Genomic DNA, 57374 nt, shown 5'->3' with positions numbered 1-57374 from the left:
ATTTTATTCATGGATATGAGGGAGAAATCATTTTTTTCTTTTTTGAAGATAAAGAATGAACCCAATGAGACTTCTCCCAATAGTATAAATCTTTTGAGGTAATCAGAAAGTAGAATGTCTAAGAAATTTTCAGATTCCTGTAAGGAGAGGAGTTTTTCCATGAAAGATTTTGATGGATGGTTCATCCTTGCCTCTGATAATTTCTATTTAAGCAGTTATATTTTTAGATGTCAAATGAATGGTTGAGATGTAACATAGAAGACTTTTAAAGCTCTATAAAAAATTGAAAAAATTATTGACATGCAGAGAAAATAAAGATACTATATTAAACGAACGTTTGATTAATGAAAAGAGATTTTAGCTATCCTGAAAAAGCAGAAAACATATTGAAAGTTGCAGCAAAGATAATAGCAAGGGATGGGTATGAGAATGCAACTATAAGAAAGGTTGCGAGGGAGTTGAACCTGAATTTAGCTACTCTTTACTACTATTTTAAATCCAAGGATGAGCTTCTTTATGCAATTCAGTACCAGACATTTGATTCATTGCTGAGCAATTTGAAGAAAAAATTAAAAGATGTAGAAGATGGAGAAAAGAAATTATACATAATTATAGAGAATCATCTTTCCTATTTTCTAACCCATTTAAATGAAATAAAGGTTTGCACTCATGAGCTTGAAACCCTCACAGGGAAATATTACAAGGAAGTTGAATCGAAAAGAAAAGAATATTTTAAGATAGTTTTAGAAATACTAAACCAGATTAAGGAAAAATATTCTATAAAGGAAAAAAATTTGAGAGTATCGACCCTCTGCCTTTTTGGAATGCTTAACTGGTTTTATACCTGGTATGACCCAAATAAGGATTTAAAGGGGAAAGAACTTGTAGAACATGTAAAAGAATTATTCTTAAACGGATTTATAGGAAGGAGCAAAAATGTTCGAAAAATTTAAAGAGTGGCAAGAAAACAGGCATGAATATGCAAAGGAATGGAAAAGAAAAACCGGGGGAAAAGTAATAGGGTATTTTTGTACTTATGTGCCAGAGGAAATTCTATATGCAGCGGATATATTACCAATAAGAATTTTAGGAAGTCATGAGCCCCAGGATTTAACAGAGCCTCATATATTTGGAATGTTTTGCCCATTCTGCAGGGATTGTTTAGCCCAAGGATTACAGGGAAGATATGATTATCTTGATGGAATAACGATTGCCCAATCCTGTCTGCATATTAGGCAGGCTTTTACAAGTTGGCAGATGCATGTGCCTGTTGAATACAGTTATTACCTTCCAATGCCCCACCATGTTCAGAGCGCAAGAGCTTATCCTTATTTAACTGAAGAACTTAAGTTGTTTAAAAAATCAATCGAGGAGTGGACTGGGAAAACCTTAAGGAATGAAGATTTGGATAAAGGGATAAAGATAATGAACGAAAACAGAAGACTTCTGGGAAAACTTTATGAATTAAGGAAAGAAAAAAACCCAGGTGTGACAGGATTGGAAGCAATGTATGCAGTAATTTCAAGTCAATTAACTGATAAAAGAGAGCACAGCAGAATGCTCGAAGAGGCTTTAAATAAAATATATGAAAGAAAGGAAAAAAACAGTAATCTTCTGAGGTTAATGATATTAGGAAGTGAAGATGATGATACTGAATTTATGAAAATGGTAGAATCATTGGGAGCTATTTTTGTTATCGATGATCACTGTACTGGCACAAGATATTTCTGGAATGAGGTAATTCCTGATGAGGATAGATTGGCTTCTATCGCTGCAAGATACATCGATAGACCTCCTTGTCCAAGTAAAGATTGGCCAGAAAGGCGAAGGGTTCCTCATATATTAAATCTGGCAAAAGAATATGATGTGCAGGGTGCAATCATAGTCCAGCAAAAATTCTGCGACCCCCATGAACTCGATATCCCTGCAATTACCAAGACTTTAAAAGAAAATAACATTCCATCTCTTTTTCTTGAATTTGACGTGACAGTTCCTTTGGGACAGTTCAAAACAAGGGTGGAAGCCTTCCTTGAGATTCTTCGGGAAGAAGATCTATGGAGTTAAGGTTGGCAAAAAACAGTTTTGTGGAAAGAAACGCAAGCTTGATAGTTTATTCAAATATATGTTTAAACATTTGGAGGCTAAAATGAGAAGTGCTAAATATAAAACTGAACCTTTAAAATGCTGGCAAAAAGCTAAAGAAATAAGGGAAAATTATTATAAAAATTATGCCAAAGCCCATGAAAAAGGTGGAATCAGGTGGGCAGGTGGAGCATGGTCATTCGATGCTATCCCTGCTGGATTGGGAGATGATGTTTATCCCATAACAAGCGAGCCATATGGAGCATCTGTTGCCTGGAATAAAGAATTTGCCCTTGAATGCCAGGAAGCAGTTGAAAGGGCAGGGTATGCAAGAGACTTATGTTCTTACATGAGAAACTATTGGGGCTCTGTGATGCTGAATAAATATGTGTTTGGAGGAGAATTTCCAACTCCTGATTTTATCTGGCAGGACCATATTTGTTGTAGCCATGCAAAGTGGTATCAGGTGGTTAAAGATATAGAAAAAAAAGAAATCCCTTTTTTCTGCATTGATGTTTCAGTCGGGCCTTATGAGCAAATCAATGAGCACAAATTGAACTATGTTGTTATGCAAATGCATGATGGAATTGAATGGCTGGAGAAAATAGCCAGAAGGAAATATGATGATGAAAAACTTATCCAAGCAGTCTACAATCATTGCAGGTCAACCTCTTTGTGGGCTGAGGTATGTGCTTTAAACAAAATGATCCCTGCTCCTCTGGATGAAAAGACAATGTACTCTCTTTATGTTCTTGGTACTCTTCAGAAAAGCAGTAAAGTAGTAGCTGATTTTTATCAAGAGCTAAGGGATGAGGTAAAAGATAGGGTTGAAAGAGGGATTGCTGCAGTTGGAAATGAAAGATGCAGGGTAATGACTGACACACAGCCACCATGGGCTTTTCTTAAAATATTTCGTTATTTAGAAAAATATGGATGTGTTTCAGTTGGGTCTTTATACACTTTTGGCCTTATTGGAATGTGGGATGTACAGGAGGATGGAACCTGGGGTCCTCGTAGAACACCTCAGGAAAACGGAATTGAAATAAAGACCAGAGATCAAGCTCTTCGTACATTAGCTGATTGGGAATTGAAAAAGCCTGAATGGCAACATTTTTACTATCCCCATCTTAAAAGTGAGATGATGATAAGAATCGCTAAAGAATGGAAACTCAATGGTATAATGCTTCATTATAATAGAGGGTGTGAAGGTTTAAGTCTCGGAATAGCTGAGAATAGGATAGCTCTTATAAAAGCTGGTTTTCCTGTTATGAGTTTTGAAGGAAACATGGGAGACGAAAGAGAATTTGATGAAACAAGAACAATTGCCCGAATCGATGCCTTTATGGAAACATTGGGGTTTGAGAGATTAGAATAGGAGGAGGTATTTTTATGGTAACCGTTGGCATTGACTGCGGTGCTAAAGAAACAAAAGCTTTATTAATTGAAGGTAATAAAATTTTGGCAAAATACTCTGTCCTTAGCGGATTTGACCAGAAATATGCTGCAGAGGAGGCGTTTGAAAATATTTTAAAAAAGACAGGAATTTCAAGGGAAGATATAACCCATATTACATCGACTGGCGTCGGAAGAAAAGGAGCTTATTTTGTTAATAGTTCCATTACAGAAGTGGGTGCAAATGCTAAAGGAATTTTATTTTATTATCCTTCTGTAAGAACTGTAATTGATGTTGGAGCAGAAGAAGGAAGAGCAATAAAACTTGACGAAAGAGGAAAGGTTTTGGATTTTGCTATCAATGAGAAATGTGCAGCAGGAGCTGGAATTTTTACAGAAACTATGGCAAGAGCCCTTGAAATAAAATTGGAAGAAATGGGAGAACTTTCGCTTAAATCACAGAAGCCAATTCCTATGAATGCTCAATGTGCTGTATTTGCTGAATCGGAAGTTGTTTCATTAATTCATTCAAAGACACCCAAAGAAGACATAGCTCGATCAATTCTTGATGCAATTGCTGACAGGATTGCATCGATGGTTCGAAGGATAGGGATTGAAAAGGATGTTGCATTGACAGGAGGCGTGGCGAAAAACATTGGATTTGTTCATTCTCTTAAAAGAGATTTACAAGTTGAATTGTTCATTCCAGAGAACCCAGAATTTATCTGTGCATTGGGAGCTGCTCTGATTGCAGCTGAAAGAGCATTGAGTCCTTCCAAGGAAGGAGGAGAATAGAATGGAAAAAGAATACTGGAAGTGGCCAGAATCAAAGTGGCTCTCCTCAGAGATTAACTGGAAAGAGGGAGAAGTTATTTCTGCTGGGGTGGATGTTGGTTCTGTAAGCACTCAGGCAGTTGTGATGACAGATGGAAGGATTTACTGCTATAGCAATATGAGAACTGGTTCAAGCAGCCCGGATAGTGCTCAAAAGGCGATGAACTGGGCCTTGGAAGGCACAGGATTAAATTTAGAAAATATACATTACATAATAGGAACTGGATATGGTAGGGTAAATGTTCCCTTTGCCCATAAAACCTTAACCGAGATTGCCTGTCATGCAAGAGGAGCAAACTTCATGTATGGTCCTTCAGTGAGAACAATTCTGGACATGGGAGGTCAAGATTGTAAAGCTATTCGTTGTGATGAAAAAGGAAAGGTAACAAATTTTCTTATGAATGATAAATGCGCTGCTGGAACAGGGAGAGGAATGGAAGTTTTTGCAGACCTTCTTGCAATTCCTATAGAGGATATAGGAGAAATGTCATTTAATATAGATGAAGAACCAGAGCCAGTAAGTAGCACCTGCGTAATATTTGCAAAATCAGAAGCAGTAGGATTGTTGAGGGAAGGATGGCAAAAAGAGAAAGTTATAGCAGCATATTGTTTAGCTATGGCACACAGGGTGGTTGAACTTCTTGAAAGAATTGGAATAGAAAAGGACTTTGCCATAACCGGTGGTATAGCTAAAAATATTGGAATAGTTAAAAGGATTGAAAATGAATTAGGAATAAAAGCGCTTACTCCTACGTATGATACTCAAATAGCAGGAGCTTTAGGAGCTGCTCTTTTTGCTAAAGCCCTTTATGAAAAAGAAAAAAAGGGGAAAGTGAAAAACTTTTAAACAATTAAGTTATAAACATGATAGCTAATTACGGATATAAAGATGGTTCTGGGGAATATTTTATTTCCATCGACAACGATAAGTGTGATGGATGTGGAGACTGTGTTAAATTTTGTCCTTACAATGTGTTAGAAGTTGGAGAAGATGAGAATGACCCATTTAGAGAAGTATTTGTTGCAAGAGTCAGGGAAGAGCATAGAAAGAAGATTAAGTATTCATGTGCACCCTGCAAACCTGTCAGGGGGAGGGTAGAACTTCCATGTGTAGCTGCTTGCAAACCTTTAGCTATTTCCCATTCTTGGTAATTTTAATGTAAATGGAAGATTTAAAAATAATAGCAGGAAATCATGAAATCAATAACGATAAAGATAAATGACATTGAAATTGAAACAAGGGAAGGGATAACAGTTTTACAGGCTGCTTACGAAGCAAATTTATACATCCCCTGCTTATGTTTCCATCCTGATTTTACCACACATGGAGATTTAAAACCCAATGACAGAGTTTATCGGGGCGAAGAATGTATTGAAAATGACAATTCTAAAAAAGCTTATGAAAATTGTGGATTATGCATTGGAACACTAAAAGGAGTTGAAGGTTATGTTTCTTTATCAAATTTATACGTTTCAGATGGAATGGTTGTTTACACAAACACAGACGAAATCAATAGGATAAGAAAAAATAATCTTGGTTCTATCTTATCTCATCACCCCCATGCATGTCTTACGTGCGCTCAAAGAGATGGATGCAGTTTAACAGAGTGTTCGAGCGATGTTCCTGTAAATGAACGCTGTTGCTATAAATTTAATAGATGTGAATTGAGAAGAATAGCTGAATATATAGGAATTAGAGAAGATATTCCTCGATATCTTCCAAAAAATTATCCTGTATTGAGAGATGAACCCCTTTTTTCCTTTGATTTTAATCTATGTATTGGATGTTTGAGGTGCATAAGAATATGCAAAGATGTCAGGGGTGTAGGAGCTCTTGGCTATGTCTATAATGACAAAAAAATAATGGTGGGACTGATAGAAAACACACTGGAAAAATCAGGATGTAAATTTTGCGGGTCATGTGTTGATGTATGTCCAACTGGAGCTTTGGGGGATAAAGATGTAATAATTTCCGATGAAATGAATTTAGTTCCCTGTAAATTTAGCTGTCCTGTTGAGATGGACGCTCCTCGATATGTTAACTATATTGCTGAAAGAAGATTTGAAGATGCTCTTCGAGTTATAGAAGAAAAAGCTCCGTTTCCTGGTGTTTTAGGATATGTATGCCATCATCCCTGTGAAAGCAAATGCAGAAGAAATAATTTGAATGATTCAATTTCCATATGCAAACTTAAAAGGTTTGTTGCCGAAACGGAGTCTCGAACAACCGAAAACAAAATAAAGAGAAATGGACATGCTGGAAACAAAAAAATTGCTGTAGTAGGGTCAGGGCCTTCAGGACTAACAGCCAGTTATTATCTTTCTAAGGCAGGGTATTCAGTGAATATTTTTGAAGCTTTTTCTGAGCCTGGAGGAATGGCGAGATGGGCTATTCCTGATTTCAGATTACCAAAAGAAATCCTGAAGAGTGATATTGATAAAATTCTAAAGACCGGAATAGAACTCGAGACAAATACAAGAATTAAAAATGTATTTGAATTGAAAAAAAATGGATATGAAGTGATATATTTAGCTATAGGGGCAGGCATAAGTAAAAAATTGGATTTGGAAAACAGAAATCAGGAAGGTATTTTCTGGGGACTCGATTTTTTAGTAGAAATAAATAAAGGAAAGAGAAACAGTATCGGCAGACATGTTGTTGTAATCGGAGGAGGGAATGTGGCAGTTGATGCAGCCCTATCTGCAGTTCGTTTGGGAGCCGAAGAAGTAAAAATTATTTGTCTTGAATCAAGAGAAGAAATGCCAGCTTTTCAATGGGAAATCGAAGAAGCAGTTGAAGAGGGAATTAAGATCGAGAATTCCTGGGGGCCAAAGAAAATTTTAGGAAATGGGAAAGTTAAGGGAATTGAACTTATTCGCTGCACTTCAGTTTTTGACAAAAAAGGAAAATTTAATCCATCTTTCGACCAATCAGTTACGAAAATAATTGAAACAGACACGATAATAATTGCTGTAGGTCAAATTTCAGATTTTTCAATTGTATCCGGCATAAATTCCATAAAAATCACTGAACATGGAACTATAAAGGTCAATCCAGATACCTTGGAAACTGATTTTCCTGGAATTTTCGCTGGCGGGGATGTTGTAAAAGGAACATCTTCTGTAGTTGAGGCTATAGCTTATGGAAGAAGAGCTGCTTTATCCATTGCTAAATATTTAGATGGGAAAGAACTGTTCGACATTGCTTTTAAAGAAGAGGAAAAATACAATCCTTTTTTGGGAACAGAAATTAGCTTCGCTACTAAAAGAAGAATCCAGTTGCCCAGTATTCCAATGGAGAAACGAAAAAGAAGCTTTGAACTGATTGAACTTGGGTATAATGAAAAGATGGCAGTCGAAGAAGCTAAGAGATGTTTAAGATGTGACTTGAGATTTCAATTATCTCCCGTATTGATGCCTCCAGAGAAATGGATAGCATTAAATTACGAAAATATTTCTCAAGTTCCGGAGACAGAAGGCGTTTATCAGCTTCTTGATGATAAAAAAAATATATTACTGATTGCTGGCACTCCCAACCTGAAAAGAGCTCTTGAGGCCCAAATGGAAAAATTTAAAAAAGCCTGTTATTTTTTGTATGAAGAATATCCAATGTATACAAAGAGGGAGAGTGAACTAATTCAGCAATTCCTTCAAAAACATGGTAGACTTCCAGAAGGTAATGATGAATTGGAAAATTTATTTTAACTAAAATATTTAGATATTCCGAACTTTCTTGACAAAAGGTTTGTTATAGATATATTAAAGCAATCAGTTTGAATTGAAAAAAGCGAGAAATATTAAGAATTACATAAAATTATCAATAATAGGAGGAAATATAAATGCAAAATTTAGAAACTGTAGTATATGATAAAAATTGGCATGATCATACCTCATTGATTATGATTAACAATCCAAAAGAGCTCAATTCCTACCTTCTTTCAACTTTAAGGGAGATGATTCATTATTTTGAAGATTCAATGTGGGATGATAATATTCAATTTATAGTCCTGACTGGAGCGGGAGAAAGGGCTTTTTGTACCGGTGGAAACGTAAAAGAATACGCTGAAATTTACAATAAAAAACCATCTGATTTCTGGAAATGGGGGGAAGTTTACGGAAGAGTGTTTCACATGATAAGACACTGTGGGAAACCGGTAATTGCAAGAGTGAATGGAGTAACAGCAGGAGGCGGATTTGAATTTGTAGCAGCATGTGACCTTGCCATTGCTTCAGAGAATGTAAAATTCTTATCCCCAGGTCCAAGAGTTGGGATGACTTCAATAGGAGGGCTTTCTCAGTGGTTGCCCCTCCACATGGGAATTAAAAAAGCTGCAGAAATTGTTATGTTGTCCCGGGAAATTTCAGCTAAGCAGGCTTGTGAACTGGGAGTGGTTAACGAGGTTGTACCTTTAGATAAACTTGACGAAACTGTTAAAAAATATATAACGGACATGATGAACCTTTCGCCAAGCAGTCTTCATTATTTCAAGGTTCACATTAATTTCTGGAGAGACCTTGTGTGGGACCTTACATGGGAACATGCGAAAGAATGGTTCTCTTTACATATTGGATCAGTTGAGCCTTCTGAAGGATTATGGGCTTTCAAAGAAAAAAGAGAAAGAAATTACAAAGGTTTGAGAAATTCTTTTGCAAAAGGGATGGACCCTCAATTTCCGTTTGGCCCATATTTAGCTGAGTGTAAAAAATGTGGGACAAAGTATATTCCCCTTGATTCTAAGTTCTGTCTCATCTGTGGTAATAAAATTTAAAGGACACATACGATTTTCTTATAGTTTTTAATAAATAATTCAATTTGTGTTAAAATTTGTTTATGACAATGTATTTTAAGAAATTTGATTTTCCAGAAAAAGATTTATTTATTTCTTTATTTAAAGAAAATAGTTTCGCTGTGGGAGGATATGTAAGAGATCTTGTAAGGGGGAATCCCTCCACCGATGTTGATATATTAATAACCAATTATCCTGTAGAAGAAATCATAGAGAAATTAAAGTCATTCGGTCATATAGACCTTGTCGGAAAAAGTTTTGGAGTGATTAAATTTACTCAAAAAGGAAGAACCATTGATGTGTCTCTTCCAAGAATTGATTTATCGGTAGGTAGTGATTCTTCTTCTCATAAAGATTTTATCATAAAAGCCGATCCGTATCTTCCTATCGAGAAGGACCTTCAGAGGAGAGATATAAAATGCAATAGTATGGCTTTAAGGTTGATCGATGGTAAATTAATCGATCCGTTTAATGGGAGAGATGATATAAAGAAGAAAACAATCAGAATGACCGACCCATCTCATTTTCTCGAAGATCCATTGAGAGTTCTTAGAGTAGCTCGGTTTGCATCTGTTTTAAATTATAAAGTTTCAAATGAAATTTATGAAATTTCAAAGAAGATAAAGCTTAAAGGATTGAGTAGTGAAAGGATTTCTGAAGAACTTTTCAAATTATTACTTAACTCAAAAAAGCCCTCAATAGGAATGGAAGAATATTTGAAATTGGGGGTGATTGATCAGCTATTTCCTCCAATTCTTCCGATGACATATACAATTCAAGATTCCATATTTCACCCAGAAAAAGATAGACATGGAAATCATACTGTATGGCACCATACATTGATTACATTAAATCAGGCAAAACGTATTACTGAAATTTTTAAGCTTGAAAGACCTGTTTCCCTTGCTCTTTTACTCGGGGCTTTATTTCATGATATAGCAAAACCACATACCTCTCAATGGGAATGGAAAAAAAGAAGGCTTGTTCTTACCAATAAAAGACATGATTACGTTGGAACTGAAATTACGAAAAATATTTTAAATCAGTTAAAAATCTTTTCATTGGATGGATATGACCTGAAAGAAAAAATTCTATTACTGGTAAAATACCACCACAGAACGACTGACCTCTGGCAAAACAGAGGTTCTATATCAAAGAAAGCTTTTAATAGATTAATGAAGGATATGAAAGGTGATCTATCTCTTTTGATATACCTTGATTTAGCTGATAGAAAAGGGAGGGAAAATAAATTATTAAGAGGTCTTGACAAGCAGGCAAAGTGGCTTTTTAAAAAACTTGAAGATTTCAACGTGACCAAAGAATCCATAAAGCCTCTGGTAAGGGGGAGAGATTTGTTAAATTTAGGATTTTCTCCTGGGCCTAATCTCGGCAAGATTTTAAAAGAATTATGGGAAATGCAACTTGACGGTGCATTTTTTACAAAAGATGAAGGAATAGAAAAAGCTCCTGAGGTTTGCATGAAACTTTTTGGAAAAGAGATAATATAACATGAACATATTAGTAACAGGTGGAGCTGGATATATAGGTTCCCATACAGTAAAAGAATTAATCAAAAAAGGATTCAATGTTATTATTTTTGATAATCTTTCAACCGGGAAAAAAGAATTAATTAAATCTAATAATTTTTATTTAGGAGACCTGCAGGAAATTAATTCCCTGAACAGGGCTTTCGAGGAAAACAGAATAGACGGAGTAATACATTTTGCTTCGTTAAGTATTGTGGAGGAGTCATATAAATTTCCAGAAAGATACTACAGGGAAAATATTTTAAATGCTTTAAATCTTTTAGATGCAATGAAAAAACATGGGGTTAAGAAAATTATTTTTTCTTCAAGTGCTGGAGTCTACGGAGAGCCCCAGTATCTACCTATAGATGAAAACCATCCAATAAACCCGATCAACCCTTACGGAGAGACAAAATATGTAATAGAAAAGATACTTTATAGATATTTTATAAATTACAACGTTAGCTTTATTTCTTTGAGATATTTTAATGCAGCTGGTGCTGATCTCGATGGAGAATTGGGTGAGCTTCATGACCCAGAAACACATCTCATTCCAAATATATTGTTATCGATAATAGGAAAAAATAAAAAATTTGAACTTTTTGGAGATGACTTTCCAACAAAAGATGGGACAGCCATCAGGGATTATATTCATGTAACAGACTTAAGTAATGCTCATGTTTTAGCTTTAGAAAAATTATTCAGCAATGATGACTATCATATTTTGAACCTTGGAACAGGTATAGGGTATTCAAATAGAGAAATTATTAATTGTGCTGAAAGAATTACTGGGAAGAAGATAGAGGTTGAAATAAAATCGAGAAGGAGGGGAGATCCTCATACCCTCATAGCCTCTAATAAAAAAATTACTGAAATGTTGGGCTGGAAGCCAAGGAATTCAGATATTGAAACAATTATTCAGACTGCATGGGAGTGGATAAGAAAACATTATATATGATAGTCAGAATATTTAAAATTTTTGATAAATTTCAATAATCTTCTGTACGTGTCAATTTTTTCACGATAATAAGAGCTGTCCTTTTTTGTAAAAGTATTAATTAAATTGATTAAAACTAAAATAAATGAGAATTTGAAGAACAAATACATTTTCAGATATTTGACTTTTTCTTCTCCATAATGTTTTGCATAGAAATAAAGCTGGCTTTTCCTGTATTCTAAGACAGTTTTTTTATTAATCAACTGGGTGGATTTCCCTCTATAATGTAGAATTTGAGTATCTGTTGTGTATAAAATTTTCCAGCCTTTATCTTTTATCCTTTTACAAAGGTCAACCTCTTCAGTATACATAAAAAAATTTTCATCAAAATATTTAATCTCTTCAAGAATATCAGCTCTTGTTATGAGGCATGCTCCAGAAATCCAATCAGTATATATATTTATTCCTTTTTTAGGAGCTCTGCCCCATTTGAGTCGATAGTAATAATTGGCAAGATATTTTTGAAAGAACTCATTGCTAAAGTCGATCATTTTTCCAAACGACAACTGAAGACTTAAGTCTTCATTTAAAATAAGACATCCAGCAGCTCCAACATTTTTATATTCGTGCATTTTTTTAATTAAGGTTTCTATAGAACCTGGATATACATAAGTGTCGTTGTTAAGAAAGAGGATAAAATTTCCTCTACTGTGCTTTATTCCAATGTTATTTGCCTTTCCAAAACCTAAATTATCTCTATTTTTAATAAGCACAATTTTCTTATATTTATTCTCAATTAATTCAACACTTCCATCAGTGGAGTTATTGTCAACAACAATTACTTCATAAGAATAAGGAAGACTATTGATAGAATTAAACAAGGAATTAAGGCATATATCAAGAAAATCCTTACGATTAAAGTTTACTATGATAATTGATAAATCCAATGGATAAAATCTCATTCCACTATAATTTTAAAAAAAATTTGAAATAAAAGAAATATTTTTATAGAATGAAAAAGGTATGTCCAGGAAATTACAATAAGTGCCAATTGACAAAATTCAAATTTTTATTTATATTATATTTTTATATTAAATTTAATTTTTATTTCACCTTGAAAAGAGAAGTTTATTCTTAAATGCATAACTTTTGCTGGCGTAGCTCAATGGAAGAGCAGCTGATTTGTAATCAGCGGGTTGTAGGTTCGACTCCTATCGCCAGCTCCATGTTTAATGGATTTTTTCGAATTATTAAATTTCTTGGGCAGGTGCCAGAGTGGACAATTGGGGCGGGCTGTAAACCCGCTGCCGAAAGGCTTCGGAGGTTCGAATCCTTCCCTGCCCATGTGAGCGGGAATAGCTCAGTTGGTAGAGCGTCAGCCTTCCAAGCTGAATGTCGCGGGTTCGAGTCCCGTTTCCCGCTCCATTTCTCAGTAAAGTATTATTATGACAGAAGAAATTAAAGCTGATATGAGATATCAGAACCCGCGACAGGGTAGCCTGAAGGGAGAATCCCTTCAGGCAGTCGGGGTAACAGTTCCGATAGGTGACATGACACTAATTTTTGCCCACGTAGCTCAGGTGGTAGAGCACATCCTTGGTAAGGATGGGGTCACCAGTTCAAATCTGGTCGTGGGCTTTATTAAAGAAAAGGGAGGAAAATAAATGGCAAAGGAAAAATTTGAGAGATTAAAACCCCATCTAAACATAGGAACGATAGGCCATGTAGACCATGGAAAAACCACCCTTACATCAGCCATAACAAAGGTTTTAAACAAGTTAAACCCAAAGATAGTCTACAGAGATTTCTGGTCAATCGATAATGCACCTGAGGAAAAAGAAAGAGGCATAACAATACAGATAGCCCATGTGGAGTATGAGACCCAAAATCGTCATTATGCCCACATAGACTGTCCTGGCCATGCAGATTACATAAAGAACATGATCACAGGAGCAGCTCAGATGGATGGGGCAATACTGGTTGTATCAGCTGCAGATGGTCCAATGCCACAGACCCGTGAGCACATACTTTTAGCTCGCCAGGTGAATGTTCCTTACATAGTGGTCTACCTCAACAAGGTAGACATGGTGGATGACCCTGAGATATTAGATCTTGTGGAACTTGAGGTGAGAGAGCTTCTAAAAAAATATGGATTTCCAGGAGATGAAATTCCTGTTGTGAGAGGCTCAGCCCTTAAGGCTATGGAAAGTGATGGAGACCCTTCAAAACCTGAAAACAGAAGTATCCTTGAGTTGATGGATGTGGTTGATAGATACATCCCCATACCTGAGAGACTCATAGATATGCCATTTCTCATGCCCATAGAGGATATATTCTCAATCTCAGGAAGAGGTACTGTGGTTACAGGAAGGGTGGAGAGAGGAAGAATAAAACTTGGAGAAGAGGTGGAGATAGTGGGAATAAGACCCACGCTCAGAAGAGTTGTCACAGGAGTTGAGATGTTCAGAAAAATACTCGATGAGGGAATAGCAGGAGATAACATAGGGGTGCTCCTCCGAGGCACAGAGAAAACAGAGGTCATGAGAGGTATGGTACTTGCAAAACCAGGTTCTATAACTCCCCATACAAAATTTAAAGCAGAAGTCTATGTCTTAAAGAAAGAAGAAGGAGGAAGACACACTCCTTTCTTCACAGGCTACAGACCCCAGTTCTACTTCAGAACCACAGATGTCACAGGAACAGTTAAACTCCCTTCTGGAGTAGAGATGGTAATGCCAGGAGATAATGTAAATTTGGAGATAGAACTCATAACACCAATAGCAATGGAGAAAGGGTTGAGGTTTGCCATAAGGGAAGGAGGAAAAACTGTAGGAGCAGGTTCTGTTACAGATATCATTGAGTGAGAGAGATGAGAGAAGTAATTACATTACAATGTTCCCAATGTAAAAGAAGAAATTATTCAACTACAAAAAACAAAAAAAAGCATACTGAAAAATTAGAACTAAAAAAATATTGTAAATTTTGTCGAGCTCATACAATTCATAAGGAGATCAAATAACATTTGTGTACAGGCCAGTAGCTCAATTGGTAGAGCGCCGGTCTCCAAAACCGGTGGTTGGGGGTTCGAGTCCTCTCTGGCCTGCCAATAAATAAAAAGGTTATGGAAGAAAAAAAGAATATATTCAAAAAATTGAAGAATTTTTTAATGGAAGTAAAAGGTGAATTGAAAAAAGTAACATGGCCAAACAAGAAAGAAATAGTAGGAACAACAATAGTGGTAGTAATTGCTGTAATCTTCTTTGGATTTTTCTTATTCTTTTTTGATGTTATTTTTTCTGTTATAGTTGCAAAAATTAAGACAATTTTAGGATGAAACATATGATGAACTGGTATATTGTTCATACCTATTCCGGGTTTGAAAAATTTGTTGCAGAAACTTTAAAAGAGAAGGTAAAAAAACTCGATGTCCAAGAGAAATTTGGAGAAATAATAATTCCAGTAGAAAATGTTGTAGAGATCAAAGGTGGGAAAAAGGTTGTTACGCCTAAAAAATCTTATCCGGGCTACATTATTATCCAGATGGAAATGGATGACAAAACATGGCACTTAGTTAGAGGTACTCCTCGTGTCACAGGTTTTGTGGGAACAGGACAAAAGCCAACCCCGTTAGAAGAAGAAGAGGTTAGAAAAATAGTAAAACAGATGGAGGAGACCTCAGAGAAGCCAAAGCCAAAACACAGTTTTGAAAAAGGAGAAGCTGTAAGAATTATTGATGGCCCTTTTTCAAATTTTAATGGAATTGTTGAAGAAGTAAATCCAGAGAAGAATATCTTAAAAGTAGTAGTAACAATATTCGGAAGAGCCACACCTGTTGAACTTGAACTTCTTCAGGTAGAAAAATTATAGGAGATTAAAATGGCAAAAACAATAAAGGCTATCGTAAAATTGCAATTGCCAGCAGGAGAGGCAACGCCTCAGCCTCCTGTAGGACCAGCTCTTGGGCCCCATCAAGTTAACACCATGGAATTTGTAAAAAAATTCAATGAGATTACTGCAAAGATGGAAAAGGGAATGATACTCCCTGTAGTAATTACAATTTATACAGATAAAACATTTTCATTTGAGGTGAAAGCTCCTTCAACATCCTATTTATTGAAAAAAGCCGCTTCAATTGCAAAAGGTTCAGGAGATCCCAGGAGAAATAAAGTTGGTAAAATAAGTGAAAAGCAACTGATTGATATTGCTAAAGTAAAACTTACAGATTTAAATTGCTATTCTTTAGAAAAAGCTGTTGAAATTATAAAAGGCTCAGCAAAAAGTATGGGATTGGAGATCACAAATGAGTAAAAAATATTTAGAAGCTTTTAATTTTATTGAAAAGAAACCATATCCATTAGAAGAAGCAATTTCTCTTCTTAAGAAGATCAAAAGACCTAAATTTAACGAATCATTTGATATATCAATAAGACTTGGAGTAGATCCAAAGAAACCTGATCAAATAGTAAGAAGCACTGTTGTTCTTCCTCACGGCACAGGCAAAGAAAAAAAAGTTTTGGTAATAGCTTCAGGAGAAAAAGTTAAAGAAGCAGAGAATGCAGGAGCAGATATTGTTGGAGGAGAAGAAATAATAGAAAAAATCTCAGGGGGATGGATAGAATTTGATTCTGTGATTGCCACACCTGATATGATGAAAAGTATGGGAAAATTGGGCAAAATATTGGGGCCACGAGGTCTTATGCCAAATCCAAAATCAGGTACTGTAACATTTGAGGTTGGCAAAGCAGTTTCTGAAATTAAATCAGGAAAAATTGAGTTCAAAATGGATAAAACAGGCATTATAAATGCTATGATTGGTAAAATTTCCTTTTCAGAGGATAAACTTGTAGAGAATACGAGAGCTTTTATTGAATCAGTATTGAAGGCAAAACCACCTACTGCTAAGGGTAAATACATAAAATCCGTTCATGTCTCAACAACGATGAGTCCATCAATTGAGATATCCTTCCAGTCAGTGGGGATAAAATAGGGAGTTTATGAATGAATAGAGCTCAAAAAGAAATTGTGGTTAATAAAATTAAGGAAAAATTTTCAGCATCAAAAAGTGTTTTCTTTATTGATTTTAAAGGATTATCAGTCAAAAAAATGAGTGGAATGAGGAGAAAATTCAAAGAAAACTCATCTGAGTTAAAAATAGTAAGGAATAGATTAACCAAAATCGCCCTTAAAAATTATTATGATGATATAATTGATACCAATGTATTAAGAGAGACAACAGGCCTTATTTTTTCTTATGAGGATGAAGTCTCGCCCGCTAAGCTATTGATAGATTTCAAAAAAGATAACAAAAATTTAAAAATCAAAGGTGCCTTAATTGAAGGAAAATTTTTCAATTCAGAGGAAGTAGACGCAATTTCAAATCTCCCGCCAAGGAATTTATTAAAAGCACAGCTTTTTTCATATATAATTTATCCATTAAATACTTTCTTGCAAAACTTATCTTCACCTTTAAGCATATTTGGGAACCAAATAAAAGCACTTTTAAATAAAACAAAAACGGAGGAATAGATGAAAATTACAAAAGAACAATTTTTCGAACACCTTGATAAGCTTACAGTTATTGAACTGGCTGACTATATCAAGGAATTTGAAAAGAGATATGGGATATCTCCAGTGGCAGCAGCTCCTGTAATGGCTCAACAGGTTACTCCTCAGGGAGAAGCAAAAAAAGAGGAAGAAAAGACAGAATTTTCAGTTGTATTGAAGAGCGTTGGAACAAATAAATTAAATGTAATTAAAGTTTTAAGAGAGGTTACAAATTTAGGATTGAAAGAAGCAAAAGAATTAGTCGAAAGTGCACCGAAGCCAATAAAAGAAGGTATCTCAAAAGAAGAGGCCCATTCAATAAAATCTAAATTTGAAGCTGCAGGTGCTGAGATTGAAATTAAATAAAATTTTTATAGAATTTTAAAAATTTAAAAAAAGAGGTAAGAAATGAAAGTTTCAAAAAACAATAAGTACTTGGAAAGAATAGATTTTTCAAAAATAAAAACTACTATTCCCATACCCGATTTGATAGAGGTTCAAAAAAATTCATTTAAAAAATTCTTGCAGATGGAACTATTACCAGAAGAAAAAGATGAGGTAGGAATCCAGGCAGCATTTAAAAGTGTATTTCCAATTATGGATTTCAGAGAAAACGCCTCTCTTGAATTTGTGAGTTATTCTCTTGGGAATTGGGAATGCTTATGCGGAAAGCTCAAGGGAGTTGAAAATGCAAGACCAAAATGTAAAAAGTGTGGCACTCTCTTATTGCCAAGAAATGAATCAATAAAGGACGTAATCTGCCCTGTATGTAATTCAATTAGCGAAGTAGAAATTCCAACATGTGACTATTGTGGTGACAATATTAAATTAAAAATTAAATATTCTCCCCAGGAGTGCAAAGATAAGGGATATACATATTCTATTCCATTGAAAGTTGTTCTCAGATTAATCCAGTGGGAAAGAGACCCCCATTCAGACACAAAGAGGTTAAAAGATATAAAAGAACAGGAAGTGTATTTTGGTGAGATTCCTTATATGGCAGAATATGGAACTTTTATAATAAATGGCACTGAAAGAGTGATAGTGAGCCAGCTTCAGAGGTCTCCAGGTGTATTTTTCTTGCCTGGAGAGTCGAAGGGTTATTACATTGCAAAAATTATACCAGCTCGAGGGGCATGGATTGTTCTTGAATATGATTCAAAGAATATCCTTTACATAAAAATGGATAAAAGAAAAAAGTTTCCTGCAACGATATTTTTCAGAGCATTGGGATATGGAACTGATGAAGAAATAATAAAAGCTTTTTACAAAATATTTAAAATTGTTGGGAAAAATGAATTCTTTTACTGGGAACTTAATGAAAATTTAAGCGGCAAAACAGTTTCTAAAGATATAATCGACCCTTCCACAAAAAAAGTAATAATCAACTCTAAGAAGAAGTTAACAAAATTGATAATCCAAAATTTAATGAAGTCAGGTATAAAAGAAGTTCCCATCGAAAGAGAAGAACTTTTTTCAGCTTTTAGTGCTAAAAAAATAGAAGGAATAATAGATGTAAATCAGCAAATTGAAGAATCTCTTTTAGATAGTTTATTAGAAAAAGGAATTCCTTTTGAAGTATTTTTCTCTGAAGAAGATGATGTGGGGCCTGTTATTAGTGAAACATTGAAAAAGGATAGAAAAAAGAGTCATGAAGAAGCATTGATAGAGATCTTTAAAAAATTAAGACCCTCAGAACCTCATAATTTAGAAAATGCAAGAACTTTATTCAATAATACCTTTTTTAATCCACAAAAATATGACATTTCAAGAATCGGAAAATTGAAGTTCAACATAAAATTGAGCGTTGGAACTCCCTTGGATAATAGAATTCTTTCACCCTCAGATTGGATTAGTATAGCAACTTATCTATTGAAACTGAAAAAAGGAATGGGGACCGTTGACGATATAGACCATTTGGGAAACAGAAGAATAAGATCTGTGGGAGAATTGGTTGAAAATGCATTTAGAATCGGCCTCTTAAGAATGGAAAAAGTTGTAAAAGAGAGAATGACAATGACATCTGAATTGTCCACTGCCATGCCCTATGACCTGATAAATTCAAAGCCAGTAATTGCAGCATTAAAGGAGTTCTTTGGAACAGGGGAATTATCTCAATTTCTGGATCAGACAAATCCCCTTTCCGAAATCACCCATAAAAGAAGATTATCGGCAATGGGACCTCAAGGACTGAGTAGAGAAAGAGCTGGATTTGAAGTTAGAGATGTCCATCCTACTCATTATGGTAGAATCTGCCCTATTGAGACCCCCGAAGGTCCGAGTATCGGATTAATTTCTTCCCTGAGTATTTATGGAAGAGTAAATGAATTCGGATTTATTGAGACGCCATATAAAAAAGTGGAGAATGGAAAAGTATTGAATCATTTCAAAATTCTTTCTCCTGGCAATTCAAGATTTAAAGTTGGTGATATACTCGAGGAATCTGAACTGTTAAGAGAAGAGGAAGAGCTCAAATTAAGAAGAAAGAAGATGTTTATTTCCGAACCTTATGTGTTTTATCTTACGGCATGGGAAGAGGAAGGATATATTATTGCCCAGGCAAATGCTCCTGTTGATGAAAAAGGAAATTTTACTAATGAATATGTTATTGCCCGGCAGGGTGGAAATTTTAAACTGGTACACAGAAATCAGGTAAATTTCATAGATCTTTCTCCCAAACAGGTAGTCTCCGTTGCTGCTTCATTAATTCCTTTCTTAGAGCATGACGATGCAAACAGGGCATTAATGGGCTCCAATATGCAGAGACAGGCTGTTCCCCTCGTTAAACCAGAGGCTCCATTAGTGGGGACAGGAATAGAGTATGAGGTAGCAAAAAATTCTGGGTCTGTTATTATTTGTAGAAGAAGTGGAATTGTTGAGAATGTAGATTCTCAAAGAATAATCGTAAAGGTATTCGAAAAAGATGGAGCAAATCCCAATGATATAGGAACAGATCTATATATTTTAACCAAGTTCAAGAGATCAAACCAAAATACATTGATTAATCAAAGGCCATTAGTCAAAAAGGGAGAAAAGGTTGAGGAAGGCCAGATATTAGCAGATGGCGCATGTACAGATAAAGGAGAGCTGGCTCTTGGAAGAAATGTCCTTGTGGCATTTATACCTTGGAGAGGATACAATTTTGAAGATGCAATAGTTATAAGCGAAAAATTAGTAAAAGAGGATTGTTACACCTCTATTCATATAATTGAACAGACTATCGAAGCAAGAGATACAAAGTTGGGTCCTGAGGAGATAACGAGGGATATTCCAAATGTAAAAGAAAAGATATTGAGAAATCTGGATGAGTTTGGAATTGTTCGAATAGGAGCCTATGTTAGACCAGGAGATATATTAGTGGGAAAAGTCGCTCCAAAGGGAGAAACACAGCTATCACCAGAGGAAAAGCTTTTAAAGGCTATTTTTGGAGAAAAAGCCTTAGATGTAAAAGATGAATCTTTATATTGTCCTCCTGGAGTAGAAGGTACTGTTGTTGATGTGAAAATATTCTCAAGAAGAGGGATTGACAAAGATGGAAGAACAAAAATTATAGAAGAAGAAGAAATTAACAGGATGAAAAGAAATTTAAATGACGAGATAAAAATTTTGCAGATTGAAAAAGCTAAGCAGATAAAAGAACTATTAAATAAAGAAAAACTTGCAAAAGATGTACAGATCGGAAAGAAGTCATTTAGGAAAGGTTCAATAATAAATGATGAATTATTGAATAGTGTAGACTTTATTCATTGGAAAAAGTTAAAAATCGAGGGACCAGAGAAGGAAAAGAAAATAAACGAAATTGAAACAAAATTTAACCGCCAGATTGACTCTATTAAATTAACTTGGGAAGAGAAAATTGATCAATTAAAAAAGGGGGATGAGCTTCCCCCAGGCGTTATCAAAATTATAAAAGTCTATATTGCGGTAAAAAGAAAGCTTTCTGAGGGAGATAAGATGGCCGGACGTCATGGAAACAAGGGAGTTATTGCCAAGATAGTCCCTGAAGAAGATATGCCCTTTTTACCAGATGGAACTCCTATTGAAGTTGTTTTAAATCCTCTGGGTGTTCCTTCAAGGATGAATGTGGGACAAATTCTTGAAACACATTTAGGATGGGCAGCTAAAGCCTTGGGTCTGTGGTTTTCCTCTCCAGTTTTTGAAGGCGCAGCGGAACATGAAATAAAAAACTATTTACAGAAAGCTTCTTTACCGAGTAATGGAAAATCCAGAGTTACAGATGGACTAACAGGAGAGCTTTTTGATCAGGAAATAACTGTAGGTTATATATATATGATGAAGTTATACCATCTTGTTGAAGACAAAATTCATGCAAGATCGACAGGTCCTTACTCGCTAATAACCCAACAACCCTTGGGAGGAAAAGCTCAATTTGGAGGACAGAGATTCGGAGAAATGGAAGTTTGGGCGTTAGAAGCTTACGGAGCAGCATATACCCTTCAGGAAATGCTCACAGTTAAATCTGATGATATCAGTGGAAGATGGAATATATATGATGCAATAGTAAAAGGAGATCTTGAGTTTTCTCCTGGACTCCCTGAATCTGTAAATGTTCTTATTAAAGAACTTCAGAGTCTTGCTGTAAATGTTGAATTGATTTCAGCAAAAAAGAAAGAAAAGGAATTCTGGGGAGTTCAAATTAAATAATTCAATTAAGGAGGTCTAGAGTGAGATTTGGAAAATTAGAATATAAATCAATGTCTATAATGGACTTTGATCAGATAAAAATAGGACTTGCTTCTCCTGAGCAAATAAGAAACTGGTCTCATGGAGAAGTAAGTAAACCAGAGACAATTAATTATAGAACTTTCAAGCCTGAGAAAGATGGCTTATTCTGCGCAAAGATATTTGGCCCTGTGAATGATTATGAATGTATATGTGGAAAATACAAAAGGCCTAAATATAAAGGAGTTATTTGCGAAAAATGCGGGGTGGAGGTTACTACTGCAAAGGTAAGAAGAGAAAGGATGGGCCATATTGAACTTGCATCTCCTATTGCTCATATCTGGTTTTTTAAAGGGTTGCCAAGCAGGGTAGGATTGATCTTAAATATTCCAAGTAAAGACATAGAAAAAATTGTATATTTTGAATCTTACATAGTAATTGATAAGGGAGATACACCTTTAAAGAAAAATCAAATTCTTTCCGAAGAAGAATATAAAGAAGCGAAAGTAAAATATGGGAATGCATTTAAGGCAATGATGGGAGCAGAAGCTTTATTAGAAATATTGAAAAGGATTGATGTTGAATTAGAATCCAAGAAACTTCGAGAAGCTATGAAAAAAGAGCTTTCCTCCCAGAAAAAACACAAATTAGCAAAAAGATTGGAAATAATGGAAGCATTTAAAAAATCTGGTAACAAGCCAGAGTATATGATTTTGCAAGTATTGCCTGTTCTTCCGCCTGATCTAAGGCCTTTAGTGCGTCTGGATGGAGGAAGATTTGCTACCTCGGATTTGAATGACCTTTATAGAAGAGTGATAAACAGAAACAATAGATTAAAAAGGTTGCTCGAAACAAGAGCTCCTGAGTTAATAATAAGAAATGAAAAGAGAATGCTTCAGGAAGCAGTAGATGCTTTATTTGACAATGGAAGAAGAGCAAGAGCTCATCTTGGGTCAAATGGAAGACCTCTAAAATCTCTTAGTGAATATTTAAAAGGTAAACAAGGAAGATTCAGACATAATTTATTGGGAAAAAGAGTAGATTATTCAGGGAGATCTGTCATAGTTGTTGGACCTGAACTTAAACTGCATCAATGCGGACTCCCAAAGAAAATGGCAATAGAGCTTTTCAAGCCATTTCTCTACAACCGTCTTGTTAGAGAAGGGGTAGTATCGTCAACTAAAGAAGCTAAATTATGGGTAGAACAGGAGCCTCCTGAAGTATGGGAGCATTTAGAAGAAATCGTGAAAGAACATCCTGTTTTATTAAATAGAGCACCAACCTTACATCGACTGGGAATTCAGGCATTTGAACCTGTATTGATTGATGGGAGAGCTATTAAAATTCATCCATTGGTTTGCACAGCATTCAATGCTGATTTTGATGGAGATCAAATGGCTGTCCATATTCCTTTGTCAGCAGAGGCTCAAATTGAAGCATCAGTATTAATGTTATCTTCTCACAATATTTTGTCCCCTGCCCATGGAAAGCCTTTAGCAGTACCAACCCAGGATATGATTCTTGGTTGCTATTATCTAACTTTAGAAAAAATGAATCAAAAAGGTGAGGGAAAGATTTTTGCTTCAAAAGAAGAGGCATTGTATACATATGAAATAGGGGAGATATCATTACATGCATCTATTAAAGTAGATATTCAACAACCCCTGATGGATCTATCAACATATTATGATAATCAGGACATTATTAACTGCCCTGTGAAGGAATACACTGGAGATCTTATAAACACAACTGTTGGAAGAATAATTTTAAATAGCTATATTCCTTCTGGACTTCCATTTATTAATGGTTTGCTAAAGAAAAAAGGCATTCAGAATCTAGTTTATTATACATACCTGATGAAAGGATTAGAACCAACTCTTAAAATGCTCGATGACCTTAAAGAATTAGGATTTTATTATGCAACAAAAGCAGGCTTTTCGATTGGAATTGAAGATATGGTTATTCCTGAGGAAAAGGATCAATTGATAAAGCAAGCACAAGAAGAGGTAAATCAAGTAGAAAAACAATACCTCGAGGGTTCTCTTTCCTCTGGTGAAAGATACAATAAAGTAGTGGGAATATGGGAGTCTGTTACAAATAAAATTGGAAACGTTATGTTCTCTCGAATCGAAAAAGAAAGCTGGGAAGGAAATTCTCTTAATTCTCTATTTATAATGGCAGACTCCGGAGCAAGGGGCTCAAAACAGCAGATTCAACAATTATCAGGGATTAGAGGACTGATGGCAAAACCATCCGGAGAAATTATAGAGACTCCAATTACTTCAAACTTAAGAGAAGGCTTATCAGTTCTTCAGTATTTCATATCCACCCATGGTGCCAGAAAAGGATTAGCGGATACTGCACTGAAAACCGCAAATTCTGGATATCTAACGAGAAAATTAGTCGATGTCTCCCATGATGTAATAGTTTCTGAATATGATTGTGGAACAATCGATGGGTTGTTTGTTTCTGCAATTGTTGAGAATGGAGAAATAATAGAACCTTTTGAAGATAGAATTATTGGAAGAACATCATTGGAAACGATAGTTGAGCCAGACACTGGAAAACTTATCGTAAATGCAAATGAGGAGATAACAGAAGAGATAGCGAATGAGATTATAAACTTGGGAATCGAAAGAGTTAAGATAAGGTCAGTTTTAACATGTGAATCGAAAAGAGGGGTCTGTCAGTTATGCTATGGAAGAAATATGGCTACAGGTAAATTGGTTGAATTGGGTGAAGCTGTAGGAATAATCGCAGCCCAATCAATCGGTGAACCTGGAACTCAGCTTACAATGCGTACATTTCATATAGGAGGAGTTGCGAGTAAAATCGGAGAACAATCAAGATTAATGGCAAAAAATGATGGAACAGTTAAATTTATTAATCTTTCTACTGTGAAAAACAAAGGAAATGACTTAGTTATTACAAACAGGAATGGTTATGTGGCTATAGTTGATGAGAAGGGAAAAGAAAAAGAACATTACCAAATTGTTTATGGGGCAAAACTTAAGGTTAACAACGGAGAAAAAATAAAGAAAAATCAGACATTTGTTGAATGGGATCCTTATACATCTTTAATTATCTCTGAAGTAAATGGAACTGTTGAATATAGAGATATCGATCCAGACATCACTGTTGAGGAGGAAAAAGATGAGCTTACTGGATTAATAACTCAGGTCATCATTGAATGGAAAGATGAAAAAAAGCAGCCCCAATTATGGATAAGAGATGGAAGTGGGAAAGTCCTTAAGAAATACCATATTCCTGTTGGAGCAAGGCTTAATGTTAAGGATAAAAGTCAGGTTTTTGCCGGTGATATTCTGGTAAAAATTCCGAGAAAGACAGCAAAGACCAAGGATATCACAGGTGGATTGCCGAGAGCAGTTGATTTATTCGAAGCAAGAGTACCTGACCCCAAAAAAATGCCATTAGCAGTTGTAACTGAGATAGATGGAAGAGTTAAAATACTGGGTATATCTAGGGGTTCAAGAAAAATAAAGATAATAAATGAAAATCAAACTGAAAAAGAGTATGCAATTCCAAAAGGAGCACATCTAAGGGTTCAAGAGGATGAAAAAGTTAAAGCAGGGGATCCACTGAATGAAGGAGCAATAAATCCCCATGATATTCTTAGAATTTTGGGTGAAAAAGCTTTAGCAGATTATCTATTGAAAGAAATACAAGAAGTTTATAGACTCCAAGGAGTTACTATTAATGACAAGCATATTGAAATAATAATTCGACAAATGATGAGATGGGTTATTGTAGAGGATGTTGGCGATACAAATTTTATCGTTGATGAAAGAGTGGATAGGTTTAAGTTTCAGGAAGAAAACGAGAAAGTAATTGCTAAGGGAGGGAAACCTGCAAAAGCAAGACCTATTTTGCTTGGAATTTCAAAAGCTGCACTAAGTAATGAAAGCTTTATTTCTGCAGCTTCTTTTCAGGAAACAACTCGTGTTCTCACCGATGCATCAATAAGTGGAAGAATAGATTTTCTTAAAGGTTTAAAAGAGAATGTAATAATGGGAAGATTAATTCCAGCAGGAACAGGATATCATTACTATAGAGCTGTAGAAGTTATGCATGAAGAAATAGAGGGTGAGAAAGAGGTATCTATAACAGAAAGAAGTGAAATTCAATAATATTATATTTTACAAGCCTTTGCTTGACATTAAGATTTTTTTTTGATATACTTTTAAAGCTTTAGAGGAGTTTCTCTCTTCTTAAAAAGCGTTTTTTTTAATAAAAGGAGGATTTTATTGCCAACTGTTAATCAACTTATAAAAAAAAGAAGGAAAAAAGTGGTATCAAAGAGTAAATCTCCTGCTCTTGACAGATCACCGCAAAAAAAAGGAGTCTGTGTTCGGGTTTTTACAACAACACCGAAAAAGCCAAATTCAGCCATAAGGAAAGTTGCACGAGTAAGACTTACAAATGGAATTGAAGTAACTGCATATATTCCTGGTATTGGACATACACTTCAAGAGCATTCGCAGGTTCTTATAAGAGGAGGAAGAGTAAAGGATCTTCCAGGTGTAAGATACCACATTATAAGAGGAGCATTGGATACTCAGGGGGTTCAGGAGAGAATGAAGGGAAGATCTAAATATGGAACAAAGAAACCGAAGAAGAAGGTTATATCTGAGGAATAGAAGGAAGGGTATTTAGTGCCAAGAAGAGGAAAAGTCAAAAAGATAAAAATAGCTCCTGACCCTTATTATAATTCTCATCAGATGACAAAGGTTATTAACGTGGTTATGAAAAAAGGGAAAAAGTCGATTTCTCAGAATATAGTTTACAATGCTTTAAAAATAATAAAAGAAAAAACTAAAGAAGATCCCCTAAAAATATTGAATAAAGCTATTGAAAATACCAGGCCCCTGTTAGAAACAAAATCAAGAAGGGTTGGTGGAGCTACATATCAGGTTCCTGTTGATGTGCCTCTTGGAAGAGGAAACTCTCTGGCCATAAGGTGGATAGTTAAATTTGCAAGAGAGAGGGCAGGAAAATCTATGGAGGAAAAAATCGCATCTGAAATTATTGATGCTTCACAATATAGAGGTGGAGCTATTAAGAAAAAAGAGGATACTCATAAAATAGCTGAAAGCAACAGAGCATTTGCCCATTACAGGTGGTAAAAAAGGAGTAATAGGTTGCCAAGAATAGTACTATTAGAAAAAATAAGAAACATAGGAATAATGGCTCATATAGATGCAGGAAAAACCACAACCACTGAGAGAATTCTTTACTATACGGGAATAACTTACAAAATGGGAGAAGTTGATGAGGGAACGGCAGTTATGGACTGGATGAAACAGGAACAGGAGAGGGGAATCACAATAACTTCAGCTGCTACAACCTGTTTCTGGAAAGACTATAGAATAAACATTATCGATACTCCAGGGCATGTAGATTTTACTGCAGAGGTGGAAAGATCTCTAAGGGTATTGGATGGAGCAATAATAATATTCTGTGGTGTAGGTGGAGTGGAACCTCAATCGGAGACTGTTTGGGTTCAGGCTAACAAATATAAAATTCCCAGAATAGCATACATTAATAAATTGGACAGAATAGGTGCAAATTTTTTTAGGATTATCAAGGAGATAAAAAATAAACTTGGAGCTAATCCTATAATTATAAATATTCCTATAGGCGAAGAGGAGAAATTTCAAGGAGTTATTGATTTAATTAGCATGAAAGCATTTATATATGATAGTGATCTGTTAGGCGCAAAATATAATGTAAAAGATATACCTGATGGATATAAAGAAATTGCAAAAAAATACCGAGAAGATCTGATAGAGAAATTGGCTGAAAAAGATGATTCAATTCTTGAAAAGTTTCTTTCTGGAAGAGAAATTGAAACCCAGAGCATTAAAGAAGCTATAAGAAGGTTAACCATAAATTTGAAGTTATTACCTGTCGTAGGTGGTGCTTCATTTAAAAATAAAGGAGTCCAGCCTTTACTCGATGCAGTAGTTGATTATCTTCCTTCTCCTTTGGATATTCCTGCCGTGAGAGGGATTAACCTGAATACAGGAAAAATAGAAGAAAGAATTACATCCGACGATGAGAAGTTCGCAGCTTTGATATTCAAGATAATGACAGACCCATATGTGGGACACCTTGCTTTCTTTAGAGTGTATTCTGGACATTTATCATCCAGTTCCTATGTATACAATTCAGTAAAACAAAAAAGTGAGAGGATCTCAAGGATTTTGAAAATGCATGCTAATAAAAGAGAGGAAATCAAAGAAGTATACGCAGGGGATATAGCTGCAACAGTAGGTTTAAAAAATGTCTCTACAGGTGATACACTCTGTGATGTATCAGCTCCAATTGTGCTTGAATCAATAAAATTTCCAGAACCAGTTATCTCAATCTCAGTTGAGCCGAAAACAAAGGAAGATCATGAAAGATTAGCAAATGCCTTACAAAAGCTATCCCAAGAAGATCCCACATTAAAAGTCTATAAAGATCCAAATACAGGGCAGACTCTTATATCAGGAATGGGAGAATTACATTTAGAAGTAATAATAGATCGGATGCATCGAGAATTTAATGTTGCAACCAATCTCGGAAAGCCTCAAGTAGCTTTTAAAGAAACAATTACAATTAGTTCATCCGGTGAAGGAAAATATATAAGACAGACTGGTGGAAGAGGTCAATATGGTCATGTAAAATTAATTATTGAGCCTTTAGAAAGAGGAAAAGGATTTGAATTCGCAAATCAAATAAAAGGTGGAACCATTCCCAGTGAATTTATACCATCAATTCAAACAGGCATAAGAGAAACTTTAGATATAGGAATTTTGGCCGGATATCCCATTACCGATGTAAGAGCTATTTTAATTGATGGTACTTATCATGAGGTTGATTCATCTGATATAGCCTTCAAAATTGCGGGTTCTTTAGCATTCAAAGATGCTTTCCAAAGAGCAAATCCCATAATTCTGGAGCCAATGATGAAATTAGAGATAATTTTTCCTGAAGAATATATAGGGGAGATAGTGGCAGACTTGAATTCACGAAGGGGCAGGGTTGAAGGAATGGATATGAAAGGCAACTTCAGAGAAATAACTGCATTGGTTCCCCTGTCTGAAATGTTCGGATATGCTACAATCTTGAGAACTCTCACGCAGGGAAGAGGGAACTTTTCAATGGAGTTTTGGAAATATATAGAAATTCCTGATGTTATTAAAGATCAGATTTTAAGGAAGTCTGAAGGAGTTATTTTGAGAAATTTATAGGAGGAAAATAAATGGCAAAGGAAAAATTTGAGAGATTAAAACCCCATCTAAACATAGGAACGATAGGCCATGTAGACCATGGAAAAACCACCCTTACATCAGCCATAACAAAGGTTTTAAACAAGTTAAACCCAAAGATAGTCTACAGAGATTTCTGGTCAATCGATAATGCACCTGAGGAAAAAGAAAGAGGCATAACAATACAGATAGCCCATGTGGAGTATGAGACCCAAAATCGTCATTATGCCCACATAGACTGTCCTGGCCATGCAGATTACATAAAGAACATGATCACAGGAGCAGCTCAGATGGATGGGGCAATACTGGTTGTATCAGCTGCAGATGGTCCAATGCCACAGACCCGTGAGCACATACTTTTAGCTCGCCAGGTGAATGTTCCTTACATAGTGGTCTACCTCAACAAGGTAGACATGGTGGATGACCCTGAGATATTAGATCTTGTGGAACTTGAGGTGAGAGAGCTTCTAAAAAAATATGGATTTCCAGGAGATGAAATTCCTGTTGTGAGAGGCTCAGCCCTTAAGGCTATGGAAAGTGATGGAGACCCTTCAAAACCTGAAAACAGAAGTATCCTTGAGTTGATGGATGTGGTTGATAGATACATCCCCATACCTGAGAGACTCATAGATATGCCATTTCTCATGCCCATAGAGGATATATTCTCAATCTCAGGAAGAGGTACTGTGGTTACAGGAAGGGTGGAGAGAGGAAGAATAAAACTTGGAGAAGAGGTGGAGATAGTGGGAATAAGACCCACGCTCAGAAGAGTTGTCACAGGAGTTGAGATGTTCAGAAAAATACTCGATGAGGGAATAGCAGGAGATAACATAGGGGTGCTCCTCCGAGGCACAGAGAAAACAGAGGTCATGAGAGGTATGGTACTTGCAAAACCAGGTTCTATAACTCCCCATACAAAATTTAAAGCAGAAGTCTATGTCTTAAAGAAAGAAGAAGGAGGAAGACACACTCCTTTCTTCACAGGCTACAGACCCCAGTTCTACTTCAGAACCACAGATGTCACAGGAACAGTTAAACTCCCTTCTGGAGTAGAGATGGTAATGCCAGGAGATAATGTAAATTTGGAGATAGAACTCATAACACCAATAGCAATGGAGAAAGGGTTGAGGTTTGCCATAAGGGAAGGAGGAAAAACTGTAGGAGCAGGTTCTGTTACAGATATCGTTGAGTGAGGAATATTAAGAATGAAAAATGATACGGCACAAGGGGAGATTTAAATGCAGAAAATAAAGATTAAATTAATGGCTTTCGATTACAGAGTGCTTGACAAATCAGCTGGAGAAATTGCTGTTAAAGCAAGAAGGACAGGTGCTAAAGTCTCAGGCCCTATTCCTTTACCCACAAAAATAGAAAGATTTTGTGTTCTTCGTTCTCCCCATGTGGATAAAAAATCAAGAGAACATTTTGAAATAAGAACTCATAAAAGATTAATTTATATAAATGAATATAATGAAAAGACTATAGATGAGTTAAGAAATTTGGAATTACCTGCAGGAATACATGTGGATGTTAAATCAGAATAGTATGTTTTTATCTCAATTGGTAAAAGAAAATTAAAATGATAGAAGGATTGATAGGAAAAAAAATTGGAATGACCCAGCTATGGAACGAGAAGGGAGAAGCACTTCCAGTTACTATATTAAAAGCAGGTCCATGTGTAGTCGTGCAAAAAAAATACACTCAAAAAGATGGGTACAATGCGGTTCAATTGAGTTTGGTCGAAGAGAAGCCCCCAAAGAAAATTATAAAGCCAATTCTGGGTCATTTTACGAAAGCAAATGGTCCACCTTCGAAAGTTCTGAGAGAATTTCGGTATGCCAAAGATGAGAGAGAGCCCCAGATCGGAGATAAAATTTTAGTTGATATTTTTGAAAATGAGGAAAGAGTGAATGTAACTGGGGTGAGTAAAGGAAAGGGATTTGCTGGAGTCGTAAAAAGATGGCATTTCAAAGGAGGCCCTGCATCTCATGGTTCTATGTTCCACAGAAGGCCAGGCTCAATAGGAGCGTCCTCTTTTCCTTCAAGAGTATTTAAAGGACAGAGAATGCCAGGAAGAATGGGCCACCACAGAGTTACGGTCAAAAATTTAAAAATTATTAAAATAGATGTAGAAAATGATATTTTAGTTATTAAAGGAGCAGTGTCAGGATCAAAAGGAAGTATATGTCTGATTAAAAAAGCATCGTTTATGAAGGAATAAAAAAAAATATGAAATTGCCTGTTATAAATTTAGAATATAAGAAAATAAAAGAAATAAATCTGCCAGATACCTTCTTTTCTTATCCGAGAAAAGAACATTTAGTGTGGGAAGAAATAAGGAGTTATCTTTCAAGAAAAAGACGTGGCACTGCTTGTACCAAAACAAGAGGAGAAGTTTCGGGAAGCGGAAAAAAGCCATGGAGGCAGAAAAAAACAGGAAGAGCGAGGGTTGGAAGTATTCGATCTCCATTGTGGAGAAAGGGAGGAACAGTGTTTGGTCCAAAGCCAAGAGATTATAGTTACTGGCTTCCAAAAAAGGCAAGAAGAAATGCAATAAAATCCGTTCTATCCGATAAAAAACAGAATAATAAGTTATTGATAATCGAAAATCTTGAATTGAAATCACCTAAAACAAAAGAGGCCTTAGAGACAATCAAAAAATTAAAAATAGAGAATGGACTGTTTGTAGATGAAAAAGATAATAAGAATTTAATCCTTGCTATGAGAAACCTTCCTGATTTTAAGGCAATTTATACAAATAATATTAATCTTTTTGATATTCTCAGATACGAATGGATTGTGATTTCAGAAAGGGCTTTGAATAGATTAATAGGAGTTTATCAATGAAAAAAGATCCAACTGAGATAATAATTAGACCTATAATCTCTGAGAAATCAACATTGTTAAAGGAAAAAAATAGGGTTCTATGTTTTAAAGTTAATGGAGATGCCAATAAAATAGAAATAAAAAGAGCAGTAGAAGATTTGTTCAGGGTAAGGGTGGAAAATGTAAGAATAGAAAATGTATTAGGAAAAATTAAAAGATGGGGAAGATATTCAGGGAAAAGACCTGATTGGAAAAAAGCGTATGTAAAGTTGAAAGAGGGAGAAAAAATGGTTGAATTTGTTGAAGGTGTATAAATTCAATGATCATAAGGATATAAAAAATGGGGATAAAAGTTTATAATCCAGCAACTCCGGGGTTAAGAGGAAGAACAGGATTTATCTTTGAAGAAATCACTAAAGATGAACCCTATAAAGCTCTGGTTAAACCACTAAAGAAGTCAGGGGGGAGGAATAATAAAGGAAGAATTACAATCAGGTTCAGAGGTGGTGGTCATAAAAGAGCATACAGAACTATCGATTTCAAAAGAGATAAGATTGATGTCCCTGGAATTGTGGAATCGATTGAATATGATCCAAACAGATCATCAAGAATTGCACTGATAAAATATTTAGATGGAGAAAGAAGGTATATGTTATGTCCAGAAGGATTAAAGATAGGTTCAACAGTTATTGCCTCTGAAAAAGAAACCGATATTTTGCCAGGAAATTGTTTGCCTTTAAGATATATACCTGTAGGAACTATAATACATAACATTGAATTAAGACCTGGAAAGGGTGGTCAGATTGGAAGAAGCGCTGGCGCTGGAGCACAAATTTTGGCAAAAGAAGGAAATTATGCCCAATTGAAATTGCCCTCCAACGAAATGAGGAAGATTCATATTGATTGTAAAGCAACTGTAGGCCAGGTGGGAAACTTAGACCATGAGAACATATCAATAGGAAAGGCGGGAAGAAAAAGATGGTTTGGAAGGAGACCTCATGTAAGAGGAACAGCTATGAACCCTGTGGACCATCCTCATGGAGGAGGAGAAGGAAGAACCAAGGGAGGAAGAAATCCTGTTACGCCATGGGGTAAACCGACAAAGGGATATAAGACTCGTAGAAACAAAAGAACGAAGAAATTCATAATAAGAAGATAAATGAAATAGGGGAGCACTTAAAATGGGAAGGTCAACCAAAAAAGGAGTATTTATCGATAAGAAACTCCTTGAAAAGATGATGAAGATTAAGACCCAAAAAAAGAAAGAAATAATCAAAACCTGGTCCAGGGATTCCACCATCATTCCAGAGATGGTTGGGTTGACTTTAGCTGTTTATAATGGAAAGAAGTTCATTCCAGTATATATAACCGAAAATATGGTGGGTCATAAATTGGGAGAATTTTCTCCTACCCGAACTTTTAAAGGTCATACCTCAAAAAGTGAAAAGGCAGCTAAATTAAAAGGATAGGAGATTAATTGAAAAATGGCAGAGAATAAATCAATTTCATTTGCGATAGGTAGATTTCACAGAATATCAGCTCAAAAATGTAGACTTGTCATAGATGAGATTAGAGGAAAAAATGTAGGAGAAGCATTGACTATATTATCTTTTTCGAAAAAGAGAAAAGCTTCTAAAATGATAGAAAAGGTTCTCAAGTCTGCAATTGCAAATGCCCAGAATAAATTTCCTTCAGTTAATGTGGACAATCTTTATATACAAAAATGCTATGTTAATGATGGGCCAAGTCTTAAGAGAATCAGACCAGCTCCAATGGGAAGAGCTTACAGAATATTAAGAAGATTCAGTCATATTTGCATCCATCTCAATGAAAGGACATAGAGGAGGAAAGTTTGGGACAGAAAGCACATCCATTTGGTTTCCGAATAGGTTTTAATAAAAGTTGGAGTTCAAAATGGTTTTCAAAGGGAAAGGATTACGCAAGAAATGTCCATGAAGACTTATACATTAAAAAGGGAATAATGAAGAGATATTCTCATGCCCAGATTACTGCAGTAGAAATTGAAAGAATAGAAAATTTAATAAGAATTATAATTTATACAGCAAGACCAGGAATAATAATAGGAAGAGGAGGTAAAGAAAGAGAGAAAATAAAAGAAGAGTTGGAAAAATACACTGGAAAAGAAGTTTCTATAGATATTCATGAAATTAACAAGCCAGAATTGGTATCAAAATTAGTAGCTGAAGGGATTGCTCTTCAGCTCGAGAAAAGAGTGGCATACAGAAGAGTAATGAAAAAAGCAGTTGATTCTGCTCTTCGTGAAGGAGCAAAAGGAATAAAAGTTATGTGTTCAGGGAGGATTGGAGGGGCAGAAATTGCCCGTTCTGAATGGTATCTGATTGGGAGATTACCACTTCAAACACTTAAAGCAGACATTGATTATGGTTTTTGTGAAGCTTTTACCACATATGGACAGATAGGAATAAAAATATGGATCTACAAGGGAGATGTTGATAAAGAAAAGATTGTAAAAACTCCGCAGATAGAGGAAGAGTTGAAAGAATAGAGAAATAAAAATGTTAATGCCGAAAAAAGTAAAATACAGAAAAATCCAAAGAGGGAGAAGGAAGGGTAGAGCATCCCAAGGAAATGCCCTTTCTTTTGGTGAGTATGGACTTCAGGCTTTAGAACCATGCTGGCTGACTGCTCGGCAGATAGAGGCTGGAAGAATTGCTATAACAAGGTTTATCAAGAAAGGAGGAAAGCTCTGGATAAGAGTTTTCCCATGGAAATCAGTTACGAAAAAGCCAACCGAAACAAGAATGGGAAAAGGGAAAGGAGATATTGAGATGTGGGTTGATGTAGTAAGACCAGGGAAAATAATATATGAGATGGAAGGTGTTTCTGAAGAGGTTGCAAAGGAAGCTCTCAGGCTTGCCTCCCATAAACTACCAATAAAAACAAGGTTTATCTCGAGATGTGAAATTGGAAAATAAAAAATGAGAGTCAATGACTTAAGAGAATTTTCCAGCGAAGAACTTATTAATAAATATAAAGAGTTAAAAGACCAGTTGTTTAAATTACGTGTTCAAAAAACGATTGGACAGCTTGAGAATCCAATGAAAATTAGAGAAATTAAAAGAACCATCGCGAGAATTTTGACAATTCTAAATGAAAGAGAGAAGGGAATCGATCAAAAATGAAGAGAAAGAAACAGATAAAAGTTGGAACAGTTATTTCAAGAAGTGGAGATAAAAGCGTAGTAGTATTGGTTGAGAAACCATATAGCCACCCTCTTTATAAAAAAATTATAAACAGAAGATCTAAGTTTATGGCTCACGATGAGTTAAATCAATGTAATATTGGAGATAAAATAAGATTAGTTGAAAGCAGACCTCTGAGCAGGAGAAAAAGATGGAGAGTGGTAGAAATATTGGAAAAAAATAAGGGATTAAAAGAAGGAATCCAGTAATGATTCAGATGCGAACAATTTTAAACGTAGCTGATAATTCAGGAGTTAAAAGAATTATGTGTATTCATCCCGTAGGAGGTGGAACAGGAAGATTGGCAGCGATCGGCGATATAGTTTCTGCTTCGGTAAAAGAAGCAGAGCCAGACAGTAAAATAAAGAAAGGAAGCATTGTAAAGGCAGTAATTGTAAGAACTAAAAAAGAATTGAGAAGAAAAGATGGTTCGTACATAAGGTTTGATGATAATGCTGCAGTTGTTATCGATAAAACAGGTGAACCTGTTGGAACTAGAGTGTTTGGCCCTGTTGCAAGAGAATTAAGAGAAAAAAAATTTATGAAAATCATTTCCTTATCTCCTGAGGTTTTATAAGGAGAACTATATTGAAGATAAGAAAGAGTGATTATGTTGTCGTAATAAAAGGGAAGGATAAAGGTAAAAAAGGAAAAGTCCTTAAGGTCCTTACTGATAAAAATAGAGTAATCGTGGAAAGAATTAGACTGTTAAAAGAATATATCAGACCAAACCCATCCAAGAACATTCAGGGAGGAATAGTAGAAAAAGAAGCATCGATTAGTGCATCAGATGTTATGATATATTGTTCCAACTGTGAACAAGGAGTAAGAATTGGCATAAAAATTATCGATAAAAATACAAAAATAAGGGTTTGTAAAAAATGTGGTTCGAATTTTGATTAAGGATATATTGTGAAGAGCAGATTGAGTATTAAATATAAAGAAGAAGTAATTCCACAAATGATGAAAGATTTTAACTATAAGAACATCATGCAAGTTCCAAAACTGGAGAAAATTGTAATAAATGTTGGTGTTGGAGAAGCTACTCAAAACATTAAGGCTCTGGACAATGCTGTTAGAGACATCAGTTTGATCACAGGACAGAGGCCGGTAATAAAAAGAGCAAAAAAATCAATTTCAGCATTTAAACTAAGAAAGGGTCAGGCAATAGCCTGTATGGTAACTTTGCGTGGCGAAAAGATGTACGAATTCTTTGATAGATTTGTTAATGCGTGTCTTCCTCGAGTGAGAGATTTTAAAGGTGTATCCCAAAAATCTTTTGATGGAAGAGGGAATTATTCAATCGGTATTAAAGATCAGTTGATCTTTCCTGAGATTGATTACACAAAAGTTGACAAAACCAGAGGTATGACTGTAACTTTTGATACTAATGCAGACACCAATAAAGAGGCATATTCTCTTCTTAAGTATTTAGGTATGCCTTTTTCAGAATAGGAGAGAAAAAAATGGCAAGAATAGCGTCTCTTGCAAAAAATAAAAAAGAAAGATTAAAATTTACTACCCGAATAAGAAATAGATGTAGGATATGTGGGAGACCAAGAGGTTATATAAGAAAATTTGAAATGTGCAGATTGTGTTTAAGAGAGCTGGCGCTCAAGGGTGAAATTCCTGGTGTTATGAAAGCATCCTGGTAAGGAGGAAAGATGAGTTTATCAGATCCGATTGCGGACATGCTGACGAGAATAAGAAATGCAATTCTTGTATATAAAAAAGAAGTCGAAATTCCTTCCTCCCATATAAAGATAGAGATAGCGAAAATTCTTAAAGAAGAGGGTTATATTGATAATTTTAAAGTTGAAGAAGATAAAAAACAGGAAATGTTAAGGATTTATCTGAAGTGGTTGAATAAAAAAGAGAATGTCATAAATGGACTGAAAAGAGTATCAAAACCCGGCTGTAGGATATATTGTTCAAATGATAAAATTCCAAGAGTACTCGACGGCATAGGCATTGCGATAATTTCCACCTCTGAAGGGATTTTAACTGATAAAAAATGCAGAGAAAAGGGAATCGGAGGAGAGATAATCTGTTATATTTGGTGAGAAAATAAAATGTCAAGACTTGGAAGAAAACCAATTGAAATTCCAGAAAAAGTAAATGTAATAATATCCAACGGAGAGGTTTTAGTAGAAGGTCCGAAAGGAAAGATAAATTTAAAAATTCTTAAGGGAATTCAAGTCAAAATAGAAAATTCAAAAGTATTCATAAATAGAGAAGGAGAACAGAAACAGATAAAAGCAAATCATGGAACAATGTGGAGTCTTCTCAGAAATGCAATAACTGGAGTGGTGAATAGTTTCAAAAAACAACTTGAAATTGAAGGAGTTGGATATAAGGCCCAGATCGAAGGAAAGAAATTGTTGTTATTCCTGGGTTTTTCGAAACCAATTGAATATTCCATTCCCGAAGGAATCAATGTATCAGTATCTCAAAACATTGAAAGAAAATTCATTATAACAGTCGAGGGAATCAATAAAGAAAAAGTAGGCCAGGTTTCAGCAATCATAAGAGGGTTTAGGAAACCAGATCCTTATAAATTGAAAGGAATAAGATATGTGGGTGAAAAACTAAAGAAGAAAGAAAGGAAAGCAGCTGCGAGGTAATTTTATGATTAAAGATAAATGCAAAGAAAAAAAGAGGTTAAGAGAGAAGAGAATAAAACGTATAAAAAAGAGCATTCCTAAAAGTCAAGATAGACTGAGGTTGGTTGTATTTAAGAGTAATAAATATTTATACATTCAAGCAATAAATGATTTAGATGGTAATGTTTTAACCTCAGCCTCTACATTAGAAAAGCAATTCAGGAAAAAATACCAAAGCTTTAAAAATATAGAAATTGCAAAAAAATTGGGTGAATTGATAGGCGAAAGACTTCTAAAAAAAAATATAAAAAAAGTTCTTTTTGATAGAAGAGGATATCCATACCATGGAAGAATAAAAGCTATTGCTGAAGGTGCAAGGGAAAAAGGGTTAGAATTTTAAAAGGAGGCAATGTGGAAGAAATAGAAATTCATGATGAAAATTTAAAAGACCAGGTAATCTCGATAAGAAGAGTTTCTAAGGTTGTCAAGGGTGGTAAAAATTTAAGCTTTTCTGCCCTTGTGGCAGTGGGTGATGGGCAGGGACATATAGGGATCGGAAAAGGCAAAGCAAGAGAAGTGCCCATAGCGATAAAAAAAGCAATAGAAAATGCAAAAAAGAGCTTGATTGAAATCCCCCTCGTGGAAAATACAATCCCGCACATGGTTATTGGAGAATTCGGAGCTGGAAAAGTGATTTTAAGACCTGCTTCAAAGGGAACTGGTGTAATAGCAGGGGGAGCCATTAGAACAATTCTGCAACTCGCAGGGGTCAAGGATATCCTTACAAAAGCAATCAGGAGCAAAAATCCTTTTACTGTAGCTCATGCTACTACAAAAGCTCTCAGAAATTTAAAAGATGCTCAGGCTGTTGCAAAAGCAAGAGGAAAAGATATAAAGGAAAGTCTCGGGTAAGTATGAAAAAAAAATTAAAAATAAAGCTTATCAAAAGCTTCATTGGATATTCAGAAAGGCAAAGAAGGGTGCTTAAAGGACTGGGCCTAAGAAAAATTAATGACGAGGTTATGAGAGAAGATACTCCTTCAATAAGAGGTATGATTAAGAAAGTTTCTCATTTATTGGAGATTAAGGAGGAATAAATATGGATTTAGCTTTTCTCAAACCAGAAAACCATTCTATCAAGAAAAGAAAAAGAGTGGGTAGAGGCCCGGGTTCAGGACATGGCAGAACTTCCGGAAGGGGAACAAAGGGCCAAAAGTCAATAGCTGGATATTCAAGGAAAAGAAGATTTGAAGGTGGTCAGATGCCTCTTCATAGAAGAATTCCAAAAAGGGGCTTTACAAATATATTTAAGAAAGAATGGCAGATAATTAATTTGGATAGATTATCTAAATTAGGCCTACAGGAGATAAACCACAAAATTTTGTACGAAAAAGGAGTTATAAAAAAACCAGATGTTCTGATAAAAATATTGGGAGATGGTGAAATAAAGAGAAAGATAACTGTTTATGCAAATAATTTTAGCAAAAATGCCTTAAAAAAAATAAAAAAGGCAGGAGGAAAAGCAATAATAATTTAAGGTGAAAAGTTGATAAAAGCTATTAGGAATATACTTTCCATACCTGATTTGAGGAAAAGAGTATTTTTTACTCTTGCGATGCTTGCGGTCTACAGGATAGGAGCCCAGATTCCAAATCCTGGAATAAATTCAGAAGCCCTTCTTGAATTTTTTGAGCAAGCAAAAGGAACATTTTTAGGATTTGTAGACCTCTTTTCCGGAAGGAATATGTCAAGAATGACCATATTCGCATTAGGAATAATGCCATACATAAGTGCATCAATTATTTTGCAATTATTAACAGTGGTATGGCCTTATTTAGAAAGGCTATCAAAGGAAGGCGAATTAGGAAGAAAGAAAATCACTCAGTATACAAGATATGGAACAGTATTAATTTCAATAATCCAGTCAACAGGAATTGCCTTAGGATTGGAAAGAATGACCTCACCAACAAGAGTTCCCATTGTGCCAGATCCTGGATTTAAATTTGTTCTAATGACTGTATTAACTCTGACTGCTGGAACTATATTTATCATGTGGCTTGGAGAGCAGATTTCTGAAAGAGGAATTGGAAATGGAATTTCATTAATAATATTTGCTGGAATAGTGGTTGGATTTCCAACAGGCGTAGAAAGTGTAGTAGGTAGTCTAAGAATAGGAAATATGTCTCCTCTAACTTTTATATTTCTGCTGATCTTGATGATATCCGTAATTGCGATAATTGTACTTGTAGAAAGAGCTCAGAGAAGAATTCCGATTCAGTATGCAAGGAGAATAGTGGGAAGAAAAGTAATGGGAGGACAGAGTACCCATCTTCCTTTGAGGGTGAATACTGGAGGTGTAATTCCGATAATCTTTGCTTCATCAATAATTACATTTCCTGCCACGGTTGCAGGATTTATTAAAAATCCAATAACTCAATCAATTGCCAGACAATTAGGATGGGGAATGCCCCTTTACAATCTTTTATACATTGCATCAATTATCTTTTTTACTTATTTCTATGTTTCAATAATATTTAATCCGATGGACGTGGCTGATAATATTCGAAAATACGGAGGTTTTATCCCGGGGATAAGACCAGGCAAACTCACAGCGGACTACATCGATGGAATCTTGTCAAGAATAACACTTGTCGGTGCCCTCTATCTCGCTGCAGTTGCCATCCTTCCTGAATTTTTAATGACGGGTTTCAAAGTTGGCACAATTCCAGGCATAGGTGACTTTTTAGAGGCAAACTTTCCAAAATGGTTTACTCAAGGCTTAAATATTGAATTCTATTTTGGAGGAACTTCAATTCTTATAGTTGTTGGAGTCGCAATGGATACGCTCCAGCAGATCGAGGCACAGCTCGTTATGAGACATTATGATGGATTCCTTGGTAAGACAAGAATAAGAGGGAGGAGAGGTTGAGAATTATTTTTTTGGGTCCACCTGGATCGGGAAAAGGAACTCAAGCTGAACTTCTTGCAAAAGAATATAAAATTCCAAAATTTTCTGTGGGAGATATATTAAGAGAAGAAGTTAATAAAAAAACACCATTGGGATTAAAAGCAAAGGAAAAAATGGAAAGAGGTGAACTCGTGGATGATGAACTTATAATTGAACTTGTAAAAAATAGAGTTGAAAATAATGAATGTGTTGAAGGATATATTTTGGATGGATTTCCAAGAAATATGAACCAGGCATTATCATTGAATTCAATTCCCTACAAAGATCCTGAAATCGTAATAAATCTCATTATTGATAGAGAGAAATTGATAAAACGATTATCTTCTCGAAGGGTTTGCCCTAATTGCGGAGTCACCTATAATTTAATAACAAATCCTCCAATCAAAAACAATAAATGTGATGAATGTGGAAATTATTTAATCCAGAGAGAAGATGACAAAGAAGAAGTTATAAGGAAAAGATATGAAATATGGGAAGAAAATAATTTGAGAATGCAAGAATATTTTTCCTATAAGAAAAAATTATGGAATGTGGATGGAAATAGAGAAATAGAGATGATTTTTAGTGAAATTTGTAGTAAAATAAAAAATCTGACCCATGATAATCTGTAAGTCAAGAGATGAAATTGAGAAAATGAAAAAAGCAAACAAAACAGTTTCCATTGTTTTGAATGAACTCAAAAATATGATAAAACCCGGAGTTTCTGTAGAGCTGCTCGATAAGGTTGCTGAGGAGATGATAAGGAAAATGGGTGGAATACCTGCTTTTAAAGGTTATAAACCATCTAAGTTTGCTAAGAAAGAGTATCCTTATACAATATGCACTTCTATAAATGAAGAAATCGTTCATGGTATGCCGGTTAAGAGAATTTTAAAGGAAGGTCAAATCATTTCAATAGATCTTGGAGTAAGAGTAGATGGATATTATGGAGATGCGGCAATTACAGTTCCTGTGGGAAAAATTTCAGATGAAGCAGAAAGACTGATTAGGGTAACGGAAAATGCACTTTTTCTTGCAATAGAAGAAGTTAGAGTAGGGAATAGGATATCTGATATTTCCTATACAATTCAAAGTTATGTGGAATCAAACGGATTCTCTGTAATAAGAGATTTTGTAGGGCATGGAATAGGATCCTCATTGCATGAGGAGCCACAGATCCCAAATTTTGGGCAGCCAGGTCAAGGAATTAGAATAAAAGAGGGAATGACTTTTGCAATAGAACCAATGGTTTCAATGGGCTCTTATGAGGTGGAAATACTTGAGGATAGCTGGACTGCTGTTACAAAAGACCGAAGCTTCGCAGCTCACTTTGAACATACTGTAGCAGTCTTTTCTGACGGACCAGAAATCCTTAGTCTCTTTAACTCCTCAAAAAATTAGGTAAAAAATGCCAAAAGAAGAAGCTATTGAAGTTGTAGGAGTGGTGATTGAAACACTGCCGAATAGTATGTTTAGAGTAGAACTTGAGAATAAACATCAGGTAATAGCTCATATTTCGGGAAAAATGAGAAAGAATTTTATAAGAATTCTTCCTGGAGATAAGATACTTGTTGAATTATCTCCTTATGATCTTTCAAGAGGAAGAATTGTTTACAGATTTAAATAAGTTCTCTAAAGGGAGAAGATTTAATAGTGAAAGTGAGAGCATCAGTAAAGAAAATATGTAATAAATGCAAGATAGTTAAGAGAAAAGGAATCGTGAGAGTTATCTGTGAAAATCCAAAACATAAGCAGAGACAGGGATAAGGAGGTAAAGATTGGCAAGAATCGCTGGAATTGAATTACCATCAAATAAAAGAATTGAAATTGGATTGACATACATTTTTGGCATCGGAAGATCCAAATCGAATAAAATACTGAACAAAGCTAATGTAGATAGAGATAAAAAAGTAAAAGACTTAACAGAAGAAGAAATTAACCGAATCAGAAGAATAATCGAAAAGGAAGAGAAAGTTGAGGGAGACCTAAAGAAAGAGATTAGCATAAACATCAAGAGACTTGAAGAAATTGGATGTTATAGAGGATTAAGGCATAAAAGAAGGATGCCAGTAAGAGGCCAGAGAACAAGATCAAATGCAAGAACCCGCAAGGGTCCAAGAGGAGCATTAATAAAAAAGAAAAAGTCGTCTCCCAAATAATTATGCAAGGAGATTAAGTAAATGGTAGAAAGAAAAGGAAAAACAAGAGTAATAAGAAAAAAGGAAAAGAAACATGTAGCATATGGAATTGCTCATATATTAGCAACATTTAATAATACAATCATTACTATCGCTGATCAAAAAGGAAATACCATATGTTGGGCTTCTTCTGGCACAGCGGGTTTTAAGGGAGCTCGAAAAGGAACACCTTTTGCAGCCCAGCTTGCCGCTCAAAAAGTTGCACAGGAAGCAAAAGAATTAGGCATAAGACATGTAGATGTAAAAATAAAAGGCCCTGGAGCTGGAAGAGAATCAGCCATAAGAACTCTCCAAGCCGCTGGGATTTTTATAAGATCAATTAGAGATGTCACTCCTATACCTCATAATGGGTGTAGGCCGCCGAGAAGGAGAAGAGTATGAAATTCAAAAAAGGAGGAATTTAAGTGGGAAGACTTTTAAAACCCGATTGTAAATTATGTAGAACTGAAAGAGTCAAGCTATTTTTAAAGGGTAAAAAATGTATCTCTGAAAAGTGCCCTTTAGAAAAGAGACCATATTCTCCTGGAGAGCATGGAAAATCAAGCAGAGCTAAAATTGCTGGATTCAGTATTCAGCTAAGAGAAAAACAAAAAGTAAAAAGATATTATGGTTTGTTAGAAAAACAATTTAAACTTTATTTTAAAAAATCGGATAAAATGAAAGGAATTACTGGAGAAAACCTTCTGAGTTTACTGGAACGAAGACTTGATAATGTTTTATACAGATTGGGATTTTCACTTTCTAGAGCTCATGCAAGACAGCTTATATCCCATGGATACATAAAAGTTAACGACGTTAAAGTTGATATACCTTCATATTTAACTAAAGAAGGCGATGTAATTTCCTTTAAAAATAAAATTTTTAAAAGTGAGATTTTAATAAACATGATAAAAAGTAATAAGGAAACTGTTAACATTCCATCATGGCTTGAAGCTGATTTTGAAAACTTAAGGGGTAAAATCATTCATTTACCCAAAAGAGAGGATGTATCTTTACCTGTTGAGGAGCATTTAGTAGTCGAGCTCTATTCAAGATAAAAGGAGGAATTTATGAATTTGATAGAATTTCAAAGACCGAGAAAATTAGAGGCTGATTATGATAAATTAACACATGCTTATGGTATTTTTTATGCTCAACCATTCGAGAGAGGATATGGGATAACAGTTGGAAATGCTCTAAGAAGAATTCTGTTATCTTCCATCGAGGGAGCAGCTATTACAGCCATTAGAATTGAGGGAGTGTTTCATGAGTTTTCTTCGATCAATGGAGTTTTGGAAGATGTTACAGAAATTATTTTAAATATTAAAAAAATCCCGCTGGTTTTGCACTCTGCTGAGCCTAAATTTATTTATATAGATGCTAAAGGAGAAAAGGAAGTTACTTCTGGAGACATTTTACCTAATCCTGATGTAGAAATTTTAGACAAGAATATTCATATTGCTACATTAGAAGATAACGTAAGATTAAAAATAGAAATGAAAGTAAAAAATTCAATAGGGTATGTTCCAGCTGAAAGGAATTACGATGAAGATCTTGCAATCGGATTTATACCTATAGATTCTGTTCATTCCCCAGTAAAAAAAGTAAACTTTAAAGTTGAGCCTGCAAGAATAGGAGGGAGAGCTGATTATGATAAATTAATATTGGAAATATGGACAAATGGTGCGATTAAACCTTATGATGCATTATCAAAAGCTGCAAAAATAATGAGAGATCATATGGCAATATTTTTAAGATTTCCTGACAAATTAGAGATAGTTCATGAGGCTCAAAGAAAAGAAGAGATTCCTTATATGGAATATATTGATACACTTCCAAAAGACATTGAAGAACTCGATCTTTCACCAAGATCGAACAATTGTCTTAGAACTGCAAAAATAAAAACAATCTATGAGCTGGTTCAAAAGGATGAAAAAACTTTACTTGAAACAAAAAATTTTGGAAGAAAATCTTTAAATGAGATAAAAGAAGCCCTTGAAAGTCAGGGGTTAGGATTGGGATTGACTTTTCATCCCAAATTAAAGGAAATAGTTGAGCAAAAGATTAAAGAGAAAAAAGATGAAAATAGAGAAGAGGAAGAATGAGACTTTCAGTAACGCATAAAAAGATAGGAAGAAAAACTGAACATCGTATTTCTCTATTGAGAAATTTAACCACTTCTTTATTCGAAAAGGAAAGAATTGTAACAACCCTTACAAAGGCTAAAACAGCAAGGCCATTCATAGAAAAAGCAATAACTTTAGGAAAGAAGAACACCCTTCACGCAAGAAGAACTGCTTTAAAATATGTATGTAAAAAAGAAGCTTTAAAAAAACTCTTTGATGAAATAGGTCCAAGATTCATAGAGAGACCAGGGGGATACACAAGGATAATTAAATTGGGAGAAAGAAAGGGCGATGGAGCGTCAATGGCAATTTTAGAACTCGTTGATTACGAATTTAAGAAAAAAGAAAAAAAGGTAAAGAAAAAAGGTAAATCTAAATAACCAAGACATTTCAATTATAAAAGAAGAGGATGGGATAAAAAATTTAAATCTGCTTTAAGTAGATTAAAGCATCTTCCAGAGGATTTGTATAATAGTTCTTTCTTATTCCAATTAGTTTAAACTCCATTTTTTCATAAAGCATAACAGCATTTTTATTTGATTTTCTCACCTCAAGGGAAATATATTTTGCTTTCCTTTTTTTGGAGATTGTAATCAATTTTTCTAAGATGAATTTTCCGATCCCCATTTTTCTGTAGTGTGGATGAATGGCTATATTTGTGATGTGAGATTCTTCTCCAATTATCCACATTATTGAATATCCAATTATTTTGTCTTCTTTCTCGATTATGATCGGATATGAAATTCCGCGGTTAACAAGTTCAAACAGAAAAGCATTTCTTGACCATGGATTAGAAAAGGATAAATTTTCGATTTCTAACACTTTATTCAGGTCTTCTTCTCTCATTCTTCTAATTTTTAATTCTTCCATATATCCTAGTGTCATGTCACTTAAATACCTTTCGTTATACTATTGTGACATGACACTTTCCCTATGGGGGCAAGCCCCCCTTAGACGCTTCGCTGAGCACCCCCCAGACATGGGGAAGATATCTTCCCCATACCCCTTCAGTGTGCTTTGATATAAATAATTTTTTCTTTGAAAAGTCATATGGCAAAGCACACTTAGTGTCGTGTCACTTAAATATCTCTTTGTTATACTCTTCTGTGACATGACACTTTCCCTATGGGGGCAAGCCCCCCTTAGACGCTTCGCTCCCCAGGCTGGGGAAGATATCTTCCCCATACCCCTTCAGTGTGCTTAAGGAGAATTTCTTTGTTTGTAAAGATATTCATGGGACTGCACACTAGAAAGCTCTGCATCCGATGCTCTGATATAAAATGGCTTTAATTCAAATGATTTAATTCCATTTCCTCCAGAAAGAATTCTATGGCCGATAATACCTATCTCATTAGAAATAAAGTTACTTCTTGGAGGAAAATGAGCGTTCTTTCCAAATATACTTTTTATCTTATCTCTCCATATCTCAGCTCCATTTCCAATGAATGAAATAGTTACATTCAGGGGAAGCATACTCAAAAATGAATCAGGCATGTATGCATTTTTAGGAATTATTTCTTCTGGCAAATTGTTATTAAAATTCATCAAGCATCCATAAAGCTCACCTTTTCTTGCGTCAATGATCGGGCAGATCAAATTATTTTTCTGATCGATTAATTTATATGTGAGAGCATCCAATGATGTAACCGGGGCAATCTTTTTGTTGGAGGCATAAGCAAGGGCTTTAATAACGCTTAATCCGGTTCTGATCCCGGTAAATGAACCGGGTCCGATACAAACTGAATATCCATCCAAATCTTTTAATGAAATTCTGATATTTTTCAGTAATAAATCAACCATGTTTAACACTATCTCTGAATGGGCGATATCCAAGCAAAAGTTCAATTCGACCGTAATGTTTTCATCTCTAAGAATTGATATAGAGCCCGACTTTGTTGAGGTGTCCAACGAAAGCGTAATCACAAGAGAATTTTATCTTTTAGGGGATATTTTTTCAACAACGGATTTAACAAAAAACTTTCTATACGTTTATTGACATGTATGAGTATAATATGGTAGTTAAATAAAAGAGGAAAATATTTCACTTAATGGTAGAATTAACAGTACCCCCTGAGGTAACAAGGTTATTTACTGGAACGCTTGATAAAAATTTAAAAAAACTCCAAGAAAGGCTGGGAATAAAACTATCGTTAAGAGGAGATAAAATATTTATCGATGGAGACGAGGAAAAAATAAAGTTTGCAAATCACTATTTCAATCAAATATTTTCCCTTATTAATAGAGGTTATAGATTAACTGCAGAAGATTTACAAATAGCACTTGATCTATTCGAAGAAGATAAATCCAATCAACTTAGAGATTATTTCTCAGGTGAGAATTTATTACCTTCGATAAGAAAATTTGTCTCCCCAAAAAGCTTAAATCAAAGAAGATATATAGAAGCAATAAAGAAATATGGCATAGTTTTTGCAATAGGACCGGCTGGAACAGGAAAGACGTATTTAGCCATGGCTTCAGCTTTATCTTCACTGAATAATAAAGAAGTCGAGAGAATTATTCTCACCAGGCCCGCTGTTGAAGCAGGAGAAAAACTCGGTTTTTTGCCCGGAGATATATATCAAAAAGTAAACCCCTATCTGAGACCTCTTTATGATGCTTTATTTGATTTGACTCATGCTGAGAAGGCAAACAACCTGATTGACAAGGGAATAATTGAAATAGCACCCTTAGCATATATGAGAGGAAGAACTCTCAATGATTCTTTTATAATTCTCGATGAGGCCCAGAATACTACACCAGAACAGATGAAAATGTTCCTCACGAGAATAGGGTTTAATTCAAAAGCAGTAATAACCGGGGATATAACTCAGATAGACATTCCGAATCCAAAATCTTCAGGAATGCTCGATGCTATAAGACTTTTATCTTCCATCAAAGGAATAGCGTTTATCTACTTTAACGAAAAGGATGTTGTAAGACACCCTCTGATTCTTGAAATAATCAAATCTTATGAAAAAGACGGTAAAAAAAGAAAATGATAAAAATCAAAAAAGAGGAAATTCTTAATTATCCAAATAAACTCAAAGAAAAAAAAACTAAATCTAAGTTTCTTTTTTATTTGAAAATTATATTATTTATTTCTTTAATTTCCTTCTTCTTAACTTTTACAATAATTCCAAAAAGAACGACGGCTCTTCCTGTACTGAAGAAAGGAGAGATAGCAGAATTTGATGTAGTATGCCCTGTTGATATTACTATCGAAGACAGAATTTCCACAGAAAATAAAAAAAGGGAGGCATATAATTCAGTTCCTCCTGTGTATAATCTTGATAAAAATGTCTTTGCAAATCTAAAGAAAAATGTAAATGAACTTTTTCTAAGGTGCAGAGAAGAGTTAAATAAGAAAGAAAAGTTAAATAAAAATCAAATGCTGGAAGAGATAAAACAAAAATGTATTTCTATTTATAATTTTGATATTCCAAAAGAATCGATAACCTTTCTTATCAAAAATAATTTCAATGAAAATATAGAATCACTTTTATTAAATATGTTGGAAGAACTATATTCAAAAGGAATCTTATTGAATAAAATATCCAATGATATAAAAAATAATGAATTTATTATAATTGAATCAGATGGAAAGGAGAAAACTTTAAAATTAGATGATACTTATGATATTTTAGAAGCAAAAAATACCATCAATCGAAAAATTCTTTCCATGGGACTGAGCTCTGAAGAAAAAAGTAGTATTAGTGAAATGGTTAACTCTTTTTTGTATCCAAATTTAAGTTATAATTCTTTAGCCACTCTGTATAAAAAGGAAAAGGCTATGAGTGAGGTGAGCTCAGTTTTATTAAGTATAAAAAAAGGTAAGATATTGATAAGAAAAGGGGACGAAGTAAAAGAGGAATCTATAAATTTTATAAATTCAATAAATGAAAAAATAGAGAATACTTCTAACTGGTTTTATAATTTCAGCGGAAATTTTTTATTAATATTTTTATTCACTGGAATTATGATTAGAGCTTTGAGTTTAGCTGAATTCCCAAGCCTTACGAAAATAAATGCTATTTTGTTCTTTATGACTCAGTTTTTTGTAAATTTAGTCTTATTAAAGTTTTTCCTCTCCATATCTTTAGTTCTTGAAGGGAGATATGAGATATTTTTTCTGAGATACTCTGATGCATTTAAATATGCTTTTCCCTATTCTTTAGGAACTATAGTTACAGCCTTCCTTTCAAATTTTTTCATGGGTTTTATTTTCTCTTTGTTTCTAAGTATATTCGCAGGTATTTTACTCAAGGCAGATTTCTGGATTGTTATCTTTTCATTTCTTTCATCTTTTGCAGCTTTATTGGGAATTGAACACTATGGTAGAAGAAGAAGATCTTCGGTTATAAAAACATGTTTTATTTTAATTCTTCCGATTAATATATTATTGATAATTATTCTCCACATTATAGAAGGAAGTTTCTATTTTAACCAAAAATTACTATCTGAAATAACTATATGTTTATTCAATGTAACTTTTGTCTCAATCTTTGCTTCTTTTTTGTTGCCATTAATGGAAGGAGCGTTTGGAATAATTTCAGAGATTAAGCTTCTTGAATTAAGCGACTCTGATCTTCCAATTTTCAGGAGATTGGCTATTCAAGCTCCTGGAACATATCACCATTCTCTGATGGTTGCTTCTTTATCTGAGCAAGCAGCAAAGTCAATAAATCTTAATCCCCTTTTATTAAAAACAGTAGCTTTATACCATGATGTAGGAAAAATAGAAATGCCTGAATTATTTATTGAAAATCAACTAAATGTGTTTAACATTCATGAAAAAATATCTCCTGAAAAAAGTGTCTCAGTTATAGTCGGTCATGTGGAAAAAGGGGATGAAATACTAAAAAAACTGAGAATAATGCCAAAATTAAGAGAAATGATTAAACAACATCATGGAACCTCTCTGGTCAGATATTTTTTCCATAAAGCTAAAGAATCTCAAAATACAGATGATTTAAAAGTCCTGGAGAATAATTTTCGATATCCCGGACCAAAACCAGCAACAAAGGAAAGTGTCATTTTGATGTTAGCTGATTCAGTAGAGGCTGCATCAAAGAGCCTTAAAAATCCAACTCCAGAAATAATTGAAAATATAATTAATGAAATTTTTAATAAAATTATAGAAGACGGGCAGCTTGAGGAATGTGAAATTACATTAAAGGAACTTAATCAAATAGCAAGTTCTTTCTATAATTCCCTTGTAAATCTGTATCATCAAAGAATTCAATATCCAGATTTCAAGTTTCATCTAAAAGAAACAAAAAATAAAAAATAACTTATGAAAAAATAAGAATATATAATGTTAAATGTTAATAATTTCCAAAAAAAATACTGGCTTGACTCAGGAGAAATAAGGAAATTTGGTGAATTATTAGAAAAAAAACTGAATTTAAAAAATAAAATAATAAATATAATATTTACGAATAATATTGAGATAAAAAAATTGAACAAAGATTATTTAAAAAGGAATAGAACTACAGATGTTATAAGTTTTAAATTGAACGAAATTTTACCCGATGGAAACACATACTTGGGTGAAATTTATATTTCAGTTCCTTATGCCTTTTACTCAACACTAAAGAAGAAACACGGATTAGAAAAAGAATTAAAAATTCTTATAGTTCATGGTATTTTGCACCTTATTGGAATGGATCATCGAAATAAATCCAAGAGGATGATTAAAATTCAGAACGACCTTGTTGATTCCTTGAGCTGATATCTATGACTTCAAGCTCCATATCTACAGAAATTTCATTTATTTTTGTTTTTCTATTTTTTTTGTTTTTGCTCTTCAGGTTATCCCAAAGTGTTCTCATTCATAACAATGAGATCTCAATAATTAAGCGCTATAAAGCAAAGAATAAAGTAATCTCACCACATTTAATTGGCAATGTTAAACATCTTCTTTCTTTTATATTGGTGTTTAACAAACTAATTTTGATTAATTTGTTTATTATTGCTTATCTTATGTTACTAAAAAATTTATCTATTTTTGCAACACTCCTCCTTCTGGTTTCTTTCTATCTATTGATGTATGAATTAATTCCTTATTTAATATTAAAAATAGATATAAATAAACATTTCTGGATGTTTAATTTTTTAGTAAAATTTCCCTACTTTTTTCTTTACCCTTTTATCTTTATTCAAAAAAGATTTAAATTTTATAATAATCAACAAAGATATGGAAATAATGAAGCGGATATTTATATCCAATTTGGCGAAAGGGAAGGACTGATCGATGGCAAAAATAAACAATTTATTGAGATAATGCTTGAAATGAATAACCTGTTTGTTAAGGATGTAATGACTCCAAGAAATGAGATAAGTTGCATTGAGAGAAGTTCTACAATTGATGAAGTCATAAAAGTAATCATAAAAGAGAGGCATACAAAAATCCCAGTGTTCAAAGGAAATCTTGACCATGTGATTGGGTTAATTCTGGCAAAAGATATACTAAAATATATTAACGAAAGTAAATTGCAAAAAAGTATTGGTTCGTTGATAAAGCCTGTAATTTTTGTTCCAGAAACTATGAATATATTATCTCTTCTTGAAGAATTTAAACAGAAAAAACAAAAGATTGCAATGGTAATAGATGAATTTGGTGGAATCTCTGGCCTTGTTACTGAGAACGATGTATATGGAAGGATATTTGGAGAGATAAAAGATGAACATGATGAAGATGAACAGAAAATAATAGATGAAGGTAAAAGTTATCTTATAAAGGGAGATGTAAACCTTGACAAGATAGAGAATATTTTAAAAGTTGATTTTAAAGGTGAGAATTACACATCTCTGGGAGGGATGATAATTTACTATTTAGGAAGAATGCCAAGAAAGGATGAAATTGTAGAGATCGAAGGTATAAGAATTCAAATAGTAGAAATAAAAAAAGGTAGAATTGGCAGAATAAGAATTTTTAAAAAATGAACAGAATAAGCGCTATTATAACTATAATAGGAAGGCCAAATGTTGGAAAATCAACTCTTTTAAATAATATCATAGGAAAAAAGATGGCAATAGTCTCTGACAAGCCTCAAACTACAAGGGATCAAATAACAGCTATCAAGGAATATCAATGGGGAAAATTAATTTTCCTGGATAATCCTGGAATCCATAAACCACTTCATAAAATGAACGAGAAAATGATGGAGCTTGTATACTCATCGATTAAAACAAGTGATATTATCTGTTTAATGGTTGATGTAAGTGAAAAATATGGGAAGGGATATGAATTTTCTATTCAATTATTAAATTCCATATCAGTACCAAAATTCCTTCTGCTTAACAAAATTGATTTAATAAGAAAATCGGAAATTTTAAGAATAATAGATTTTTATAAGGATAAAGCTGATTTTCAAGAGATAATTCCAATCTCTGCTCTCAAGAGAGAAAATGTTGATGTATTGATTGATATGATAAAGAAGTATACTCTGGATAAATTAAAGGGGAAGGAAAAAATTGTAGTGCAAGACCAGAATGAGAAATTTTTCATATCTGAAATAATAAGAGAAAAGATACTGGAAAATGTTGAGGATGAGATACCCTATGTAGTAGCAGTTTATGTAAAAAATCTTCATAAGGAAGAAAAAATTATCTTTATAGAAGCTGGGATATTCGTGGAGAAAGAATCTCAGAAGTCTATATTGATCGGAAAAGGTGGAATTTTTTTAAAAAAAATAGGAACAGCTTCCAGACTTGAACTTGAATCAATATACAATAAAAAAATATTTCTGAAATTAGAGGTTGAAGTGAAAAAAAACTGGAGAGACTCGGTTCAGGTTTTAAGTCTCTTAGAATCTCAAAAAATTTGACATTTCAATTAAAGTTTAATAATAATTATTGAAATTTTAGGAGGAGAAGATGAAAAGATTAAAAAAGGTTCTTTTTTTTCTTTTAACAGGGTTTTTTCTGTTCAAGCTCTTTTCTTTCGGCTCAGGTTTTATGCTTTTTGAACATGGAACAAGAGCAAATGGGTTTGCTGGAGCATTTACAGCTCAGGCAAACGATGCTTCAGCAATTTTTTACAATCCAGCTGGAATTGCATTTCTCGATGGTTATCAACTTTATCTTGGTGCTACCTTTATAATTCCTAAAACAACCTTCTACGGAGCAAACCCTTTCCCTGGGTATGGAGTTACAGAAAAAATGGCTTCACAGCTCTTTTACCCACCAGGCTTTCATTTTGTAATGCCCATCGGAGAAAAATTAAGAATAGGCCTCGGACTATTTTCTCCCTTTGGCCTTGCTACAAAGTGGGACAACCCTGATAATTTTACAGGTAGATACATTTCCCAATATGTTGATCTGAAACATCTGGCACTATCACCAGTTGTCTCATACAAATTCTCTGATAAATTTGCCCTGGGAATTGGCCTTGATGTGAGAACTTCAGGTATAACTTTTGAAAAAAACATCCCTTTTTTCAACCCATTTACCTTTTCCGTGATAGACATTGCCCATGTAAAATTGAGTTCCGGTCTTACAAATTATGGAGTGGGATTTTCGTTTGGAGCGCTGTACAGGCCATCTGATAGGATAAACATAGGATTTTCTTACAGACACAAAGTAAAAGTGGATTTTGAAGGAGATGCTGAATTTATACAGAAATCTACTGGAAATCCAATCCTTGATAGCTTAATTGCCGCGAAATTGCCATTTGGAAAAACTTCTGTTAAAACATCTATTACTTTTCCCACAATTGTATCTCTGGGTTTTGCATCAAATTTTATCGAGAACTGGGTTTTCGAATTAGACTTAAACTGGACTGAATGGAGCACATATGACAGACTTTTTATTGAATTTCCTAAATATCCCGAATTAAACTCAGATAGTAAAAAATACTATGTAGATGTTTTTCACTTAAGATTGGGAGCTGAAAGAAAAATAGGAGAAAAAACCTCATTAAGATGTGGATATGTTTTTGATCCCTCCCCATCTTTACCAGAGTCGGTATCCACTCAGTTGCCTGATTCAGACAGGCATGGCTTTGCATTAGGCTTCAGCTATAACATTGGCAAAAATGTTTGGGCTGATTTTTCATACATATACCTTTTATTTGAGAAAAGGTCAACAGAAGGAAGAAATAGTGATGGATATGAAGGTGATTATAAGTCCTATGCAAATTTATTTGGCATAAGCATAGGGTATAAATTTTAATCATCCGAGGAGGAAAAATGAAAAGAATCATCTCTAAATTAATACTCTTTTTTATTTTATTTCTCCCCTTATTTCCAAGAGATTATAAAACCGAACTGAGAAATTATGTGGCTTTAGGAGACAGTCTCACAGCTGGCTTTCAAGATGGCGGTCTTGTTGTGGATTTTCAAATCGAAAGTTTTCCTGCTTTATTAGCCAAGCAGATTGGAATACCGGATTTTCAACAACCTTTAGTATCACAGCCGGGAATCCCACCCACCCTCCAACTCATTTCAATATTTCCACAAATTGTAATACTTCCCAAACCAGGATTGGGAAAACCCATAAACCTTACACTTCCAAGACCTTACAACAACATTGGCGTTCCTGGAGCGAGTGCTTATGACCTTTTATACAGGGTAACTGATTTTGGTGGCGCCCATGATTTAATTCTGAGAGGACTTGGAACCCAACTGCAACAGGCAATTTTTTTAAAACCGAACCTTATAACCTTATGGATAGGAAATAATGATGTCCTTAAAGCAGTTATGTCGGGAAGAGTGATCGAGGGAATAACATTAACACCTGTATCTACTTTTCAGCAATACTTTCAAGCAATTGTCAATGCGTTAAAAAGTTACACTACCGCAAAATTGATAACTGCAAATGTTCCTGATGTGACTTCAATCCCCTTTGTAACAACAGTGCCAATTTATGTTGTAAACCCGACTACTGGAAAGCCAGTTTTAACACCAGATGGAAAATACATTTATTTAATAGGACCTAAAGGCCCTCTCTCCCCTGGAGATTATGTTACTCTCTATGGTGCTGCGTACATAGCAAATAAAATCGGTATCCCCAAGGAGTTAGGTGGTACTGGAATACCCCTTCCAGATGGGGTTGTTTTAGATAAAGATGAAATATCAGCCATTCGAGATAGAGCGAATAAAATTAATGAGATTATTTCTTCCATCTCAAAGCAGAACGACTTTCCTGTGTTCGACATAAATGCTTTTCTCAAAAAAATTGGATCTGAAGGCTTTTATGTTGGAGGAGTTAAACTGACAACAGACTTCCTTACAGGTGGTCTTTTTAGCCTGGATGCAGTACACCCATCCTCCCTTGGCTATGGCATTCTTGCAAATGAGTTGATAAAAATTATAAATGAACATTATGAATATAATATTCCTCTTGTAAATCTGTATAATTTCATCGTAAAAGGAAGAAAAGCAAAAACTCAAACATACAGTATATTTCTTGGAGAAGATTTCAAAAAATTAATGCTTGGAGGAGACATAAAAGATAAACTAAAGGATAGAGATTAGTGGGGAAGTTCCTTCTCCCTATCCCTTCAGTGTGCGGTGATAGAGAATATATACTTTAAGAAGATAAGTGTGGAGACAACACACTGGAAAATTTGTTTATAAAAGATGAAAGTTGCTCTTATTGGAGCAGATGGACAGTTAGGGTCTGAAATAATTAGAGAAAATAAATCCTATGAGATAATTCCACTATACTATCCAAAATTTGATGTAACTAAATTTGAAGAAGTAAGAGAGTATTTTAAATCCTTAAGGCCTGATGCAGTAATAAATACAGCAGCCTTTCACAGAGTTGATGAATGTGAGGATTTTCCGGAAAAATCATTCTTTGTTAATTCCATCAGTGTTCGCAACCTGGCAATGATTTCAAATGAATTGGATTTCACCCTTGTTCATTTCAGCACAGATTATGTTTTTGATGGAGAAAAAAGATCCCCATATATAGAGGAGGATAATCCCAACCCTCTCAATGTCTACGGAACTTCGAAATTAGTCGGTGAAATATTTTTAAAAAATATCGGTAGAAAGTATTTTCTAATTAGAACATCGGGATTGTATGGTGTCTCTGGTTCAATTGAAAAAGGAGGAAATTTTGTTGAATTTATGGTGAAATTTGCAAAAGAAGGAAGAAAAATAAGGGTTGTAAGAGACCAGGTTTTAACGCCGACAAATGCAAGGGAACTTGCAATAAAAATCCTTAAATTGATTAATACCGATTTATATGGGGTCTTTCATATGACAAACGAGGGATACTGTTCCTGGTATGAATTCGCAGAAGAGATTTTTAATCTAATAAAAATGAAAGTTTATTTAGCTCCAGTAACATCAGAAGAGTATGGTGCAAAGGCTAAAAGGCCAAAATATTCTGTTCTTGAAAATAAGAATCTAAAAAATACAGACATTGAAGGCTTTTCTCACTGGAGAGAAGCACTCGAATCTTACTTGAAAGAAAAAAGATACATTTAACAAAAGATTTAGACTGTTGTCTGAAGGCAAACAATACAAAAAATAAAAGCTAAAAACTATGGAAAAAAGCAAAGTAGTTATAGAAAAATGTGAAAACTATAAGTATGATGAAGTGAGAAAGTCCATTGATAAAATATTTTCTGAATTTGAAGATTTGTCTCAAATAATAAAAAGAGGGGATAAAGTATTAATAAAACCAAATTTACTCTCTGCCCATCCACCGGAAGAAGCAGTTACCACACACCCGATAATAGTGGATATAATTCTGGAGAAGATTGTGAAGGAAGGAGGGATACCATTTATTGGAGACAGCCCTTCTATTGGAAATTTGATGGTGGTAGCCCAGAAAGCTGGGATAAAAAAAGTTGCAGATAAGTTCGGCATTCCTATAAAAGAATTTATCAGGGCAGTTGAAGTAGATAACAAGGAAGGGGAATTCAAGAAGCTGGAAATTGCTAAAGAAGCTATTGAAGTCGATAAGATAATTAATCTGGCAAAGCTGAAAACTCACACTCAAATGGTCCTGACTCTTGGAGTAAAAAATATGTTTGGAGTTGTACCAGGAAAGAGAAAAACTGAATGGCATCTTAGAGCTGGTACAAATAATAATTTTTTCGCGTCGGTTTTGTTAGATGTCTATAGAGCTACAAAACCTGTTTTTACTATTGTTGACGGAATAGTAGGAATGGATGGAGACGGTCCGGCAAATGGAAATGCGCGAAAAATAGGGCTGCTTTTTGGGGGCGAAGATGCAGTTTCAATAGATAAGGTAGTTTCTCATTTTATTGGTTTAAAAGATGAAGAGTTATTCATTTTAGAGGCGGCTAAAAAAATTAACTATGGCTGCATATTCCGATGAATCTGGCCACTGATTCTGATTGAAAGTGGCCACCTGTCGGAGCGAAGTGACGCTGAATTTTCATTATACCTCAGAGTGGCTGGATTGAGTCAAGGATGACTTTCTTTTCCTC

Annotated in this window: 68 protein-coding genes and 5 tRNA genes (1 of these 73 running past the window's edge); 69 read left to right on the top strand and 4 right to left on the bottom strand. The window is 34.6% G+C overall.

The window, feature by feature from the left end; translation table 11 throughout:
* On the bottom strand, positions 1-185 hold the start of the coding sequence (locus AB1410_05970) for a hypothetical protein (GenBank protein ID MEW6456241.1). 211 nt of this gene lie to the left of the window's left edge; only the first 185 of its 396 coding nucleotides appear in the window; the start codon lies at positions 183-185; its stop codon lies off the left edge, out of view.
* 159 nt (positions 186-344) lie between these two features.
* Between AB1410_05970 and AB1410_05965 the strand changes: the two genes are divergently transcribed.
* The 10 genes from AB1410_05965 (at position 345) to galE (ending at position 11579) form a co-directional block, all read left to right on the top strand.
* Positions 345-953, top strand: coding sequence for a TetR/AcrR family transcriptional regulator (locus tag AB1410_05965; GenBank protein ID MEW6456240.1), 609 nt, complete (start codon positions 345-347; stop codon positions 951-953).
* Positions 937-2064, top strand: coding sequence for a benzoyl-CoA reductase, bzd-type, subunit N (gene bzdN, locus AB1410_05960; protein MEW6456239.1), 1128 nt, complete (start codon positions 937-939; stop codon positions 2062-2064). Before AB1410_05965 ends, bzdN begins: the two co-directional genes overlap by 17 nt.
* Before the next feature lie 82 nt (positions 2065-2146).
* The gene (bzdO, locus tag AB1410_05955) at positions 2147-3457 is read left to right on the top strand and encodes a benzoyl-CoA reductase, bzd-type, subunit O (GenBank protein MEW6456238.1); all 1311 of its coding nucleotides are present in this window, start codon (positions 2147-2149) and stop codon (positions 3455-3457) included.
* A 14-nt stretch (positions 3458-3471) separates the two neighbouring features.
* On the top strand, positions 3472-4269 hold the full coding sequence (locus AB1410_05950; GenBank protein ID MEW6456237.1) for an acyl-CoA dehydratase activase: 798 nt from the start codon (positions 3472-3474) through the stop codon (positions 4267-4269).
* Position 4270: 1 nt separating this feature from the next.
* The gene (bzdQ, locus tag AB1410_05945; protein ID MEW6456236.1) at positions 4271-5155 is read left to right on the top strand and encodes a benzoyl-CoA reductase, bzd-type, subunit Q; all 885 of its coding nucleotides are present in this window, start codon (positions 4271-4273) and stop codon (positions 5153-5155) included.
* Between the two features lie 17 nt (positions 5156-5172).
* On the top strand, positions 5173-5460 hold the full coding sequence (locus tag AB1410_05940; GenBank protein ID MEW6456235.1) for a 4Fe-4S binding protein: 288 nt from the start codon (positions 5173-5175) through the stop codon (positions 5458-5460).
* Positions 5461-5502: 42 nt separating this feature from the next.
* Positions 5503-8013, top strand: coding sequence for an FAD-dependent oxidoreductase (locus AB1410_05935; GenBank protein ID MEW6456234.1), 2511 nt, complete (start codon positions 5503-5505; stop codon positions 8011-8013).
* Positions 8014-8147: 134 nt separating this feature from the next.
* Positions 8148-9077 (top strand): enoyl-CoA hydratase/isomerase family protein, encoded by a 930-nt coding sequence (locus AB1410_05930; GenBank protein ID MEW6456233.1) that lies wholly within the window; start codon positions 8148-8150, stop codon positions 9075-9077.
* Between the two features lie 68 nt (positions 9078-9145).
* Positions 9146-10603, top strand: a complete 1458-nt coding sequence (locus AB1410_05925) for an HD domain-containing protein (GenBank protein ID MEW6456232.1) — start codon at positions 9146-9148, stop codon at positions 10601-10603.
* A gap of 1 nt (position 10604) precedes the next feature.
* Positions 10605-11579, top strand: a complete 975-nt coding sequence (galE, locus tag AB1410_05920) for a UDP-glucose 4-epimerase GalE (GenBank protein MEW6456231.1) — start codon at positions 10605-10607, stop codon at positions 11577-11579.
* Here the strand turns inward: galE and AB1410_05915 are convergent.
* Positions 11570-12505, bottom strand: coding sequence for a glycosyltransferase family 2 protein (locus AB1410_05915; GenBank protein ID MEW6456230.1), 936 nt, complete (start codon positions 12503-12505; stop codon positions 11570-11572). The two genes, galE and AB1410_05915, sit on opposite strands and share 10 nt — an antisense overlap.
* A 204-nt stretch (positions 12506-12709) precedes the next feature.
* On the opposite strand from AB1410_05915, the gene AB1410_05910 reads away from it, so the two are divergent.
* The 50 genes from AB1410_05910 to rplQ all read left to right on the top strand — a co-directional run bounded on the left by AB1410_05910 (position 12710) and on the right by rplQ (position 45342).
* Positions 12710-12784: transfer RNA gene (locus AB1410_05910), tRNA-Thr, on the top strand.
* A gap of 35 nt (positions 12785-12819) precedes the next feature.
* A tRNA-Tyr gene (locus AB1410_05905) sits at positions 12820-12902 on the top strand.
* A 5-nt stretch (positions 12903-12907) separates the two neighbouring features.
* Positions 12908-12983: transfer RNA gene (locus tag AB1410_05900), tRNA-Gly, on the top strand.
* Between the two features lie 140 nt (positions 12984-13123).
* Positions 13124-13196: transfer RNA gene (locus tag AB1410_05895), tRNA-Thr, on the top strand.
* Between the two features lie 26 nt (positions 13197-13222).
* Positions 13223-14422, top strand: coding sequence for an elongation factor Tu (gene tuf / locus AB1410_05890; GenBank protein MEW6456229.1), 1200 nt, complete (start codon positions 13223-13225; stop codon positions 14420-14422).
* A 5-nt stretch (positions 14423-14427) separates the two neighbouring features.
* Complete coding sequence (rpmG, locus tag AB1410_05885) at positions 14428-14577, top strand: 50S ribosomal protein L33 (GenBank protein ID MEW6456228.1); 150 nt, start codon at positions 14428-14430, stop codon at positions 14575-14577.
* An 11-nt stretch (positions 14578-14588) separates the two neighbouring features.
* Positions 14589-14664: transfer RNA gene (locus AB1410_05880), tRNA-Trp, on the top strand.
* A gap of 15 nt (positions 14665-14679) precedes the next feature.
* On the top strand, positions 14680-14892 hold the full coding sequence (gene secE, locus AB1410_05875; protein MEW6456227.1) for a preprotein translocase subunit SecE: 213 nt from the start codon (positions 14680-14682) through the stop codon (positions 14890-14892).
* A gap of 8 nt (positions 14893-14900) precedes the next feature.
* The gene (gene nusG / locus AB1410_05870) at positions 14901-15425 is read left to right on the top strand and encodes a transcription termination/antitermination protein NusG (protein ID MEW6456226.1); all 525 of its coding nucleotides are present in this window, start codon (positions 14901-14903) and stop codon (positions 15423-15425) included.
* 9 nt (positions 15426-15434) lie between these two features.
* On the top strand, positions 15435-15866 hold the full coding sequence (gene rplK, locus AB1410_05865; protein MEW6456225.1) for a 50S ribosomal protein L11: 432 nt from the start codon (positions 15435-15437) through the stop codon (positions 15864-15866).
* A complete protein-coding gene (gene rplA / locus AB1410_05860; GenBank protein MEW6456224.1) occupies positions 15859-16545 on the top strand; it encodes a 50S ribosomal protein L1 in 687 nt (228 codons plus the stop codon). Before rplK ends, rplA begins: the two co-directional genes overlap by 8 nt.
* 11 nt (positions 16546-16556) lie before the next feature.
* A complete protein-coding gene (gene rplJ / locus AB1410_05855; GenBank protein MEW6456223.1) occupies positions 16557-17084 on the top strand; it encodes a 50S ribosomal protein L10 in 528 nt (175 codons plus the stop codon).
* A 6-nt stretch (positions 17085-17090) separates the two neighbouring features.
* Positions 17091-17468, top strand: a complete 378-nt coding sequence (rplL, locus tag AB1410_05850) for a 50S ribosomal protein L7/L12 (GenBank protein MEW6456222.1) — start codon at positions 17091-17093, stop codon at positions 17466-17468.
* Positions 17469-17510: 42 nt separating this feature from the next.
* Positions 17511-21767 (top strand): DNA-directed RNA polymerase subunit beta, encoded by a 4257-nt coding sequence (rpoB, locus tag AB1410_05845; protein MEW6456221.1) that lies wholly within the window; start codon positions 17511-17513, stop codon positions 21765-21767.
* 50 nt (positions 21768-21817) lie between these two features.
* The gene (gene rpoC, locus AB1410_05840) at positions 21818-25933 is read left to right on the top strand and encodes a DNA-directed RNA polymerase subunit beta' (GenBank protein ID MEW6456220.1); all 4116 of its coding nucleotides are present in this window, start codon (positions 21818-21820) and stop codon (positions 25931-25933) included.
* A 117-nt stretch (positions 25934-26050) separates the two neighbouring features.
* The gene (gene rpsL, locus AB1410_05835; GenBank protein ID MEW6456219.1) at positions 26051-26443 is read left to right on the top strand and encodes a 30S ribosomal protein S12; all 393 of its coding nucleotides are present in this window, start codon (positions 26051-26053) and stop codon (positions 26441-26443) included.
* A gap of 15 nt (positions 26444-26458) precedes the next feature.
* Entirely contained in the window at positions 26459-26929 is a 471-nt protein-coding gene (gene rpsG / locus AB1410_05830; GenBank protein ID MEW6456218.1) for a 30S ribosomal protein S7, read from the top strand.
* 15 nt (positions 26930-26944) lie between these two features.
* On the top strand, positions 26945-29041 hold the full coding sequence (fusA, locus tag AB1410_05825) for an elongation factor G (protein ID MEW6456217.1): 2097 nt from the start codon (positions 26945-26947) through the stop codon (positions 29039-29041).
* An 11-nt stretch (positions 29042-29052) separates the two neighbouring features.
* Entirely contained in the window at positions 29053-30252 is a 1200-nt protein-coding gene (tuf, locus tag AB1410_05820) for an elongation factor Tu (GenBank protein MEW6456216.1), read from the top strand.
* A gap of 45 nt (positions 30253-30297) precedes the next feature.
* Positions 30298-30603, top strand: coding sequence for a 30S ribosomal protein S10 (gene rpsJ / locus AB1410_05815; GenBank protein ID MEW6456215.1), 306 nt, complete (start codon positions 30298-30300; stop codon positions 30601-30603).
* Positions 30604-30638: 35 nt separating this feature from the next.
* Entirely contained in the window at positions 30639-31280 is a 642-nt protein-coding gene (rplC, locus tag AB1410_05810) for a 50S ribosomal protein L3 (GenBank protein MEW6456214.1), read from the top strand.
* Positions 31281-31288: 8 nt separating this feature from the next.
* Positions 31289-31906 (top strand): 50S ribosomal protein L4, encoded by a 618-nt coding sequence (rplD, locus tag AB1410_05805; protein ID MEW6456213.1) that lies wholly within the window; start codon positions 31289-31291, stop codon positions 31904-31906.
* Complete coding sequence (locus AB1410_05800; protein MEW6456212.1) at positions 31903-32199, top strand: 50S ribosomal protein L23; 297 nt, start codon at positions 31903-31905, stop codon at positions 32197-32199. The genes rplD and AB1410_05800 overlap by 4 nt, the downstream gene beginning before the upstream one ends.
* Before the next feature lie 26 nt (positions 32200-32225).
* Positions 32226-33044, top strand: a complete 819-nt coding sequence (rplB, locus tag AB1410_05795) for a 50S ribosomal protein L2 (protein ID MEW6456211.1) — start codon at positions 32226-32228, stop codon at positions 33042-33044.
* Between the two features lie 22 nt (positions 33045-33066).
* Positions 33067-33354, top strand: coding sequence for a 30S ribosomal protein S19 (rpsS, locus tag AB1410_05790; GenBank protein MEW6456210.1), 288 nt, complete (start codon positions 33067-33069; stop codon positions 33352-33354).
* A gap of 15 nt (positions 33355-33369) precedes the next feature.
* A complete protein-coding gene (gene rplV, locus AB1410_05785) occupies positions 33370-33726 on the top strand; it encodes a 50S ribosomal protein L22 (GenBank protein ID MEW6456209.1) in 357 nt (118 codons plus the stop codon).
* Positions 33727-33737: 11 nt separating this feature from the next.
* A complete protein-coding gene (gene rpsC, locus AB1410_05780; GenBank protein ID MEW6456208.1) occupies positions 33738-34412 on the top strand; it encodes a 30S ribosomal protein S3 in 675 nt (224 codons plus the stop codon).
* Between the two features lie 10 nt (positions 34413-34422).
* The gene (gene rplP / locus AB1410_05775) at positions 34423-34842 is read left to right on the top strand and encodes a 50S ribosomal protein L16 (protein ID MEW6456207.1); all 420 of its coding nucleotides are present in this window, start codon (positions 34423-34425) and stop codon (positions 34840-34842) included.
* Positions 34843-34845: 3 nt separating this feature from the next.
* Positions 34846-35049, top strand: a complete 204-nt coding sequence (gene rpmC / locus AB1410_05770; GenBank protein ID MEW6456206.1) for a 50S ribosomal protein L29 — start codon at positions 34846-34848, stop codon at positions 35047-35049.
* Positions 35046-35318, top strand: coding sequence for a 30S ribosomal protein S17 (gene rpsQ / locus AB1410_05765; GenBank protein ID MEW6456205.1), 273 nt, complete (start codon positions 35046-35048; stop codon positions 35316-35318). The genes rpmC and rpsQ overlap by 4 nt, the downstream gene beginning before the upstream one ends.
* Complete coding sequence (gene rplN, locus AB1410_05760) at positions 35318-35686, top strand: 50S ribosomal protein L14 (protein MEW6456204.1); 369 nt, start codon at positions 35318-35320, stop codon at positions 35684-35686. Before rpsQ ends, rplN begins: the two co-directional genes overlap by 1 nt.
* An 11-nt stretch (positions 35687-35697) precedes the next feature.
* The gene (rplX, locus tag AB1410_05755; GenBank protein ID MEW6456203.1) at positions 35698-36012 is read left to right on the top strand and encodes a 50S ribosomal protein L24; all 315 of its coding nucleotides are present in this window, start codon (positions 35698-35700) and stop codon (positions 36010-36012) included.
* Between the two features lie 9 nt (positions 36013-36021).
* Positions 36022-36564: a 50S ribosomal protein L5 gene (rplE, locus tag AB1410_05750; GenBank protein MEW6456202.1), complete on the top strand. Its 543-nt coding sequence runs from the start codon at positions 36022-36024 to the stop codon at positions 36562-36564.
* Between the two features lie 11 nt (positions 36565-36575).
* Positions 36576-36764, top strand: a complete 189-nt coding sequence (locus AB1410_05745) for a type Z 30S ribosomal protein S14 (GenBank protein ID MEW6456201.1) — start codon at positions 36576-36578, stop codon at positions 36762-36764.
* A gap of 9 nt (positions 36765-36773) precedes the next feature.
* Positions 36774-37172: a 30S ribosomal protein S8 gene (gene rpsH, locus AB1410_05740; GenBank protein ID MEW6456200.1), complete on the top strand. Its 399-nt coding sequence runs from the start codon at positions 36774-36776 to the stop codon at positions 37170-37172.
* A gap of 9 nt (positions 37173-37181) precedes the next feature.
* Entirely contained in the window at positions 37182-37733 is a 552-nt protein-coding gene (gene rplF, locus AB1410_05735) for a 50S ribosomal protein L6 (GenBank protein ID MEW6456199.1), read from the top strand.
* A 4-nt stretch (positions 37734-37737) separates the two neighbouring features.
* Positions 37738-38112: a 50S ribosomal protein L18 gene (rplR, locus tag AB1410_05730; protein MEW6456198.1), complete on the top strand. Its 375-nt coding sequence runs from the start codon at positions 37738-37740 to the stop codon at positions 38110-38112.
* An 11-nt stretch (positions 38113-38123) separates the two neighbouring features.
* Positions 38124-38624 (top strand): 30S ribosomal protein S5, encoded by a 501-nt coding sequence (gene rpsE / locus AB1410_05725; protein MEW6456197.1) that lies wholly within the window; start codon positions 38124-38126, stop codon positions 38622-38624.
* Positions 38625-38626: 2 nt separating this feature from the next.
* Entirely contained in the window at positions 38627-38809 is a 183-nt protein-coding gene (rpmD, locus tag AB1410_05720) for a 50S ribosomal protein L30 (GenBank protein ID MEW6456196.1), read from the top strand.
* A 2-nt stretch (positions 38810-38811) separates the two neighbouring features.
* Positions 38812-39249 carry a 50S ribosomal protein L15 gene (gene rplO / locus AB1410_05715; GenBank protein MEW6456195.1) on the top strand — a complete coding sequence of 146 codons (438 nt, stop codon included), beginning with the start codon at positions 38812-38814 and terminating at the stop codon, positions 39247-39249.
* A 9-nt stretch (positions 39250-39258) separates the two neighbouring features.
* Positions 39259-40641, top strand: a complete 1383-nt coding sequence (gene secY / locus AB1410_05710) for a preprotein translocase subunit SecY (protein ID MEW6456194.1) — start codon at positions 39259-39261, stop codon at positions 40639-40641.
* Positions 40638-41291 carry an adenylate kinase gene (locus tag AB1410_05705; GenBank protein MEW6456193.1) on the top strand — a complete coding sequence of 218 codons (654 nt, stop codon included), beginning with the start codon at positions 40638-40640 and terminating at the stop codon, positions 41289-41291. The genes secY and AB1410_05705 overlap by 4 nt, the downstream gene beginning before the upstream one ends.
* On the top strand, positions 41278-42060 hold the full coding sequence (gene map, locus AB1410_05700; protein ID MEW6456192.1) for a type I methionyl aminopeptidase: 783 nt from the start codon (positions 41278-41280) through the stop codon (positions 42058-42060). Before AB1410_05705 ends, map begins: the two co-directional genes overlap by 14 nt.
* 7 nt (positions 42061-42067) lie before the next feature.
* Positions 42068-42286, top strand: coding sequence for a translation initiation factor IF-1 (gene infA, locus AB1410_05695; GenBank protein ID MEW6456191.1), 219 nt, complete (start codon positions 42068-42070; stop codon positions 42284-42286).
* Positions 42287-42312: 26 nt separating this feature from the next.
* Positions 42313-42426 carry a 50S ribosomal protein L36 gene (gene rpmJ, locus AB1410_05690; GenBank protein ID MEW6456190.1) on the top strand — a complete coding sequence of 38 codons (114 nt, stop codon included), beginning with the start codon at positions 42313-42315 and terminating at the stop codon, positions 42424-42426.
* Positions 42427-42437: 11 nt separating this feature from the next.
* Complete coding sequence (gene rpsM / locus AB1410_05685; GenBank protein MEW6456189.1) at positions 42438-42818, top strand: 30S ribosomal protein S13; 381 nt, start codon at positions 42438-42440, stop codon at positions 42816-42818.
* Positions 42819-42839: 21 nt separating this feature from the next.
* Positions 42840-43238: a 30S ribosomal protein S11 gene (gene rpsK, locus AB1410_05680; protein MEW6456188.1), complete on the top strand. Its 399-nt coding sequence runs from the start codon at positions 42840-42842 to the stop codon at positions 43236-43238.
* 23 nt (positions 43239-43261) lie between these two features.
* Positions 43262-43894 (top strand): 30S ribosomal protein S4, encoded by a 633-nt coding sequence (rpsD, locus tag AB1410_05675; GenBank protein ID MEW6456187.1) that lies wholly within the window; start codon positions 43262-43264, stop codon positions 43892-43894.
* Positions 43895-43906: 12 nt separating this feature from the next.
* Entirely contained in the window at positions 43907-44941 is a 1035-nt protein-coding gene (locus AB1410_05670; GenBank protein ID MEW6456186.1) for a DNA-directed RNA polymerase subunit alpha, read from the top strand.
* Positions 44938-45342 carry a 50S ribosomal protein L17 gene (rplQ, locus tag AB1410_05665; GenBank protein ID MEW6456185.1) on the top strand — a complete coding sequence of 135 codons (405 nt, stop codon included), beginning with the start codon at positions 44938-44940 and terminating at the stop codon, positions 45340-45342. The genes AB1410_05670 and rplQ overlap by 4 nt, the downstream gene beginning before the upstream one ends.
* 43 nt (positions 45343-45385) lie before the next feature.
* Here the strand turns inward: rplQ and rimI are convergent, their stop codons facing one another.
* A complete protein-coding gene (gene rimI, locus AB1410_05660; protein MEW6456184.1) occupies positions 45386-45832 on the bottom strand; it encodes a ribosomal protein S18-alanine N-acetyltransferase in 447 nt (148 codons plus the stop codon).
* A 330-nt stretch (positions 45833-46162) separates the two neighbouring features.
* Complete coding sequence (gene tsaB / locus AB1410_05655; protein MEW6456183.1) at positions 46163-46885, bottom strand: tRNA (adenosine(37)-N6)-threonylcarbamoyltransferase complex dimerization subunit type 1 TsaB; 723 nt, start codon at positions 46883-46885, stop codon at positions 46163-46165.
* Positions 46886-47010: 125 nt separating this feature from the next.
* Here tsaB and AB1410_05650 point away from each other — a divergent pair, with 125 nt between their 5' ends.
* The 9 genes from AB1410_05650 (at position 47011) to AB1410_05610 (ending at position 57262) form a co-directional block, all read left to right on the top strand.
* Complete coding sequence (locus AB1410_05650) at positions 47011-47961, top strand: PhoH family protein (GenBank protein ID MEW6456182.1); 951 nt, start codon at positions 47011-47013, stop codon at positions 47959-47961.
* Complete coding sequence (locus tag AB1410_05645) at positions 47958-50252, top strand: HDIG domain-containing metalloprotein (GenBank protein MEW6456181.1); 2295 nt, start codon at positions 47958-47960, stop codon at positions 50250-50252. Before AB1410_05650 ends, AB1410_05645 begins: the two co-directional genes overlap by 4 nt.
* Before the next feature lie 24 nt (positions 50253-50276).
* Entirely contained in the window at positions 50277-50693 is a 417-nt protein-coding gene (ybeY, locus tag AB1410_05640) for an rRNA maturation RNase YbeY (protein ID MEW6456180.1), read from the top strand.
* A 221-nt stretch (positions 50694-50914) separates the two neighbouring features.
* On the top strand, positions 50915-51907 hold the full coding sequence (locus AB1410_05635; protein MEW6456179.1) for a hemolysin family protein: 993 nt from the start codon (positions 50915-50917) through the stop codon (positions 51905-51907).
* Positions 51904-52791 carry a GTPase Era gene (era, locus tag AB1410_05630; protein MEW6456178.1) on the top strand — a complete coding sequence of 296 codons (888 nt, stop codon included), beginning with the start codon at positions 51904-51906 and terminating at the stop codon, positions 52789-52791. The genes AB1410_05635 and era overlap by 4 nt, the downstream gene beginning before the upstream one ends.
* Before the next feature lie 49 nt (positions 52792-52840).
* The gene (locus AB1410_05625) at positions 52841-54136 is read left to right on the top strand and encodes an OmpP1/FadL family transporter (GenBank protein ID MEW6456177.1); all 1296 of its coding nucleotides are present in this window, start codon (positions 52841-52843) and stop codon (positions 54134-54136) included.
* Positions 54137-54153: 17 nt separating this feature from the next.
* Entirely contained in the window at positions 54154-55440 is a 1287-nt protein-coding gene (locus tag AB1410_05620; protein ID MEW6456176.1) for an SGNH/GDSL hydrolase family protein, read from the top strand.
* Between the two features lie 105 nt (positions 55441-55545).
* Positions 55546-56403 carry a dTDP-4-dehydrorhamnose reductase gene (rfbD, locus tag AB1410_05615; GenBank protein ID MEW6456175.1) on the top strand — a complete coding sequence of 286 codons (858 nt, stop codon included), beginning with the start codon at positions 55546-55548 and terminating at the stop codon, positions 56401-56403.
* Between the two features lie 58 nt (positions 56404-56461).
* Positions 56462-57262 carry a DUF362 domain-containing protein gene (locus AB1410_05610; protein MEW6456174.1) on the top strand — a complete coding sequence of 267 codons (801 nt, stop codon included), beginning with the start codon at positions 56462-56464 and terminating at the stop codon, positions 57260-57262.
* Positions 57263-57374 lie beyond the last annotated feature (112 nt).

The sequence above is a fragment of the Acidobacteriota bacterium genome (assembly GCA_040756905.1).
In the GTDB taxonomy this organism is placed as follows: Bacteria; Acidobacteriota; Aminicenantia; order JBFLYD01; family JBFLYD01; genus JBFLYD01.
The sequence above is the reverse complement of the archived record's forward strand: the minus strand, read 5'-3'. Positions and strand labels throughout refer to the sequence as shown.

Excerpts from the sequence above, each read along its gene's own strand:
- AB1410_05620 (MEW6456176.1), top strand. The coding sequence starts at position 54,154 with ATGAAAAGAATCATCTCTAAATTAATACTCTTTTTTATTTTATTTCTC.
- rfbD (MEW6456175.1), top strand. The coding sequence starts at position 55,546 with ATGAAAGTTGCTCTTATTGGAGCAGATGGACAGTTAGGGTCTGAAATA.
- rplF (MEW6456199.1), top strand. The coding sequence starts at position 37,182 with ATGTCAAGACTTGGAAGAAAACCAATTGAAATTCCAGAAAAAGTAAAT.
- rplO (MEW6456195.1), top strand. The coding sequence starts at position 38,812 with ATGGATTTAGCTTTTCTCAAACCAGAAAACCATTCTATCAAGAAAAGA.
- tuf (MEW6456216.1), top strand. The coding sequence starts at position 29,053 with ATGGCAAAGGAAAAATTTGAGAGATTAAAACCCCATCTAAACATAGGA.
- AB1410_05930 (MEW6456233.1), top strand. The coding sequence starts at position 8,148 with ATGCAAAATTTAGAAACTGTAGTATATGATAAAAATTGGCATGATCAT.
- rpoB (MEW6456221.1), top strand. The coding sequence starts at position 17,511 with ATGAAAGTTTCAAAAAACAATAAGTACTTGGAAAGAATAGATTTTTCA.
- secE (MEW6456227.1), top strand. The coding sequence starts at position 14,680 with ATGGAAGAAAAAAAGAATATATTCAAAAAATTGAAGAATTTTTTAATG.
- rplC (MEW6456214.1), top strand. The coding sequence starts at position 30,639 with ATGATAGAAGGATTGATAGGAAAAAAAATTGGAATGACCCAGCTATGG.
- map (MEW6456192.1), top strand. The coding sequence starts at position 41,278 with ATGATAATCTGTAAGTCAAGAGATGAAATTGAGAAAATGAAAAAAGCA.
- rplJ (MEW6456223.1), top strand. The coding sequence starts at position 16,557 with ATGAATAGAGCTCAAAAAGAAATTGTGGTTAATAAAATTAAGGAAAAA.
- rplQ (MEW6456185.1), top strand. The coding sequence starts at position 44,938 with ATGAGACTTTCAGTAACGCATAAAAAGATAGGAAGAAAAACTGAACAT.
- AB1410_05935 (MEW6456234.1), top strand. The coding sequence starts at position 5,503 with ATGAAATCAATAACGATAAAGATAAATGACATTGAAATTGAAACAAGG.
- rplR (MEW6456198.1), top strand. The coding sequence starts at position 37,738 with ATGATTAAAGATAAATGCAAAGAAAAAAAGAGGTTAAGAGAGAAGAGA.
- rimI (MEW6456184.1), bottom strand. The coding sequence starts at position 45,832 with ATGGAAGAATTAAAAATTAGAAGAATGAGAGAAGAAGACCTGAATAAA.
- rpsJ (MEW6456215.1), top strand. The coding sequence starts at position 30,298 with ATGCAGAAAATAAAGATTAAATTAATGGCTTTCGATTACAGAGTGCTT.
- era (MEW6456178.1), top strand. The coding sequence starts at position 51,904 with ATGAACAGAATAAGCGCTATTATAACTATAATAGGAAGGCCAAATGTT.
- galE (MEW6456231.1), top strand. The coding sequence starts at position 10,605 with ATGAACATATTAGTAACAGGTGGAGCTGGATATATAGGTTCCCATACA.
- rplN (MEW6456204.1), top strand. The coding sequence starts at position 35,318 with ATGATTCAGATGCGAACAATTTTAAACGTAGCTGATAATTCAGGAGTT.
- AB1410_05645 (MEW6456181.1), top strand. The coding sequence starts at position 47,958 with ATGATAAAAATCAAAAAAGAGGAAATTCTTAATTATCCAAATAAACTC.
- rpsQ (MEW6456205.1), top strand. The coding sequence starts at position 35,046 with ATGAAGAGAAAGAAACAGATAAAAGTTGGAACAGTTATTTCAAGAAGT.
- rplP (MEW6456207.1), top strand. The coding sequence starts at position 34,423 with ATGTTAATGCCGAAAAAAGTAAAATACAGAAAAATCCAAAGAGGGAGA.
- nusG (MEW6456226.1), top strand. The coding sequence starts at position 14,901 with ATGAACTGGTATATTGTTCATACCTATTCCGGGTTTGAAAAATTTGTT.
- AB1410_05800 (MEW6456212.1), top strand. The coding sequence starts at position 31,903 with ATGAAAAAAGATCCAACTGAGATAATAATTAGACCTATAATCTCTGAG.
- rpsH (MEW6456200.1), top strand. The coding sequence starts at position 36,774 with ATGAGTTTATCAGATCCGATTGCGGACATGCTGACGAGAATAAGAAAT.
- AB1410_05670 (MEW6456186.1), top strand. The coding sequence starts at position 43,907 with ATGAATTTGATAGAATTTCAAAGACCGAGAAAATTAGAGGCTGATTAT.
- infA (MEW6456191.1), top strand. The coding sequence starts at position 42,068 with ATGCCAAAAGAAGAAGCTATTGAAGTTGTAGGAGTGGTGATTGAAACA.
- rpmG (MEW6456228.1), top strand. The coding sequence starts at position 14,428 with ATGAGAGAAGTAATTACATTACAATGTTCCCAATGTAAAAGAAGAAAT.
- rplB (MEW6456211.1), top strand. The coding sequence starts at position 32,226 with ATGGGGATAAAAGTTTATAATCCAGCAACTCCGGGGTTAAGAGGAAGA.
- AB1410_05940 (MEW6456235.1), top strand. The coding sequence starts at position 5,173 with ATGATAGCTAATTACGGATATAAAGATGGTTCTGGGGAATATTTTATT.
- AB1410_05950 (MEW6456237.1), top strand. The coding sequence starts at position 3,472 with ATGGTAACCGTTGGCATTGACTGCGGTGCTAAAGAAACAAAAGCTTTA.
- rpmC (MEW6456206.1), top strand. The coding sequence starts at position 34,846 with ATGAGAGTCAATGACTTAAGAGAATTTTCCAGCGAAGAACTTATTAAT.
- AB1410_05610 (MEW6456174.1), top strand. The coding sequence starts at position 56,462 with ATGGAAAAAAGCAAAGTAGTTATAGAAAAATGTGAAAACTATAAGTAT.
- ybeY (MEW6456180.1), top strand. The coding sequence starts at position 50,277 with ATGTTAAATGTTAATAATTTCCAAAAAAAATACTGGCTTGACTCAGGA.
- tuf (MEW6456229.1), top strand. The coding sequence starts at position 13,223 with ATGGCAAAGGAAAAATTTGAGAGATTAAAACCCCATCTAAACATAGGA.
- rpoC (MEW6456220.1), top strand. The coding sequence starts at position 21,818 with ATGTCTATAATGGACTTTGATCAGATAAAAATAGGACTTGCTTCTCCT.
- rplV (MEW6456209.1), top strand. The coding sequence starts at position 33,370 with ATGGCAGAGAATAAATCAATTTCATTTGCGATAGGTAGATTTCACAGA.
- rpsK (MEW6456188.1), top strand. The coding sequence starts at position 42,840 with ATGGTAGAAAGAAAAGGAAAAACAAGAGTAATAAGAAAAAAGGAAAAG.
- rplK (MEW6456225.1), top strand. The coding sequence starts at position 15,435 with ATGGCAAAAACAATAAAGGCTATCGTAAAATTGCAATTGCCAGCAGGA.
- AB1410_05625 (MEW6456177.1), top strand. The coding sequence starts at position 52,841 with ATGAAAAGATTAAAAAAGGTTCTTTTTTTTCTTTTAACAGGGTTTTTT.
- bzdO (MEW6456238.1), top strand. The coding sequence starts at position 2,147 with ATGAGAAGTGCTAAATATAAAACTGAACCTTTAAAATGCTGGCAAAAA.
- AB1410_05925 (MEW6456232.1), top strand. The coding sequence starts at position 9,146 with ATGTATTTTAAGAAATTTGATTTTCCAGAAAAAGATTTATTTATTTCT.
- rplD (MEW6456213.1), top strand. The coding sequence starts at position 31,289 with ATGAAATTGCCTGTTATAAATTTAGAATATAAGAAAATAAAAGAAATA.
- bzdN (MEW6456239.1), top strand. The coding sequence starts at position 937 with ATGTTCGAAAAATTTAAAGAGTGGCAAGAAAACAGGCATGAATATGCA.
- AB1410_05965 (MEW6456240.1), top strand. The coding sequence starts at position 345 with ATGAAAAGAGATTTTAGCTATCCTGAAAAAGCAGAAAACATATTGAAA.
- rpmD (MEW6456196.1), top strand. The coding sequence starts at position 38,627 with ATGAAAAAAAAATTAAAAATAAAGCTTATCAAAAGCTTCATTGGATAT.
- AB1410_05745 (MEW6456201.1), top strand. The coding sequence starts at position 36,576 with ATGGCAAGAATAGCGTCTCTTGCAAAAAATAAAAAAGAAAGATTAAAA.
- rplA (MEW6456224.1), top strand. The coding sequence starts at position 15,859 with ATGAGTAAAAAATATTTAGAAGCTTTTAATTTTATTGAAAAGAAACCA.
- AB1410_05650 (MEW6456182.1), top strand. The coding sequence starts at position 47,011 with ATGGTAGAATTAACAGTACCCCCTGAGGTAACAAGGTTATTTACTGGA.
- bzdQ (MEW6456236.1), top strand. The coding sequence starts at position 4,271 with ATGGAAAAAGAATACTGGAAGTGGCCAGAATCAAAGTGGCTCTCCTCA.
- rpsS (MEW6456210.1), top strand. The coding sequence starts at position 33,067 with ATGGGAAGGTCAACCAAAAAAGGAGTATTTATCGATAAGAAACTCCTT.